48 protein-coding genes and 1 pseudogene (1 of these 49 running past the window's edge) are annotated in these 57671 nt (G+C 64.0%); 14 read left to right on the top strand and 35 right to left on the bottom strand.

Annotated features, from left to right (window positions below; all coding sequences use genetic code 11):
- The 8 genes from AC629_RS29395 to murJ all read right to left on the bottom strand — a co-directional run.
- On the bottom strand, positions 1-14 hold the 5' end (the start) of the coding sequence (locus AC629_RS29395; protein ID WP_084808364.1) for an HAD family hydrolase. Its footprint begins 667 nt before the window's first position; 14 of the gene's 681 nt are visible here — the first part of the coding sequence; it begins with the start codon at positions 12-14; its stop codon lies off the left edge, out of view.
- A gap of 4 nt (positions 15-18) precedes the next feature.
- Entirely contained in the window at positions 19-474 is a 456-nt protein-coding gene (locus tag AC629_RS29390) for a Fur family transcriptional regulator (RefSeq protein ID WP_084808348.1), read from the bottom strand.
- A gap of 37 nt (positions 475-511) precedes the next feature.
- Positions 512-997, bottom strand: coding sequence for a ribosomal protein S18-alanine N-acetyltransferase (gene rimI / locus AC629_RS29385; protein WP_074121918.1), 486 nt, complete (start codon positions 995-997; stop codon positions 512-514).
- Positions 994-1689, bottom strand: coding sequence for a tRNA (adenosine(37)-N6)-threonylcarbamoyltransferase complex dimerization subunit type 1 TsaB (gene tsaB, locus AC629_RS29380; RefSeq protein ID WP_084808347.1), 696 nt, complete (start codon positions 1687-1689; stop codon positions 994-996). The genes rimI and tsaB overlap by 4 nt, the downstream gene beginning before the upstream one ends.
- 333 nt (positions 1690-2022) lie before the next feature.
- Complete coding sequence (locus AC629_RS29375; RefSeq protein WP_084808346.1) at positions 2023-2592, bottom strand: NifU family protein; 570 nt, start codon at positions 2590-2592, stop codon at positions 2023-2025.
- A gap of 196 nt (positions 2593-2788) precedes the next feature.
- Positions 2789-3283, bottom strand: coding sequence for a universal stress protein (locus AC629_RS29370; RefSeq protein WP_084808345.1), 495 nt, complete (start codon positions 3281-3283; stop codon positions 2789-2791).
- A 118-nt stretch (positions 3284-3401) separates the two neighbouring features.
- On the bottom strand, positions 3402-4454 hold the full coding sequence (gene trpS / locus AC629_RS29365; protein WP_084808344.1) for a tryptophan--tRNA ligase: 1053 nt from the start codon (positions 4452-4454) through the stop codon (positions 3402-3404).
- An 87-nt stretch (positions 4455-4541) separates the two neighbouring features.
- On the bottom strand, positions 4542-6092 hold the full coding sequence (murJ, locus tag AC629_RS29360) for a murein biosynthesis integral membrane protein MurJ (RefSeq protein ID WP_084808343.1): 1551 nt from the start codon (positions 6090-6092) through the stop codon (positions 4542-4544).
- A gap of 179 nt (positions 6093-6271) precedes the next feature.
- Here murJ and AC629_RS29355 point away from each other — a divergent pair, with 179 nt between their 5' ends.
- A complete protein-coding gene (locus tag AC629_RS29355; RefSeq protein ID WP_084808342.1) occupies positions 6272-7273 on the top strand; it encodes an adenosine kinase in 1002 nt (333 codons plus the stop codon).
- A 140-nt stretch (positions 7274-7413) separates the two neighbouring features.
- Here AC629_RS29355 and AC629_RS29350 read toward each other — a convergent pair whose 3' ends face one another.
- Both AC629_RS29350 and AC629_RS29345 read right to left on the bottom strand, forming a co-directional pair.
- Positions 7414-9108, bottom strand: a complete 1695-nt coding sequence (locus AC629_RS29350) for an AMP-binding protein (RefSeq protein ID WP_084808363.1) — start codon at positions 9106-9108, stop codon at positions 7414-7416.
- Positions 9109-9224: 116 nt separating this feature from the next.
- A complete protein-coding gene (locus AC629_RS29345; protein ID WP_084808341.1) occupies positions 9225-10418 on the bottom strand; it encodes a serine hydrolase domain-containing protein in 1194 nt (397 codons plus the stop codon).
- Positions 10419-10756: 338 nt separating this feature from the next.
- Between AC629_RS29345 and AC629_RS29340 the strand changes: the two genes are divergently transcribed.
- Together AC629_RS29340 and AC629_RS29335 are read left to right on the top strand one after the other, a co-directional pair.
- Entirely contained in the window at positions 10757-11077 is a 321-nt protein-coding gene (locus AC629_RS29340; protein ID WP_084808362.1) for a hypothetical protein, read from the top strand.
- Between the two features lie 109 nt (positions 11078-11186).
- On the top strand, positions 11187-12680 hold the full coding sequence (locus AC629_RS29335; RefSeq protein ID WP_084808361.1) for an NAD-dependent succinate-semialdehyde dehydrogenase: 1494 nt from the start codon (positions 11187-11189) through the stop codon (positions 12678-12680).
- A gap of 55 nt (positions 12681-12735) precedes the next feature.
- Here AC629_RS29335 and AC629_RS29330 read toward each other — a convergent pair whose 3' ends face one another.
- From AC629_RS29330 to AC629_RS29320, 3 genes are all read right to left on the bottom strand, one after another.
- Positions 12736-14952 carry an SLC26A/SulP transporter family protein gene (locus tag AC629_RS29330; RefSeq protein ID WP_084808340.1) on the bottom strand — a complete coding sequence of 739 codons (2217 nt, stop codon included), beginning with the start codon at positions 14950-14952 and terminating at the stop codon, positions 12736-12738.
- A 290-nt stretch (positions 14953-15242) separates the two neighbouring features.
- On the bottom strand, positions 15243-16157 hold the full coding sequence (locus AC629_RS29325) for a phosphoribosylaminoimidazolesuccinocarboxamide synthase (protein WP_084808339.1): 915 nt from the start codon (positions 16155-16157) through the stop codon (positions 15243-15245).
- A 78-nt stretch (positions 16158-16235) separates the two neighbouring features.
- Positions 16236-17153 carry a pirin family protein gene (locus AC629_RS29320; protein ID WP_084808338.1) on the bottom strand — a complete coding sequence of 306 codons (918 nt, stop codon included), beginning with the start codon at positions 17151-17153 and terminating at the stop codon, positions 16236-16238.
- A 260-nt stretch (positions 17154-17413) separates the two neighbouring features.
- Between AC629_RS29320 and AC629_RS29315 the strand changes: the two genes are divergently transcribed.
- Together AC629_RS29315 and AC629_RS29310 are read left to right on the top strand one after the other, a co-directional pair.
- Positions 17414-18478 carry a helix-turn-helix domain-containing protein gene (locus AC629_RS29315; protein ID WP_084808337.1) on the top strand — a complete coding sequence of 355 codons (1065 nt, stop codon included), beginning with the start codon at positions 17414-17416 and terminating at the stop codon, positions 18476-18478.
- Positions 18479-18805: 327 nt separating this feature from the next.
- Positions 18806-20233 (top strand): serine hydrolase domain-containing protein, encoded by a 1428-nt coding sequence (locus AC629_RS29310; protein ID WP_084808336.1) that lies wholly within the window; start codon positions 18806-18808, stop codon positions 20231-20233.
- Positions 20234-20426: 193 nt separating this feature from the next.
- On the opposite strand, the gene AC629_RS29305 is transcribed toward AC629_RS29310, so the two are convergent.
- The gene (locus AC629_RS29305; RefSeq protein ID WP_084808335.1) at positions 20427-21794 is read right to left on the bottom strand and encodes an MmgE/PrpD family protein; all 1368 of its coding nucleotides are present in this window, start codon (positions 21792-21794) and stop codon (positions 20427-20429) included.
- Between the two features lie 123 nt (positions 21795-21917).
- Between AC629_RS29305 and AC629_RS29300 the strand changes: the two genes are divergently transcribed.
- Positions 21918-23033 (top strand): FUSC family protein, encoded by a 1116-nt coding sequence (locus tag AC629_RS29300; protein ID WP_084808334.1) that lies wholly within the window; start codon positions 21918-21920, stop codon positions 23031-23033.
- A gap of 758 nt (positions 23034-23791) precedes the next feature.
- On the opposite strand, the gene AC629_RS29290 is transcribed toward AC629_RS29300, so the two are convergent.
- The 16 genes and pseudogenes from AC629_RS29290 to rpsT form a co-directional block, all read right to left on the bottom strand.
- Positions 23792-24280, bottom strand: coding sequence for a DUF2867 domain-containing protein (locus AC629_RS29290; RefSeq protein ID WP_084808332.1), 489 nt, complete (start codon positions 24278-24280; stop codon positions 23792-23794).
- Positions 24277-25671: an MATE family efflux transporter gene (locus tag AC629_RS29285; protein ID WP_084808331.1), complete on the bottom strand. Its 1395-nt coding sequence runs from the start codon at positions 25669-25671 to the stop codon at positions 24277-24279. The genes AC629_RS29290 and AC629_RS29285 overlap by 4 nt, the downstream gene beginning before the upstream one ends.
- A 203-nt stretch (positions 25672-25874) precedes the next feature.
- Positions 25875-27170 (bottom strand): UDP-N-acetylglucosamine 1-carboxyvinyltransferase, encoded by a 1296-nt coding sequence (gene murA, locus AC629_RS29280; RefSeq protein ID WP_084808330.1) that lies wholly within the window; start codon positions 27168-27170, stop codon positions 25875-25877.
- A gap of 399 nt (positions 27171-27569) precedes the next feature.
- Positions 27570-29318, bottom strand: a complete 1749-nt coding sequence (locus AC629_RS29275; RefSeq protein WP_084808329.1) for a hypothetical protein — start codon at positions 29316-29318, stop codon at positions 27570-27572.
- Between the two features lie 10 nt (positions 29319-29328).
- Positions 29329-30549: a CHAT domain-containing protein gene (locus AC629_RS29270; protein WP_084808328.1), complete on the bottom strand. Its 1221-nt coding sequence runs from the start codon at positions 30547-30549 to the stop codon at positions 29329-29331.
- Between the two features lie 730 nt (positions 30550-31279).
- Entirely contained in the window at positions 31280-31579 is a 300-nt protein-coding gene (locus tag AC629_RS29265) for a hypothetical protein (protein ID WP_143199534.1), read from the bottom strand.
- Complete coding sequence (locus AC629_RS45740) at positions 31536-31958, bottom strand: hypothetical protein (protein WP_143199533.1); 423 nt, start codon at positions 31956-31958, stop codon at positions 31536-31538. The genes AC629_RS29265 and AC629_RS45740 overlap by 44 nt, the downstream gene beginning before the upstream one ends.
- A gap of 74 nt (positions 31959-32032) precedes the next feature.
- Positions 32033-34468 carry a DNA topoisomerase (ATP-hydrolyzing) subunit B gene (gyrB, locus tag AC629_RS29260; protein WP_084808326.1) on the bottom strand — a complete coding sequence of 812 codons (2436 nt, stop codon included), beginning with the start codon at positions 34466-34468 and terminating at the stop codon, positions 32033-32035.
- 284 nt (positions 34469-34752) lie between these two features.
- Positions 34753-36901, bottom strand: a pseudogene (locus AC629_RS29255) (hypothetical protein).
- Between the two features lie 128 nt (positions 36902-37029).
- Positions 37030-37707 carry a hypothetical protein gene (locus AC629_RS29250; protein WP_143199532.1) on the bottom strand — a complete coding sequence of 226 codons (678 nt, stop codon included), beginning with the start codon at positions 37705-37707 and terminating at the stop codon, positions 37030-37032.
- A gap of 203 nt (positions 37708-37910) precedes the next feature.
- On the bottom strand, positions 37911-39047 hold the full coding sequence (gene recF / locus AC629_RS29245; protein ID WP_084808360.1) for a DNA replication/repair protein RecF: 1137 nt from the start codon (positions 39045-39047) through the stop codon (positions 37911-37913).
- 47 nt (positions 39048-39094) lie between these two features.
- Positions 39095-39370 carry a GIY-YIG nuclease family protein gene (locus AC629_RS29240; protein ID WP_245332035.1) on the bottom strand — a complete coding sequence of 92 codons (276 nt, stop codon included), beginning with the start codon at positions 39368-39370 and terminating at the stop codon, positions 39095-39097.
- A gap of 67 nt (positions 39371-39437) precedes the next feature.
- On the bottom strand, positions 39438-40556 hold the full coding sequence (dnaN, locus tag AC629_RS29235) for a DNA polymerase III subunit beta (RefSeq protein ID WP_084808325.1): 1119 nt from the start codon (positions 40554-40556) through the stop codon (positions 39438-39440).
- A gap of 4 nt (positions 40557-40560) precedes the next feature.
- Positions 40561-40758 carry a hypothetical protein gene (locus AC629_RS45735; RefSeq protein WP_143199531.1) on the bottom strand — a complete coding sequence of 66 codons (198 nt, stop codon included), beginning with the start codon at positions 40756-40758 and terminating at the stop codon, positions 40561-40563.
- Positions 40759-40820: 62 nt separating this feature from the next.
- Positions 40821-42233, bottom strand: coding sequence for a chromosomal replication initiator protein DnaA (gene dnaA, locus AC629_RS29230; RefSeq protein WP_084808324.1), 1413 nt, complete (start codon positions 42231-42233; stop codon positions 40821-40823).
- 1251 nt (positions 42234-43484) lie between these two features.
- Positions 43485-43751 carry a 30S ribosomal protein S20 gene (rpsT, locus tag AC629_RS29225; protein WP_084808323.1) on the bottom strand — a complete coding sequence of 89 codons (267 nt, stop codon included), beginning with the start codon at positions 43749-43751 and terminating at the stop codon, positions 43485-43487.
- A gap of 384 nt (positions 43752-44135) precedes the next feature.
- On the opposite strand from rpsT, the gene AC629_RS29220 reads away from it, so the two are divergent.
- From AC629_RS29220 to AC629_RS29210, 3 genes are all read left to right on the top strand, one after another.
- Complete coding sequence (locus AC629_RS29220; RefSeq protein WP_027563964.1) at positions 44136-44453, top strand: hypothetical protein; 318 nt, start codon at positions 44136-44138, stop codon at positions 44451-44453.
- Between the two features lie 129 nt (positions 44454-44582).
- Positions 44583-45239, top strand: coding sequence for a peptide-methionine (S)-S-oxide reductase MsrA (gene msrA / locus AC629_RS29215; RefSeq protein WP_084808322.1), 657 nt, complete (start codon positions 44583-44585; stop codon positions 45237-45239).
- 125 nt (positions 45240-45364) lie between these two features.
- Positions 45365-46087: a polysaccharide biosynthesis/export family protein gene (locus AC629_RS29210; RefSeq protein ID WP_084808359.1), complete on the top strand. Its 723-nt coding sequence runs from the start codon at positions 45365-45367 to the stop codon at positions 46085-46087.
- 141 nt (positions 46088-46228) lie between these two features.
- Here AC629_RS29210 and AC629_RS29205 read toward each other — a convergent pair whose 3' ends face one another.
- The 3 genes from AC629_RS29205 to AC629_RS29195 form a co-directional block, all read right to left on the bottom strand.
- Positions 46229-46900 carry a dienelactone hydrolase family protein gene (locus AC629_RS29205; protein WP_084808321.1) on the bottom strand — a complete coding sequence of 224 codons (672 nt, stop codon included), beginning with the start codon at positions 46898-46900 and terminating at the stop codon, positions 46229-46231.
- 164 nt (positions 46901-47064) lie between these two features.
- Positions 47065-47406: a hypothetical protein gene (locus AC629_RS29200; RefSeq protein ID WP_084808320.1), complete on the bottom strand. Its 342-nt coding sequence runs from the start codon at positions 47404-47406 to the stop codon at positions 47065-47067.
- Between the two features lie 24 nt (positions 47407-47430).
- Entirely contained in the window at positions 47431-48195 is a 765-nt protein-coding gene (locus tag AC629_RS29195; protein ID WP_084808319.1) for an alpha/beta fold hydrolase, read from the bottom strand.
- Positions 48196-48518: 323 nt separating this feature from the next.
- Between AC629_RS29195 and AC629_RS29190 the strand changes: the two genes are divergently transcribed.
- The 4 genes from AC629_RS29190 (at position 48519) to AC629_RS29175 (ending at position 54073) form a co-directional block, all read left to right on the top strand.
- Positions 48519-49010 (top strand): (2Fe-2S)-binding protein, encoded by a 492-nt coding sequence (locus tag AC629_RS29190; RefSeq protein ID WP_084808318.1) that lies wholly within the window; start codon positions 48519-48521, stop codon positions 49008-49010.
- Complete coding sequence (locus AC629_RS29185; protein ID WP_084808317.1) at positions 49007-51292, top strand: xanthine dehydrogenase family protein molybdopterin-binding subunit; 2286 nt, start codon at positions 49007-49009, stop codon at positions 51290-51292. The genes AC629_RS29190 and AC629_RS29185 overlap by 4 nt, the downstream gene beginning before the upstream one ends.
- 309 nt (positions 51293-51601) lie before the next feature.
- Complete coding sequence (locus tag AC629_RS29180; RefSeq protein ID WP_084808316.1) at positions 51602-52696, top strand: HD-GYP domain-containing protein; 1095 nt, start codon at positions 51602-51604, stop codon at positions 52694-52696.
- An 84-nt stretch (positions 52697-52780) separates the two neighbouring features.
- A complete protein-coding gene (locus AC629_RS29175; protein WP_084808315.1) occupies positions 52781-54073 on the top strand; it encodes a cytochrome P450 in 1293 nt (430 codons plus the stop codon).
- A 104-nt stretch (positions 54074-54177) separates the two neighbouring features.
- Here AC629_RS29175 and AC629_RS29170 read toward each other — a convergent pair whose 3' ends face one another.
- Together AC629_RS29170 and AC629_RS29165 are read right to left on the bottom strand one after the other, a co-directional pair.
- Complete coding sequence (locus AC629_RS29170) at positions 54178-55758, bottom strand: ATP-dependent acyl-CoA ligase (RefSeq protein ID WP_084808314.1); 1581 nt, start codon at positions 55756-55758, stop codon at positions 54178-54180.
- A 237-nt stretch (positions 55759-55995) separates the two neighbouring features.
- A complete protein-coding gene (locus AC629_RS29165; protein WP_084808313.1) occupies positions 55996-56406 on the bottom strand; it encodes a VOC family protein in 411 nt (136 codons plus the stop codon).
- A 126-nt stretch (positions 56407-56532) separates the two neighbouring features.
- Between AC629_RS29165 and AC629_RS29160 the strand changes: the two genes are divergently transcribed.
- Positions 56533-57507: a Bug family tripartite tricarboxylate transporter substrate binding protein gene (locus AC629_RS29160; protein WP_084808312.1), complete on the top strand. Its 975-nt coding sequence runs from the start codon at positions 56533-56535 to the stop codon at positions 57505-57507.
- Positions 57508-57671: the final 164 nt, after the last annotated feature.

Raw genomic sequence — 57671 nt, 5'->3', positions numbered from 1 at the left:
AGATCGATGGGCACCACGCTAGGACGTCTGCTTGTCGTCGTCGAGCGGGACGCAATAGAGCTCAAGCCGATGGTCGACCAGCTTGTAGCCGAGCTTGCGGGCGATCTCCGCCTGGAGCTTCTCGATCTCCTCGGAGGTGAACTCGATCACCTTGCCGTCGCGCAGATTGATGAGGTGGTCGTGGTGGCTGTCGCGCATTTGCTCGTAGCGCGCGCGGCCCTCGCGAAAATCATGGCGCTCGATGATGCCGGCATCCTCGAACAGCTTGACGGTGCGATACACGGTCGAGATCGAGATCTTGTCGTCGACGGCGACGCAGCGCCGGTACAGTTCCTCGACATCGGGATGATCGACTGCTTCCGCAAGCACGCGGGCGATGACGCGCCGCTGCTCGGTCATGCGCATGCCTGTTGCGGCACAGCGCGCCTCGATGCCGGACGCCTTGGATGCAGATGAAGGTTTCAGTGCGGTCATGGGTTGTCTGCCTGCGGGGCGCTTTCTGCCATCAATGTTACGACAAGTCACGTCGCATCAGAAGGGCGTTCAATTGTTCCCCGTTGGGCTGCTTATAGTAGCGTTCGCGGCGCCCGACCACCATGAATCCGCTCCGGTCGTAAAGCTGTCGCGCCGGCTGGTTATTTTCCTCGACTTCAAGAAATATTGTGCGGACGCCGCGTCCTGCGAGGTGGCCGAGATGGGTCATCAGCAGCGTGCGGGACAGGCCGCGGCCGCGATGAGCTCGATCGACCGCGATCGAAAGGATTTCCGCTTCGTCCGCGCCGATCCGCGACACGGCGAAGCCGATCGTCCTGCGGCCGAGACGAAGCCGATGCACGAGCGTATTGCGCTCGCCGATCATGCCCTCGAACTCGCCTTCACCCCAGCCGCGTGCGAAGGATTCGCCGTGAAGCTGCGCGAGCCGCGCGGCGTCACGTGCGGAAGCGGGCTCGACGGCGGCCGTGCCGCCGCGCCACCATTCCGAAAACCATTTCATCATGAGGTTGCAGCTCGTGCTGCGAGCGGCGGCTGTGCGGCCGGCTTTGCATCGGGCGCGCGCAGATAGAACGGTCGCGCCGGCGTCGTGTCGGGATCGGCCGCAGCGCCAAGCCACGCGACCCAGCCGATGTCGGGCGCAGGCTGCGCGTCGACGGCGACTGGCTGTGGCGCGTCTTTCGGCCAGCGCTCGGCAAGGATCTTTGCGGCATTGCCGACCAGATGCGGCGCTCCGAATTGCGAGGCCGCGATCGCCTCGTCGATGGGAGTGACCCTCGGCCGCACCAGTTCGCTGCCGTCACCGGCCACGATCTGGAAATAGACATGGTCATGCCGCGCATCGATCGCCGAGATCACCGGCGCCGTTCCGGTTCGGCCGACGATGCCGGCGGTATAGGCCGACAAGGTGGTCAGGCCAACGGCGGGCCGCTTCGCTGCGAGCGCAAGGCCGCGCGCCGCCGAGATGCCGACGCGCAGGCCAGTGAAACTTCCGGGGCCGACGGTGACCGCGATGCGGTCGAGCGAGGTGAAGGCGAGATTGGCCGCCTGCATGACGCGCGCGATCATCGGCATGAGCGCCTCGGCATGGCCGCGCTTCATCAGCTGCGCTTCGTGCGCAAGTAGCTCACCGGCGTCGGTGTCGAGAACGGCGGCCGCGCACGCCTCCAGCGCGGTATCGATGGCAAGGATCAGCATGGCGGCAATCTAGTCGGTTCCGGGCAGCCTGAACCAGAGCAAGTTCGCGCACTGCACAACTCGCGCGGAGCGCGACAAATCGACCTTTCCCGTAGTTCTACGTGCTCGGGAAAAGCATGCAATCTGGGTTCCCTCGTTTCGGTGTGGATGCGACAATCGCAGCCTTTGTGGAAGGCTAAGTTATTGAAATTATGTGTGATTGGCCACGGCTTAGCAAGCCGGGCCGCATGATCTCGTAGGGGGCAAAGGCGCGCTTGCGCCGCGCTCACCACTTTTGTTTCTGTCAAGGAAGAGGTGGGCACGCTTCGCTTCGCCCACCCTACGGCAGCTTGCTTACATCGGCCGGACTTCGACCACGTCGGGCACGAAGTGCCTGAGCAGGTTCTGGATGCCGTGCTGAAGCGTCGCGGTTGATGACGGGCAGCCGGAGCAGGCGCCCTTCATGTTGAGATAGACGATGCCATCCTTGAAGCCACGGAAGGTGATGTCGCCGCCGTCATTGGCGACCGCGGGCCGCACGCGGGTCTCGATCAGATCCTTGATCATGTCCACCGTCTCGGCATCCGCCTCGTCGAAGAACTCGTCCTGGTCGTCGAGATCGACGCCGTCTTGTGCCGCGCCGTCGGCGAGCAGCGGCGCGCCGGACATGTAGTGCTCCATGATGGCGCCGAGGATCGCGGGCTTGAGCTGCTGCCATTCACCGTTCGCCTTGGTCACGGTGATGAAATCCGATCCGTAGAACACGCCGGTGACGCCAGGCACGTCGAACAGCTTTTCGGCGAGCGGCGAGCGCGCCGCGGATTCGCGGCTCGAAAACTCCATCGGGCCGCCGTCGGTCACGACGCGGCCGGGAATGAACTTCAGCGTGGCAGGATTGGGGGTGGCTTCGGTTTGAATGAACATGGTTTTCTCCAGACGTCACCGGTTCAAGGCCGGCGCGTGAGCTATCCACTAGCAGATGGCGACGCGGAACGCACGGTCAAGGGGCGTGGAAGCCGTTTCGCTGTTATATCAGCGGGTTAGCGAGCCCAAAAATTCTGCGCCGTCATGGCCGGGCTTGACCCGGCCATGACGCCTTGCTTTGTCGCGACAGGGCCGCCTACGACAACGTATCCACGCTCTGGTCGCTCAGCGCGCCGGAAATGATCGTCACGGGAATCGGGAAGGTTCCGACCGCGTGCGCGAGCAGCGAGACCAGCGGGCCTGGCCCCTCCGCGCCGGGGTTCGCGGCGAGCACCAGCATGGCGATATCGGGGTCTTCATCGATCACCGCCAGCAGCTGTTCCATCGCAGCGCCTTCTCGGATGACACGCTCCGGCGTGATCGCGGCAATGCCGTTGGCGCGGCCGGCAGCGCGGTCGAGCGCGGCTTCCGCCGCTTCCTGCGCCTCGGCGCGCATAATGTCGGCGACACCCAGCCATTCCTGATCCTGTCCGTCGGTCTCGATGATGCGCAGCATCACCACGCCGCCGCCGGCGCGGATCGCCCAGCGGCTCGCATAATAGACCGCGCGATCCCATTCGGCGGTGTCATCAACGATGACGAGGCATTTGGGCTTGTGACCCGGCTCGAAGCAAAGTCGCTTGCTGGTCATGCATGTCCCGGCGTGTGCACGGTTGACATGCTGCCACACTCCCTCAGGCTTTGGGAGAGGTTTGCAGAGGGGAAGCGGCCGGCGCTGTCGCGTCGGCCGGATTTCGCAAATACGGTTGTCAGCGCCGGCGGATGAAACCGACGACGTCCTTCGACAGCTTCATAGTCTCGTCGGCGATCGCGCGGGCCCGGTCGGAGCCATCGATCAGGATCGCATCGATATGGCCGGGATCGGCGACGAGGCGCTTCATCTCGCCGGCGATCGGCGAGAGCTTCGTGACGCACAGCTCCACCAGCGCGTTCTTGAAGCTGGAGAACTGGCCGCCGCCGAAATCGCGCAGCACGTCGGCCTTCGAGCGGCCGGAGAGCGCGGCGAAGATGCCGACGAGATTGTCGGCTTCGGGGCGCGGCTCCAGGCCCTTCTCCTCCGACGGCAAGGGCTCCGGATCGGTCTTCGCCTTGCGGATCTTCTGCGCAATGGTGTCGGCGTCGTCGGTCAGGTTGATGCGCGAATAATCGGAGGCATCCGACTTCGACATCTTCTTGGTACCGTCGCGCAAGGACATCACGCGTGTCGCCGCGCCCATGATCAGCGGCTCCGGCAGCGGGAAGAGCATGCCATCATGGGCGCCATGACTACGGATGGAATCGCCGAAGTCGTTGTTAAACTTCTGCGCGATGTCCCGTGACAGCTCGAGATGCTGCTTCTGGTCCTCGCCGACCGGTACGTGCGTGGCGCGATAGAGCAGGATGTCGGCCGCCATCAGCACGGGATAGTCGTAGAGCCCGACGGAGGCGTTCTCGCGATCCTTGCCCGCCTTCTCCTTGAACTGCGTCATGCGGTTCAGCCAGCCCATGCGCGCGACGCAGTTGAAGATCCAGGCCAGCTCGGCGTGGCCGGAGACCTGGCTCTGATTGAAGACGATGTGCTTCTTCGGGTCGATGCCGCTCGCGATGAAGGCGGCGGTTACCTCGCGGGTGGTGCGCGCGAGCTCGGCCGGCCCGCCCCAGACGTCCATCCCCATCGTGATCGCATGCATGTCGACCACGCAATAGATGCAGTTGTGGGTTTCCTGCATCTTCACGAAGTTGACGATCGCGCCGAGATAGTTGCCGAGGTGCAGATTGCCCGTCGGCTGGACGCCCGAAAAGACCCGTTCAACGAATGACATGGTAAGTTTTCCTGGCAAGTCTTCCCATAGGTAATCGGCCGTCGTTTCCAACAGCGGCGCTGCCCCGTCAAGGGTAATTCGAAGGCGTCAGGTGCGCTGATCCTGCGGGGCGCGCCGTTTCAGCGCGTTAGCCGCCTCGCGCCAAGAGGCGGCGCCGAGGATTTGTAGAAGCAGGCCATAGACGGCGATTCCGGCCCCGATCTGCAGGCCCAGCACGATGAAGCGGATGAGGCCGTGCGCCTCGGCAGGCGAGAGACCAGTCGTCAGCCAAAGCAGGGCGCCCATCGCGGCTGCGGCGAGTACGATCCGCGGCAGTCGCTTGCGGGCGGCGGCGTCGACCGAGAAGCCAAATTCACGGGTGCCCTTGCGAAGCAGCGAGAGCGCGCTGCTCCAGGCGCCGGCCGCGATGCTGGCGGCGATCCCGCTCGCGCCGAAGAAGTGCCCGAGCAGAACCGCGAGCGCGACGGCGACCACGAAGCCTTTGGCCGTTGCCAGCAGCGGCGTCATCGTGTCGCTGCGGGCAAAGAAGGCCGGCGACAGTGCCTTGATCAGCACGTGCGCCGGCAGGCCCAGCGCCAGCCACATCAGCGCGTGCGCAGTGGCGATGCTGTCTTCGGCGCCGAAGGCGCGGCGCTCGAACAGCAGCCGGACGATCGGCTCGGCCAGCACGACGAGGCCGAGCGTGGCCGGTAGCGCAAGGCCGGCCGCGAGCTCGAGCGCACGCGATTCCGCATGCGCCACCGCATTGCGGTCGCCGCTGCCGACGGCCCGCGTCAGCTCGGGCACCAGCACCGTGCCCATGGCAACGCCGACGATGCTGAGCGGCAGCTCGATCAGGCGGTTGGCGAAATAGAGCCAGGAGACGGCGGAGGGCGTCGCGGAGGCGATGATCGCGCCGGCCACCATCAGCCATTGCGGACCCGAGCTTGCGATCATGCCGGGGATAGCCTTGGCGAAGAAGGCTCGCATTTCATTGTCGAAGGTCACGCGCAGCGGCGTCGCAAGACGAGCGCTTCGCCGCGACAGCAGCATCAGGAGCTGCAGCAGCCCGGCGATTCCGACGGTGGCCGCCAGCACCCATACAGCGAAGCCGGCATCGGCATGCCAGACGAGCAGCATCGCGATGGCGACGATCAACGCGATGTTGAACAGCAGAGGCGAGAACGCGGTGAGCGCAAAGCGCCCCTGCGCGTTGAGCAGGCACATCAGCACCGTGACCGGACCGGCGAAGGCGAGATACGGCAGCATCAGCCGCGCGCTCTGGACGGCGAGATCGCGGGCGTCGCTGCCGACGAATCCCGGCGCGATCAGCGTGATGATCAGCGGCATCACGAATGCAACGACGACCGAGAGCACGATCAGGGCTGCGCTGACCGAGCCGAGCACGCGCCCCGCGAACGCCGCCGCAGCGGCCTCGCCATCGCGCTCACGGACGCGCAGCCAGGCCGGGATCAGCGCCGCGCTCAGGGCCCCCTCGCTGAGCAACCGTCGCACCACGTTGACGAGCTGGAATGCGGCGAGAAACGCATCCGCCACGGCCCCGGTGCCGAGCAACGCCGCGATCAGGGAGTCGCGGGCAAAGCCCAGCAGCCGTGAAGCCAGTGTTCCCGTCGAGACGGTCAGGAAGGAGCGGATCATCGGGCTGTCATACCATAACGTTTTCGAGCGAAGTGGTCCCGGTTCGCGTGAAAGCGTCCAAAGACAACTCCCGTTGCTTGCTCGCAAAGGCCCGGTCGTGATAGGCCGCGAGCCAGATTTCAGGCCGACAGGAAGCGGATTTCCCCGGTAATCGCAATCCGGCAACAGGACCAAGGTGAATGGCTAACGTGAAATATGACGTTCTCGGGATCGGTAACGCGCTGTTCGACGTGCTGGTCAGGACCGATGAAGCTTTTTTGGCCAGGCACGGCATGACCAAGGGCGGCATGTCCCTGATCGACGAGGCGACGGCCGCCGCCATTTACAAGGACATGGGCCTGGCGACGGAGGTCTCGGGCGGCTCGGCCGCCAACACCATCGTCGGCATCGGCAGCCTGGGCGCGCGCGCCGCCTATGTCGGCAAGGTCAAGGATGACCAGATCGGCAAGCTCTATGTCCACGACATCCGCGCCGCCGGCGTCGCCTTCAACACGCCCGCGGCCAAGGACGGCCCCGCCACCGGTTGCTCCTACATCCTGGTGACGGGCGACGGCGAGCGCACCATGAACACCTATCTCGGCGCAGCGCAGGACCTGTCGCCGGCCGACATCGACCCGGCCGAGATCGCTTCTGCCGGCATCGTCTACCTTGAGGGCTATCTCTGGGATCCGAAGAACGCCAAGGACGCCTTCGTCAAGGCCGCCAAGATCGCCCATGATGCCAAGCGCAAGGTGGCGCTGACGCTGTCGGATTCCTTCTGCGTCGATCGCTACCGCGACGAGTTTCTCTCGCTGATGCGCGACGGCACCGTCGACATCGTGTTCGCCAACGAATCCGAGCTGCACTCGCTCTACATGACGTCGGACTTCGATACCGCGCTGAAGCAGCTGCGCAACGACGTCAATCTCGGCGTCGTCACCCGCAGCGAGAAGGGCTGCGTGGTGGTCTCGCCGGAAGGCGCCGTCGCCGCGCCCGCGTTCCCTATCAGGCAGATGGTCGACACCACCGGCGCCGGCGATCTCTTCGCCGCCGGCTTCCTGTTCGGCCTGGCGCGCAACCTGGCGTACAAGCAGTGTGGTGAGCTCGGTGCGCTTGCGGCTGCCGAAGTGATCCAGCACATCGGTGCGCGTCCGCAGGTATCGCTGAAGGAACTTGCCCAACAGCGCGGGCTGACGGTTTAGGAAGTCGCGCCTCAATCTCCGCTGTCGTCGCCCGGCTTGACCGGGCGACCCAGTATTCCAGAGGCGTTAGTGGGTTACGGAGAAGCCGCGGCGTACTGGATTCCCCGCTTTCGCGGGGAATGACAGCGGTGGCTCGTAGCTCACGCCGTCTTCGCGGCCTTCAGCCCGAGCTTCTGCTCCACCGCCTCGCGCATCACGAATTTCTGGATCTTTCCGGTTACCGTCATCGGAAATTCGTCGACGAACTCCACATAGCGCGGGATCTTGTTGTGGGCGATTTGGCCCTCGCAGAAGGCACGCACCTCTTCGGCGGTGAGCGTCTCGCCTGACCTGACGCGGATCCAGGCGCAGAGCTCTTCGCCATAGCGGGTGTCCGAAACGCCGAAGATCTGGACGTCCTGGATCTTGGGGTGACGGTACAGGAACTCCTCGATCTCGCGCGGATAGAGGTTCTCCCCGCCGCGGATCACCAAATCCTTGATGCGCCCGACTATGTTGCAATAGCCCTCGTCATCGATGGTGGCGAGGTCGCCCGTGTGCGCCCAGCCGTTGGCATCGAGCACGTCCGCCGTCTTTTCCTTCTCCTCCCAATAGCCCAGCATGACGCTGTAGCCGCGGGTGCAGAGCTCGCCGCGTTCGCCGCGCTTGACGATCTTGCCCTCGAGATCGATCACCTTGACCTCGACATGCGGATGGATTCGTCCGACGGTGGAGACGCGCCGCTCGAGCGGGTCGTCGACCGCGCTCTGGAAACTGACCGGACTGGTCTCGGTCATTCCGTAGGCGATCGTGACCTCGCGCATGTTCATCTCGGTGTTGACGCGCTTCATCACCTCGATCGGGCAGGGCGCTCCCGCCATGATGCCGGTGCGCAGCGAAGTCAGGTCGAATTTCTGGAATTCGGGGTGATCGAGCTCCGCGATGAACATGGTCGGCACGCCGTAGAGCGCAGTGCATTTTTCCTGCTCGACCGCTCGCAGCGTCGCGAGCGGGTCAAATCCCTCGCCGGGATAAACCATGGTCGCGCCGAGCGTGACGGAGGCGAGATTGCCCATCACCATGCCGAAGCAGTGATAGAGCGGCACCGGGATGCAGATGCGGTCCGCTTCGGTCAGCCGCATGGCGCGGCCGACGAAATAGCCGTTGTTGAGGATGTTGTGATGCGTGAGCGTCACGCCTTTGGGCGATCCGGTGGTGCCGCTGGTGAACTGGATGTTGACGGGATCGTCGAACTGCAAGGCGATACCAAGCGCGGCGAGTTGCTCGCGATGCTGGGCTCCGCCCATGCGCGCGACCTCCACGAATGGAATCGCGCCCGGAGCCGCGGGGCCGCCGATCTGGATCACCACCCGCAAGTCCGGCAACCGCGCCGCCTGCAGCTGTCCGGGCGTGGCGCTTGCCAGTTCGGGCAGCAGCGTGTTGAGCATCTCGATGTAGTTGCTGGTCTTGAACGCCGTCGCGGTGACGATTGCCGCACAGCCGACCTTGCGCAACGCGAACTCCAGCTCGCTGAGCCGATAGGCGGGATTGATCGTCACCAGGATCAGGCCGGCCTTGGCGGCGGCGAACTGGGTCAACGTCCATTCCGGCCGGTTCAGCGACCAGATACCGATCCGCGCACCGCGCTCTAGACCCAGCGCGAGAAAGCCGGCGGCAAGCGCGTCGACCTGCTCGGCGAATTCCTTCCAGGTCCATCTCACGCCGTGGCTGGGCGAGACCAGCGCCTCGCGATTGCCCCAGCGCCGCACGGCGTGGTCGAGGCTGCGACCGACGGTGTCGCCTAGCAGCGGCGCGTCGGAGATGCCGCAAACATAACTTTCGGCTCTGTCTGCCATGGTCGCGTCCTCCAGCTCGATCATCATTGCCTCGTGCCCCGAGGGACAGTCCTTCGGAGCACGAGGTTACATCGTGCTGTCGGCCCGGGCGACGCCAGGCGCCTCATACTAAGTGGCTAGGCTGCCCTCTTTCCGCTTCCCGAATCGAGCCCGGCATACACCCCGCGCTCGAAGCTCGCGAACGCCTCCAGGCATTTCGCGTCGGCGAATGGCAACACCTGCATCAGGATCACGCCGGAAACATCGCGCGCCGGATCGATCCAGAAATAGGTGTTGGCGAGCCCCGCCCAGGCGAGGCTGCCGGCGCTGCGGCCTTCCGGTGTCTTGGCTGTGTTGATCAGGAAGGAGAGCCCCCACTTCTTCACGATGTCGGGGAAGAGATCGACGTCGTTGGTGTACATCGGCGCCACCGACGTCATCTTGCCGATGGTGAGATCGCCGATGTGGTTCTGGCCCATCATCGCGACCGTCTCTGGCTTCAGCACCTGGTTGCCGTTGCCGCGGCCCTTGTTGAGGATCATCTGGGTGAACTTGATGTAGTCGCCGGCCGTGCCGTAGAGACCGCCGCCGCCCATGTGGAATTCCGGATTCTGTTCGATCTCGAACGGGATCGGCGCCAGCGATCCATCCTCGCCGCGTGCATGCGTGGCGACCAGTCGCTGGCGCATGTTGTCGGTGATCTTGAAGCCGGTGTCGTTCATGCCGAGCGGCGTGAAGAGTTGATCGCGCAGGTACGCGTCGAGGCGCTTACCGCTCACGGCTTCCACCGCCTTGCCGACGAAGTCGATGTTGATGCCGTATTCCCAGCGCGTGCCGGGATCGGACATGATCGGCGTCTTCAGCGCGACGTTCTGGCACGAGAAGATGTTCGGGGTTCCGGTTTTCTCCAGATAGACCGCGAGATCGCCGTTCCACACGTTGTAGGCAAAGCCGGCGGTGTGGGTCATGAGCTGGCGCAGCGTGATCGGCGCCTTCGCCGGCCGCAGCTTCGGCTCGCCCTTGGCGTCAAAGCCTTCGAGCACCTGCGGCTTGGCGAGGTCGGGCAGCACCGAACCGATCGGGGTATCCAGCGAAAGCTTGCCCTGCTCGACGAGCTGCATTGCGCCGGCGACGGTCATCGCCTTCGTCATCGAAGCGATCCAGAACACGCTGTCGGTTGTCATCGCATCGGGCTTGGACAGGTCGCGCTTGCCGAACACGCCCTGATAAAGCACGTCGCTACCGCTTGCGGCGATGGCGACGACGCCGGGAATCTCCTTGGCGTCGCTCTTCTGGCGCAGAATCTCGTCGATCTGGGCTTTGCTTTGCATACGCGTTTCCTCCGGTTTGATTATTGTTGGAAGCGCTCGATTGTCCTCCTGCAGGTCTTGTGCGGCAAGCGCCTCAGCCTCCACTGAGGTCGCGATCTCGTGACTTGACGGCCCGCGCCACACGCAGGACGACAAAGAGGCTGAACTGCAACATTCCATCATAAGCTGCGGTGGATGGACGCACCTCGCCGTGGGCGGGCGTGGCGGGACGATATGTTTCGAGCGCTTGCAACACTTGAAACATTTTGTGCATTGCCGCGTTTGGCCCGGGCCAAGTCGTGGCCGACTAACATTTGATGCAAATTTGGCGGCCGCCGATCGGCCGTGGGGGACCCGAGATGATTTCGACCTGGAACGAATGGAAGCGCTATCCCCGTCCCGGACGGGGCGACAACCTCGAGGCGCCGATTTCGCCCGGTATTTACGAGGTCCGCATCGCCGGCACCGGCGCGCTCTATTCCTTCGGCGCGGTCGACAATCTGGCGCAGGCACTGGCGCTGCTGCCGGTCGGCTCGAAGTCCTGGTTCGGCCGTCGCGACACCTCCGACGTTCCCGATCTCGAATACCGCACCTGCGCAACGTCCTCGAAGGCCGACGCCAAGGCCGCGGCCGAGCGCATGATCGGCCGGCGCGAGATCTATATGAACGGCGCGGCGTAACTTCGCCGCTCCGAGTTTAGCTCCCAGCAGATTTGCGTTGCTGGACGGTGCATTGGGCGCCGTCTATCCCTATATTCCGGGCCGATCCGATCGCCTCAGGAGCAACGCCATGACCCCGACCTCCGCCGCCCGCGCCCCGCAAGCCACCGCCACCCTGCGCGACCGGTTGAAGGACCTATCGCTGCTGAAAGAGGCCTGCTATATCGACGGCGCCTGGGTCGGCTCGCCGGTATTCGCGGTGAACAATCCCGCCACCGGCATCGAGCTTGCGAAAGTCCCGCAGCTTTCGGCGGATGATGCCACCAAGGCGGTCGAGGCCGCCGAGCGTGCGTTTCCAGCCTGGGCCAAGCACACCGCCAAGCAGCGCTCCAACATCCTGCGCAAATGGTTCGAGCTGATCGTCGCCAACCGCGAGGATCTGGCGCTGATCCTCACCTCCGAGCAGGGCAAACCGCTCTCCGAGGCGCTCGGCGAGGTCGACATCGGCGGCGCCTATGTCGAGTTCTTCGCGGAGGAAGCGAGGCGCGTCTATGGCGAGACCATCCCGACGCAGCGTCCCGATGCACGGTTGCTTGCGATCAAGCAGCCGATCGGCGTCTGCGGCGCGATCACGCCGTGGAATTTCCCGAACTCGATGATCACACGCAAGGTTTCGCCGGCGCTGGCGGCGGGCTGCACCGTGGTGCTCAAGCCCGCCAACGAAACCCCGCTCTCGGCCTTGGCGCTCGCCGCGCTTGCCGAAAAGGCCGGCGTCCCCAAGGGCGTCTTCAACATCATCACCGGCGATGCGTCGCCGATCGGTAAGGTGCTGTGCGAGCATCCGGCCGTGCGCTTCGTCGGCTTCACCGGCTCGACCGCGGTCGGCAAGATTCTCTACCAGCAGGCCTCCGTCGGCGTGAAACGGCTCGGCCTCGAGCTCGGCGGCAATGCGCCGTTCGTGGTGTTCGACGACGCCGACATCGACGCCGCGGTCGAAGGCGCGATCGTCTCGAAATACCGCAACATGGGCCAGACCTGTGTCTGCGCCAACCGCCTCTACGCCCAGGACAAGATCTACGACGAGTTCGTGCAGAAGCTGTCGAAGAAAGTCGCGGCGATGAAGATCGGCGACGGCACCGAGAGCGGCGTTACGCAGGGCCCGCTGATCAACATGAAAGCGGTCGACAAGGTCGAGCGCCACATCGCGGACGCCGTGAAGCGCGGCGCCAAGGTCGTCACAGGCGGCAAGCGCAGCGAGCTCGGTCGCTCCTTCTTCGAGCCGACCGTGCTGTCCGACGTCAAGCCGGACTCGCTGGTGGCCCAGGAGGAGACCTTCGGGCCGCTCGCGCCGGTGATCCGCTTCAAGGACGAAGCCGATGTGATTGCGATGTGCAACGCCTCGCCGTTTGGCCTGGCGTCGTACTTCTACTCCCGCGATCTCGGCCGCGTCTGGCGCGTGGCCGAGGCGCTGGAATCCGGCATGGTCGGCGTCAACACTGGCCTCATCACCACGGAAGTCGCGCCGTTCGGCGGCGTCAAGGAAAGCGGCCTCGGCCGCGAAGGCTCCCATCACGGCATGGAAGAATATGTCGAGATCAAATACGTGATGATGGCGGGAGTGTAGGGCCTCGCAATGTCGTAGCCCGCAGATCGCATCGCGCATGCGGGCTACGCGCGCGTTATCGCCTGAGTACCGCGATCGTCCGGTTCGCAAATGTCAGCCGCTCGGCCATGACCGACACGAAATAGGTCAGGAGCTTGTGGCTTAGCGCGGGGTCCTCGTCCCTGATGGCGTCGAACTGGTGCGTGTTGAGCACGTAGAGCACGCTGTCGACCTCGGCCTGGATCGTCGCGCTGCGCGGCGTGTTCGACACCAGGCCCATCTCGCCGATCGTGGTGTAGCGCCCGAGGCTGCGCACGCGCGTGGTGCGGTCATCTTCGGCGGGGACCATGATGCCGACGCGGCCGTCGAGGATGAAATGCATGGAATCGGCAGGATCTCCCGCCTGCACGATGACCTCGCCCGCCTCGACCTCGATGCGCTGACAGCGGCGGATCAGCTTGTCCGCATCGTCCTCGCTGTTGAGAAGCCCCGCGAACCAGTCGTGCAAACTGGCTTCTTCCTGTGCCAGTCCCTGATGCTGCGCGATAATCTCGTTCTCGCACCATTCCAGCGCATGATCGAGCTCGGGAATGATGGTGACGCCTTCGCCGAGGAAGTCGCTGGAGCGCAGCACCTTCTCGGCCGCCGCCGACAGATGCACCAGGATCAGCTCGACGCCGAGGTCGGCCGCGCTGCGCTTGATCTGGGCGAAGCTGTAGGCGGCCGACGAGTCGACGCCGGTGACGAGCTTGAAGTCGAACAACAGGTAGCGGCACTCCGGACGCTCCTGGAGCAGCTGCTTGACGTGCTGATAGAGCCGGTTGGCCGAGCCGAAGAACAGATAGCTCTGCAGGTTCAGGCCCTGGATCTTGCCGCCATGGGCAAGCAGCACGTCCTGGTCGTCGCGCGAGCGATCGAGCGAGGAGCGGTATTCCGAGCCGTCGAAACTGTATTTGATCGATTCGACCCGCGCCGCGCTGAATGCAAAAGTGGCGCAGCCGATGATCACGCCGATCAGGATGCCCGGCACGAAGCCCCAGACGACGATGATCGCGATGATGGCGATGAGCGAGAGGTATTCGAGCTTCGAAAGGCGCTTGCGCGATTCGATGATCCATTTGTGCAGCTGGTCGGCGCCGAGATAGAGCAGGAGGCCGCCGAGCACGAATTTCGGAATGAAGCCGAGCAGCTCGGGTGCGACCGCGAGCATCAGGAGTGAGAGCGCCGAGACGGTGAGGCCCGACAGGCGTCCGCGGCCGCCGCTGCTGAAATTGAGCACCGAGCGGCTGATCGAGCTGCAGCCGGGGTAGCCGCCGAGCAGACCGGCCACGATGTTGGCGGCGCCGGTTACGTTCAGCTCGCGCTCCAGATTGGCTTCGCGGTGCAAGGCTACCTCGATGCCGGTGGTGTTGAACAGCGTGCTGGATGCGGTGACGAAGATGACCGCGACGAGGTTGCCAAGCAGGTCTGGCACGGCGAACCAGGGGTAGTGAATCAAACCGTCAATGTGCCAGGGCACCATGAAGGCCGCCTGCGGCGGCGGCGCAAAGGTCCAGCCCAGGGCATGAGCCTCATCGAGCGAGACACCTGTGATCCAGAACGCCAGATGTGCCGTGAGCACGCCGCCGATCAGGATGATTGGCAGCCCGAATGCGCTGCGCGAACGATGCCAGGTCAGATACAGCACCAGCGCCATGGCGCAGGCGGCACCCAGCTCCGACAGCGCGATGCCGTTGGCGAGGTGCATCAGTGTCGCGAACTGCAGGGGATGATCGGTGATCACCCGGATCGCGCCCATGACGATGAGGAGCCCGGTTGCGCCGAGGAAGCCGCCGACCACGGGATAAGGCACGTAGCGGATGGCGCGGCCCATCCGCGTCAGGCCGAATCCGCACAGCACCACGCCGGTCAGCGCCGTCGACAGGCCGAGCGTGATCAAAACCGGCGAGAGCAGCGGTGCCGACGGATTGGCGGCCTGGATGCGTTCGACCAGCGAGGCTGCCAGAATGCCTGTTATCGCCGCGGTCGAGCTGTCAGGGGCCGCAATCGCGAAGGGCAGGGAGCTGCCGAGCGCGACGATGGCGGCAAGCACCGCCGAGCTGATGAAGGTCGCCGCGATCCCGTAGGACAGGTAGGGCGAGAGCGGGCCGGCGAAGATCAGCAGCGCATAGGACAGGCCGAAGGTAACAGTCAGAACGCTCGCAGCCGTTCCGCCCAGTACATCGTTCAGCGCACGCTTGACGGCCGGATCGAATCGCGACTCCGGAGTGAAGGTAATTGCTGGATCGGTCACGCCCTGACGCTCGCCCCTGAAAAGTCCCCGTCCGAGACGTAGACGACTACAAGCTTAGCGCAACAGGATTCATGAAACTATGAAATATCTGACAGTTCCGTAGCGGTCTGGTGAGGATACGGTCCACGGTATGTGAACGGCGGATCACCTGCGGCAGGCGGATGGTCGAGAGACGTACGGGCCCCTCCGCGTCATTGCGAGCGCAGCGAAGCAATCCAGACTGTCACCGCGGAAAGATTCTGGATTGCTTCGCTGTGCTCGCAATGACGGAGCGAGGCGAAACAGCCGGGCTAGATCTTCAGGTCTTTGCCCGTCACGCGCCGATACGCTTCGAGATACCGCTTGCTGGTTGCATCCACAACGCTGGCGGGTAGCGGCGGCGGCGGAGCGTCGCCGTTCCAGCGGCCGGCGCGGCGCTCGATGTCGAGATAGTCGCGCAATGGCTGCTTGTCGAAACTCGCCTGCGGCTGGCCGGGCTTGTAGGCGTCGACCGCCCAGAAGCGCGACGAATCCGGCGTCATCACTTCGTCGATCAGGATGATGCGACCGTCCTTGTCGCGGCCGAACTCGAACTTGGTGTCGGCGATGATGATGCCCTGCTCGCGCGCCAGCTCCTCGCCGAGCGTGTAGACCGCGCGCGTCATGCTCTCGAGCGTGTGGGCGACCTCGTCTCCGACCACCTCGCGCATCCGCGCAATGGTGATGTTCTCGTCATGGCCGGTCTCGGCCTTGGTCGCCGGGCTGAAGATCGAAGGCTCGAGCTTCTCGCTTTCGACGAGGCCGGCCTTCAGCTTCTCGCCCGCGAGCGTACCGCTGGCCGCATACTCCTTCCAGGCCGAGCCTGAGAGATAACCGCGGATCACGCATTCGATCGGGAACACGGTGGTGCGGCGCGACAGCATGGCGCGGCCGAGGATCTCGGCGCGGTGCGGCTTCAACGCCGGCACGGCGGCAATGATCTCGTCGGTGTCGGCGCTGATCATGTGATGCGGCACCACCCCTTCGAGCTCCCTGAACCAGAACGCGCTGATCTGCGTCAGCACCGCGCCCTTCATCGGAATGGTCTCGCCCATCACGACGTCAAAGGCGCTGATGCGGTCGGTGGTGACGAGCAGCAGGCGGTCGTCGTCGATGGCGTAGATATCGCGCACCTTGCCGCGCCCGATCTTGGGCAGGGGCAGGTCGCTGGAGAGCATGGTGGTCATCGGCAGAGCTTTCGGAGACAAGGCCTTCGGACAGGAAATCCGGCCGCGCCTGATAGCGCGACCGGAAACCGGATTAGCCTATTCCGGCAGCGGAATGAACTCATGTTCCTGCGGAACCGCCGCGAAGCGGCCGGTTTTCCAGTCCTGCTTGGCCTGCTCGATCCGCTCCTTGCTGGAGGAGACGAAATTCCACCAGATATGGCGCGGGCCTTCCAGCGCGTCGCCGCCGAGAAACATCATCCGCGTCGGCCTCACGGCCTTCACGGTGATGCGGTCGCCGGGGCGGAAGATCAGCAGCCGCGGCCCCTCAAAGCGCTCATTCGCGATCTCGACCTCGCCGTCGACGACGTAGATCCCGCGCTCCTCGTGGTCAGGATCGAGCGGCAGGCTCGCGCCGGCGGCGGCCGTGACCTCGGTGTAGAACCAGGGCGAGACCATCGAGACCGGCGAGCTGATGCCGAACGATGAGCCCGCGATCACCCGCGCGGTGAAATCGCGCTCGGAGATCATCGGCAGGTCGCCGGCACCGTAATGCTGGAACGACGGCGCGATCTCTTCGGAGCCGGCCGGCAACGCGATCCAGCTTTGCAGACCCAGCATCTTCTGGCCCGAGGCGCGCTGCGTATCCGGCGTCCGTTCGGAATGGGCGATGCCGCGCCCGGCCGTCATCAAGTTCATCGCGCCGGGCTGGATCTCCTGGATGTTGCCCTCGCTGTCGCGGTGCATGATCGCGCCGTCGAACAGATAGGTGACGGTGGCAAGCCCGATATGCGGATGCGGGCGCACGTCCATGCCCTTGCCGGAGACGAACTGCACCGGTCCGAAATGGTCGAAGAAGATGAAGGGGCCAACCATCTGCCGCTTGCCATGCGGCAGCGCGCGGCGCACCTCGAATCCGTCGCCGAGGTCGCGGGTGCGCGGCACGATGACGAGATCGAGCGCATCGCAGGACAAGGGATCGCCGAGCACGGGATCGTTGGAGGGTTGCCAGCTCATGGTGGGCTCCTTCTTTGCGGCGGCGATCGTAACAGGATTTGATTGCCGCGTCGTGCCAATCGGGGGCACGGATACGATGGCCTATTTGCCGCCGCCACGGGATGGCGGCGAGAGCAATGTTGGAAACCGGAGCGGGTGATGGTTTCTCCGATCATGCCGGGTGCCTACGCGCGACCGCGGGCGGTGGCAAGGTTCTTGAAAAAGCCGGCGCAAGCGACGATGTTCGGCGGATTGCAGCCTTCGACCGGTCGCGCTGACTGATGACTTTTGCAACCCTCGAACTTGCCTTCCGGGCCGCAAGCGTCGCGTTGCTGCTGGTGCTGGCGGCATCGCTCGCCAGCGACTTCCGGAACGTGCTGGCCGGCCGGCTTGCCATTGCGCTCGCGCTCGGCTCCGCGGCGCATGCCGCGAGCGCTTCGATCGGCGCACCGACTTTGGTCTCGGCCTGGCACGCGCCGTTGATCGCACTGTCGACCGGCAATGTCGTGGTATTCTGGCTGTTCACGCGCGCGCTGTTCGACGATGAGTTTCGCCTGCGCCGGTGGCATGGCCTGGTCTGGGCGCTCGTCGTCGCGTTCAGCTTCGCGAGCTGCCTGCGGATCGCCGCAGGAGGCAATGTGCAGTTCTCCATCATCGCGACCAATCTGATCTCGCTCGGTTTCATCGCGCTCGCGGTGGTACAGACGATGGCGTCGTGGTCGGCCGATCTGGTTGAGCGCCGCCGCCGTGTCCGCGTCTTCATCGTTGCGGCGGCTGCGCTATATGGCGGCCTGAACGCGCTGCTGCAGATGCTTGTCGTCGGCCAGGACGCGGGCGATGTGGTTAATTTGATCAACGCCGGTGCGCTCGCGTGCGTCGTCGCCGCGATCTCCTGGGCGATGATGCGCGTCGATGGCGCGGACCTGTTTCCGGTCTCGGTCGAGATCGCGCCAGCGATCGTTCCGAATCCGCCGGCGGCCGCCGAGGAAGCCGCCGATCAAAAGCTCATCGATGCCCTGATGCGCCTGATGGCCGACGAGCGGATCTATCGCCAGGAGAACATCAGCATCGGCGTGCTGGCGGGCCGCCTGAAGATTCCGGAATACCGGCTGCGCCGGTTGATCAACCAGCGGCTCGGCTATCGCAACTTCAATGTGTTCCTGAACAACCATCGGATCGAGGAAGCCAAGGCCGCGCTCGCCGATCCCGCCCAGGCCGAGGTTCCCGTCATCACCATCGCGATGGACGCCGGCTTCCAGTCGCTCGGCCCCTTCAACCGCGCCTTCAAGGCGGTCACGGGCGTGACGCCGACGGAATATCGGCGGTTAAAGGTGAAAGCGGCGTGACCTCTTCCTTCGCCTCTCCCCGCGTGCGGGGAGAGGCCGGAATTTGCGAAAGCAAATTCCGGGTGAGGGGGCTCTCCGCGAGTCCAGTTCTCACCGCCCTTGTGGAGACGCCCCCTCACCCCAACCCTCTCCCCGCAGGCGGGGCGAGGGGGGCTCACTGTCGCGGAGCCTGCAACGTTACTTCGCCTTAAGTGATCAGGATTGTTAGAGTATTTCAGAATCGGCGAGCCTGGCCCGGTTTCAGCAAGGTCATTTTCCAAATCCGGCGAGCATCCATCGATCCACTCCGGCTTCCTTCCAGCACAGATCCCGAAGCCGGAGAAGCCCGTGACCCGCCGCCGCAAGATCGTCCTCCTCGCCATCACCATCGCCTGTCTCGGTCTCGCGCTCGGCGCAGCCCCCGCCCGCAACGCGCCCCGGGTCGCTACCGGCTTCCTCGCCGATATTCTCTGCGCCGAGACGTTCGTCTCCGGCCTCGATCCGCAGCGGACTTTTGCCGAGACTACCGACGCGATGCCCGGCACCGGGCTGATCACCTGGGCCATGGACTATCAGGTCGATCGCACCCGCAAGGACGTCACCGTGACGCTGTTCGGCTTCAGCCGCAGCCATGCCGTCTATCGCGAGGGGCTGGGCTGCACGCTCGACCACGGCGCGGCGCTTGCCGATGTGACGGTGCCGGCGGATGACAGGCAACCCGCGCTGCTGCCCGAGATCGCGGGCCCTGCGATCGTGCCGCCGCAAACCCCGGAACTGGCCGCCGCGCTCGACCGCGCCTTCACCGAGCCGGCACAGCCGCCCCACCGCCGCGCCCGCGCAATCGTCGTCATGAAGGCCGGCCGCATCATCGCCGAGCGCTATGCGGACGGTGTTGGACCGGCGACGCTGCTGCTCGGCTTCTCCATGACGAAGTCGGTGATATCGGCGCTAACAGGCATTCTCGTGCGCCAGGGCAAGTTGAAGCTCGACGGACCCGCGCCGGTTGCCGCCTGGACGAATCCGGACGATCCGCGCCACGCCATCACCGTCGATCAACTGCTACGCCACACCGCGGGGCTTGCGCTCGGCAGCTCGCTGCAGGCGTCGCTCGGCTCCGCGTTCGAACCGGTCAATCGTATGAAGTTCATGGAAGACGACATGGCCGTCTATGCCGCGAGCATGCCGCTCGCGACCGCGCCGGGTACGATGTGGAATTATCACGACGGCAACACCATCATGCTCGCGTACCTGATCCGCAACGCCGCCGGCGGCAATCCGGCAGACGCACTTCGCTTCGCGCGCCGCGAATTGTTCGCCCCGCTCGGCATGCGCCATGTCACGCTTCAGCTCGATGGCGCCGGCACGATCGAAGGCTCCAGCGAAATGCTCGCATCTGCGCGCGACTGGGCGCGCTTCGGCCAGCTCTATCTTAATGACGGCGTCGCCGGCGGCAGGCGCATCCTGCCGGAGGGCTGGGTGAGCTACTCGGCGTCGGCAACGCCAAATGCGTGGGTCGGCATCGGCGCCGGCTTCTGGACCAACCAGGGCGACAGCTTTGGCGCAAACTTCCGCGTCGCGCACGGCTGGCCGCGCGATGCCTTCTTCGCCAAGGGCTCGATCGGGCAGTACACGATCGTGATCCCGTCGGAGGGTCTGGTGATCGTGCGTCTCGGCCGCTCACCGAACGCACCGCCGGAGGCGGATGGCGTGTTCGATCTCGTGCGCGATGTGGTCGCAGCGACGCGCGAGAAGGGGAAATTGGCGGGAGTGAATTAGTTACCTCTCCCCGCTTGCGGGGAGAGGTCGGATCGCCCCCGGCGATGCAAAGCATCGTCCGGCGCGATCCGGGTGAGGGGGTACAGGTCTCTCGAAAATCTCATCTCGGGAGAGAGGCCCCTCACCCCAACCCTCTCAGCGCGAGCGAAGCTCGTCGCGGCCCCGTAAGAACGGGGAGAGGAAGAAGAGCCGACTACCTCCCCAGCTCCGTCGCCTTGGCCACGCGGTCGAACCGCTCCAGCGTCATGATCGCATCTGCGAATCTCTCCGCGCGCGCGTTCAGCACCGGGCGCGCCAGCGTCAGGAACTTCTGCTGCATCGCCTGCGCGTCGGGGAACGAGGTCGGCTCGCCCGAGGGATCGGCATAGAGGCGCTCATGTACGCCATCGTCGGTGGTGATGCTGACGCGGGCGCCGAACGGATGGGTGCGGCCGACCTCGAGGCGGTCGTCCTGCACCACGTCGAACTTGTCGGCGAGCGCGTCGATCGCGGCATCGCCGAGGCGGTTGTAGTCGTCCCAGCCGAAGCTGCCCTGGTCCAGCGCGAGCGCGCCGGTGAAGAACATCGAGAACTGGCCGCCGACGATCGAGCGCGGATGACGCTTGGTCGCGGCATCGCCGGTCAGCGTGATGCCATTGCGGTGCAGCCCGATCTCGACGCGCTTGACCTGGTCGGGCGTCAGATTGTGCTCGCGCCGCATCGCGATCAGCGCGTCGATCGCGGCATGGGTGTAGCGGCAGCTCGGATACGGCTTCACGCCAATCTTCATGGTCTCGTAGGTCTTGCCGAGCTCGGCGACCGCCTTGTCCGGATGCGCATCGTCGGTGTAGCCGGCGAGCAGGCCGTGCTTGCCCTCGACCGATTCGGTCGAGCCGACGAAATCGTTGCGCGCCAGCGTCGCGGCGATCACGCCGTTCATCGCGGCCGCGCCGACCTGGTAGCGCTTGTTCCAGGCGCCGTTGACGAGAAATTGCAGCGAGCCCGCGGCCTGGCTGCCGGAGACGCCGAAGGCGGCGATGATCTGCTTCTCGGAGAGGCCGAACAGCTTGCCGGCCGCCGCTGCCGCGCCATAGGTGCCCGCGGTCGCGGTCGGATGGAAGCCGCGCGCGTAATGCGAGGTCGGATCGAGCGCGTTGCCGAGCCGGCAGCAGACCTCATAGCCCGCCACGATCGCGGTCAGCACGTCGCGCCCGGAGGCGCCGACCATCTCGCCGACGGCGAAGGCGGCCGGAACGACCGGCGCGCTCGGATGCAGCGAGGAATCCGCATGCGTATCGTCGAAATCGAGGGAGTGGCCAAGCGCGCCGTTGAGGAGGGCCGCGACCGCCGGTGTCCAGGTCTTGGTGTCGCCGAATACGGTGGACTCGCCCTTGGTGTCGAGCGCAAGTGCCTCCAGCATCTTCAGGATCGACGGGGTGGATTCCGCCTCACGCCTGGCCCGGATAGCGCTGCCGAGGAAATCCAGTGTCAGCACTTTTGCGCGATCCAGCACCTCCGCCGGAATATCCTGGTATTTCAGATTGAAGACATAGGCGGCGAGCGTTGCGGTTTCGTGGGCCATCGTGTTTCCTCGTTTTGGCGCGCAAATTAGGCGGGCTGATTTGGCCTTTCAAGCGGCCTCGGGGCCGTGGGCATCAGCTATGCTTTTGGACCGTTTGAGCGGGTTGGGCCGGGATATTTGACGATGGTTCTCGCAAGGCAGCTGGTCGAACGCATCCTGTCGCGAAAGACGCAATTGGGGTTGGCTGTGCGGGTCACGGTGGCGGCTACCGCCGCTTATGCGATCGCCACCGCGCTGCATCTGTTGCTGCCGCTCTGGGCCGTCCTGACCTCCATCATCGTGACGCAGATGAGCGTTGGACGCTCGCTCAAGGCGACGAGGGACTACATGCTCGGAACCGTTGGCGGCGCGATCTATGGTGGCGCCATCGCGGTGCTGATTCCGTATTCCAGCGAGCTGGGCCTGCTGGGGTTGCTGGTACTGGCCGTGGCGCCGCTTGCCTTTGTCGCATCGATCTATCCGAGTCTGAACGCTGCGACGGTGACGGCTGTGATCGTGCTCGTGCTTCCGACCATGCATCATGCCGATCCCATGGCGTCGGCGATCGACCGCGTCAGCGAGGTCGCGGTCGGCGCCATCACCGGGCTGCTCGTTTCCTTCCTGGTGCTGCCCTCGCGCGCGGTGCGGCAGATCCGCGCCAGCGCGGCCACGCTGCTCGAACTGATCGCGGACGCCTTCACCGAATTGCTTGCGGGTCTGACGCGCGGCCGTGACAACGACGCGCTGCACCGGATCCAGGACGGCATCGGCACCGCGATTGTCGGCCTCAACGCCATCGGCAGTGAGGCCGAGCGCGAGCGTGCCGCGCGGCTGTCGAGCGGCCCGGACACCGGCCCGCTGCTGCGAACCATCCTGCGGCTGCGCCATGACGTCGTAATGATAGGCCGCGCCACTGTGGTGCCGCTGCCGATCGAGGTGCAGACCCGGCTAGCGGCCCCGCTGACAGAAGTCTCGACCGTGATTGCGAGCTTTCTCCGCTCCGCCGCCGCGGCTTTGCGCGAGGGCGCCGGCGCGCCAGCGATCCATCCCGTGCACGTCGCGCTTCAGCACTACGCCGAGGCAGTCGCCGGCGTCCGGCAGGACGGCCTTATTCGCGGCCATCCAGGCGACACCGCGGAGCGCTTCTTCGCGCTCGGCTTCTCGCTGGAGCAGATGCACCAGAATCTCTGCGATCTCGACCGCGTCGTCGGCGAATGGTCGGAAGCGGCGGCCGACAAGCCCGCGCGCGTGGCGAAGTGAGCTGCGGACTCATCAACATCGGCTACCGACAGAAAAGCGGACGTTGTCTAGCTCGGCTGTGATTGGGCAGCTTGTGCCTCCGAGAGGAAGCGTGCCGATCGTTTGATCTCTGGTTGTGGCTGTGATGCGCTCTCGATAATTAGGTCAGCCATTTTGACGATTCAGACTGGCAGGCGCGCAAAAGCAACGGCTCATTGAGATGCAATCGCCTGAAGACAATCTCGGTGCTGCGACAACAGGACGCGTCACTCTCTTTTAGTTGATTGAATTGCGAATGGCAGGACAGGACAGATTGGGTGAGGGCAGCATCAAACTGAAAGGGCCACAGTCATGAGGACCACTGTAGTTGCCACCACCGCGCTAGTGATTTCCTTCGCGTGCGTTGGAATCGCTTCAGCAGACTCGGTCACCATCACACGGACCGGGGTCGATGCGTTCGGCAATAATCGAAAGGTGACCCAGAGCGTGGATAATTTCGGCAACCGGCGTACAGTCGTCCAGAGAGAGTCCGACAACGGCTTCGTCCGTTGCAAGACCGTGACCCTCAGCAGCAGCACTGCCAACGGCGACTCGGCTTCCCGCACCATGCATCGCTGCGCGCCTGATTTCTGATCCAGATGGCTCTGCGCGGTGAGATCTGGAATTGAGGCAGCGACGAGAACTACCGTCTGGACGACGCACTGAGATCGGACTGGTCGGCATTCGCGTAGCTTGCGTGAAGTATGTGCGGACGGAGAAGAAGAGGTCGACGGACAGCGTCATCGGGCCGGCTCCACGATGCATCCCATCATGCCGCGGACCACGAGCTTGTGGAAGGGCATGATGAGGGTGAGGTAGGTCCGGCCGAGGAGATTATGCGTCCGCACCAGCGTGGTCGATGTGACCTGACGGTCCGCCGCATGGCCGGTCACGTCGATCACGATGCGAAAATCGAGGTGATGGTCATTGAAGCCGGCGACCAGCCGCTCCGGCGTCTCGCTCAGCACTGGAAACAGGCCGATCAGGCCGCCGGGCGCCGGCTCGCCTTCGCCCGATGTCTTCAGCCCTAACGGCGCGACCGCGATGTTGCGCAGGCGCAGCAGCGCATCGATCCAGCGCGGCCCGTGCAGCACCATCCTTGTGCAGGCCTCGCGGGCATTGACCGGTGTCGAGCCGATCTCCAAGCGGAAAGCGTCGATGAACTGTGCACCGGCCAGCAGCGTGCCGGCGTCGATCTCGGGTGTGACTTCGCGAACTGTTCCGGTCATCCCGCCAGTCTGCGCGTCAGCATCCTGAAGCGCAAGATCAGCAGGCCGGCATAGACGAACGATCCGATCGACAGCCCGATCCAGACGCCGACCGCGCCGAGGTCGGCGTGGAAGGCCAGCATCCAGGCGATGGGGAAGCCGACGCACCAATAGCCGATCGCCGCGAACACCAGCGTCATTTTGGTGTCATTGATGCCGCGCAGTGCGCCGCCCATGATGGTCTGCAGCGCATCGGCGATGAAGAAGGTCGCGCCGACCAGGAGCAGCGTCGCGGTCAGCTCGACGGTTGGCGCGCTGGCCTCGCCGCTGCCGAAGAACAGCCGCCCCAATTCATAGCGGCCGAGGATGATCGCGACGGTCAGCGCCGCGACGAGCGCGATCCCGAGCAGCGTCGCCACAAGGCCTGCGCGCCTGACGCCCTCCGGCTGGTTGCGTCCGAAGGCGTGGCCGACGCGCACGGTTGCAGCCATGCCGATGCCGAGCGGGACCATGAACAACACGGCCGTAACCTGGAGCGCGATCTGGTGCGCGGCGAGCGCCGTGGTCGAGATCAGCCCCATCAGCAGCGCAGCCGAGGAGAACAGGCCATACTCCAGCAACAGGGAGAACGAGATCGGGGCGCCGATCGCGATCAGTTGACGCATCAGGGGCCAGTCGATCCGCCAGAGATGGGCGAGCGGATGATAGTCGGCGAGCGGCTTGCGCCACGCCGCGATGGCAAGCGCGGCGACGAAGGTGCCGAGATTGACAAGGCTGGTGGCGAGCCCTGCGCCGAGCAGGCCGAGCTCTGGCAGGCCGAACAGGCCGTGGATCAGGCAATAGACCAGCGCGACATTGGCGGGGACCGCCGCGATGGTAATCCATAGCGGCGCCTGCGGCCGATTCACCGCGCTCATCATGCTGCGCAGCGCGATGAAGCCGAGCGCCGGCGCGATGCCCCAGGCCAGTCCGTTCAGATAGCGCTGGGCGAGGCCGGCTGAATGCGGCGCCTGTCCGAGCGCAAGCAGAATGTGCTCGCCATAGAGCGGCGAGGCCATCATTGGCAACGAGATCAGGAGCGCGACCCACAGGCCGACGCGCAAGGAGCGGCGGATGCGCCTGAAATCACCGGCGCCATACGCCTGCGCGGCCAGCGGCGAGACCGCAGCCATCAATCCGAGCCCGAAGGTGAAGCTGACGAAATAGACCGTATGCGCCAGCGCGGCCGCGGCGACCGCATCCTCGCCGAGCCTCCCGATCAGTACGAGATCACTCGTGATCATCGCGATCTGCCCGAGCTGCGTCAGCATCATCGGCACGGCCAGCCGCAGTGTCTCGACGAACTCTTCGGCGAGATGATTAGGTGGCACGCCGGCTTGCGGCTGCGGACGAGGTTGAACGGTGTCGAGCATGGCCGGTCAATAGCACAGACACACGTCGAAAACATGGCTCTGAAAACATGGCTCTCGTGTCCCGGACGCGCAAAGCGCGAGCCGGGACCCAGAAGCCGCGGGCGCGGGCTTTTGCCGCATGGGCCCCGGCTCAGCAGCGCATCATTTGCGTGCTGCGCAGCGTCTGGGGCACGAGACCATTTTCAGATTGAAGACGGATCGCCTCAGCTCTTCCGCTCAGGCACGCGCTTGATCTTCGCGCCGAGCGCGTTCAGCCGTTCCTCGATGCGCTCGTAGCCGCGCTCGATCTGGTCGGCGTTGTTGATGGTCGATGTGCCCTGGGCGCAGACTGCGGCGAGCAGCATCGCCATGCCGGCGCGGATGTCGGGCGAGGTCATCACTGCGCCGTGCAGCCGGCTGGGTCCGGCGATGATGGCGCGGTGCGGGTCGCACAGCACGATGCGCGCGCCCATCGCTATCAGCTTGTCGACGAAGAACATCCGCGATTCGAACATCTTCTCGAACATCAGGATAACGCCATCGCATTGCGTGGCAGTGACGATCGCGATCGACATCAAGTCGGCCGGGAAGGCGGGCCAGGGCTGGTCCTCCAGTTTCGGCACGTGGCCGCCGAAATCGTCCTGGATCTTCAGTGTCTGGTTGGCGGGCACGATGATGTCGTCGCCTTCGACGCGGCAGACGATGCCGAGCCGCTCGAAGCCCATGCGGATCGAGCGCAGATGCTCGACGCCGGCGCGTGTGATGCGAAGCGGCGAACGCGTCACGGCGGCAAGGCCGATCAGCGAGCCGACCTCAATATGGTCGGGCTGGATCCTGTAAATCGCAGAGCCCAGCGTCGCCGGGCCATGGATGATCATGGTGTTGGTGCCGATGCCCTCGATCTTGGCGCCGAGCGCGACCAGGAAGTTGGCGAGGTCCTGCACATGCGGTTCGGAGGCCGCGTTGCGCAAATAGGTGATGCCGTCGGCAGCGACGGCCGCGACGAGCGCGTTCTCGGTCGCGGTGACGCTCGGCTCGTCCAGGAACACGTCCGCGCCGGCGAGCTTGGCCGCACGGAACTCCAGCCGGTCCGTCGCGGTGACCTTGGCCCCTAACTGTTCGAGCGCGAGCACATGCGTGTCCAGACGGCGGCGGCCGATGACATCGCCGCCCGGCGGCGGCAGCATCACCTCGCCGCAACGCGCGAGCAGGGGGCCTGCAAGCAGGATCGAGGCGCGAATGCGGACGCACAGCTCCGGATCGAGATCGGCGGAGCGGATGTTCTTGGCGTGGATGTGAAGCGTATTGCGGGCGGTCCATTCGGCGGACGCGCCGACCGAGCAGATCAGTTCCACCAGCGTCTCGGTGTCGCGGATGCGCGGCACGTTCTCCAGCGTCACCGGGTGCTCGGTGAGCAGCGCGGCGGCGATGATCGGGAGTGCCGAATTCTTGTTGCCGGACGGCTCGATCGAGCCCGAGAGCCGGTGACCGCCCTCGACGATGTACTGAATGGGCGCCACTGAGGTCCCTCGCTGTCCTGTTTCGGTTGGCCGGGCGGCTTCTGCGAGGCAGAAACTACAGAGGATTTCGGGCGATATCAATTTGGCCGCCGACCGCCCCCTGGCGAGTCGGGGCGCATGGAAGCCTGACTCTGTTGCCAGAAGTTGTGCAATAATATCAACGGCGACTAAAATCAATCCAACATAGATCTCTGACCCGAACAACGTAAATTCCTGGCTGCAACCTCCGATCTAACGCGCCATCCTGACGCTGCACCGCGCGGCACCATTTTCTGTTGGTATTGGTGACGGACGGCGGCGTCGGGCATTCGTCTAGCGCGTGCGGCGTGCTGTGACGCGCTGTTGCGGCCCCCGGCCGGCACCTCGTCGACAGTCCTCAACCATATGTCAACGCTCCAGTCACGCGCGGCCGACAGGTTTGGGGTCCGGCCCTTCGAACGTTGGGCGAGCAATGTTCGTGCGGCTCAGTAAATTCGAACGACCGCCGATGCTCGGATAAGCCAGCGGGAGCAGACTGGCTTCATGGAGATATCTCGCTGCAACTGACGGCACGATGTAGCCTATGACAAAGCCTAGACTTCCCGAGAGCAAAAGGAAGCCGGCTCTCACCTCCACAGCGGGACTGGACTTCTCCAACCAGCCGAGCCAAGGCGCAATGTGGAATATAATGATTTGAAAGGTAATGGTTCCCGCGAGCATAAGCAGTCCAATGACTACTCCGTCACGAACCCGCCGCCGCCGAAGATCGTCGAACCGTGACCGAAGATGTTGATCAATCAGCCAACTGACCCCGACGGTCATCAGCAGGAAGGAAAACGAGCTTACCAGGGTTGGCAATTTGACAGCGAACGGCATCGGCACCGTGATCCGGAAGATAAAGAGAATTGCTGCGCCACTCAAATATGATGCGATCCCGTAGACGATATAGGACGGCCATGGGAGCGAGTACAAAGAAGGTCGCGCAAAATTCGACGCGATCTTTGGACAGATCGCCCAACTGATTGCCACCGTCTGCGAGATGGCATGGACGCAGGCAAACAGGGCAAGCGGGGTAGTTGGTATCGGGGACGCGTCGCCAGAAAACGGCGTTACCAGGATTGGAACCGAGAATAGGATAAAGTCCAAAACGAAAACAGTGATCCACGGTCGAATTGGAAGCGTGGGTGGAATTGATGCTGAGTACCCGAACGACCTTAGGATCTTCTCCTGCCTATCCGAATAGGGCTCACTGAACAGTACTAACTCAGCAATCAAACGGCGGTAGCGAGTGAGTACACTGTCCGATTCCTCGACCACGAAATTCGAAACTGCAACGGCCACGCCCTCGGCCTTTTCGGGAGCTTGCCCAGCGGTGTCGTCGATCAGGAGCAACGCTCGGGCGGATCGACGAACGAGCCTTCGAAAATCTGTCTCGAGCTCCGACCAGACTTTGCTGCGCCCGCGCCAAAATTCATGCTGTCGGCGTTGGCTTGCGAACCCAACCAGCACGAGCTCTGAAATGCGAGCCCGGAGGGTTCTCGGAACTCGCGATCTGTCAGACAGCTTCTGCAACCGCCGCCGAACCAAACACACTTCGGAGAGCGACTGCGTCGCTCCCTTCGAAAGGAAGGTTATCGCATGGGAAGAAACACCGTAGGAGGAAAGCTCTTTGGTAACTTCGGATTCCGCAGCGTGACTAGCGCTGAACCCGCTGACCGCGAGGGATGCGACGACCCGCTCGCGGGCCTCTGGAAATCGTGCCAGTCTGTGTGCAAGAGATTGCATACTGTCTAAGATGTGTCGCGTTAGCGCAAGGTTCGGCATCAAGAGCCTAACGCTTAATGCAGATATGAGGGCCGCCCAGATAATGGCCTGCTCATCCGCGCTGCAATCCTCTCCGCAATTCGGGCAGATCCAGCACTTGGCCATGTCGTTGGGGCCGTACTCGATCACCATCATGAGGGGATATGCTGAAAGCAGGAGAATGACGTATATCGCCAGGATCCCGCAGATATGCATCGACAAGGACCAGAAATAGCGCTGCGGCGACACGGCACGGCGGATCGTCTCAACCTCATGAGGCGCGTGGAAATGCAGGTAAGCCCAGGCAGCAACTAAGACGCCGAGTCCGACTGCGACAACAATTGCCTGAACAAGCTCTATTCTCATTTGCGACCCCTTAGGATCCAAGCGAGTGCGGCCGCACGACCACGCCATCCTTGTTCTGCATGTAGAGAACCGGTGTTATCCACTCGGAAAAACCGAGGTGGAGAAGCTCAAGCCTGGTGAACACCATTGCCTGGTGAAGAGGAACTCCGAGCGTCAAGTTGTTGAAGAATGCGGGGCTAAACTGGGTCGCCATAACGTCGCTGACGTCAAATTGCATCGCTACAACTCCCGCGATGCTTCCGCCCCGCACCAGGTTTTCTGCCGTACTTGCAAAACGATCGCCGTCTTGAACGTGGGCTCCTCTGCATGAGTTCAAGATGACGAGTTTAGGGCCCAAAGGTTGCGTTAGGAGGCCCTTCAATACATTAGCATGGAGTAGTTCGTGGCCGTTTCCTCCATCCTCTTCGAGTACGATATGAGATGGGAGTCCATGCCCAATGAACAGAAAGACATCCCATCGAGCGCCATTGTCTCCCTGCGCCAGTCGTCTCTTCAGCTCTCTGTAGGTGCCCGCAGCAGTCCAGCACAACTTCACTTCGCTGGTGGATCGCAAGGCTTCTTCTAGGCCAGCTTGTTCCGCGTCGGCGTCCAATTCGTCGGGCGTCCCCACGAATTCCTTTGGCGCCGAGATCATTCCGAGAACACGGATAGGCGGCTTATCGTAAATGTGAAGGTCTTCGTCCTGCATCGTTGCGGCACGCGCAAACGGGGTTGCCCCATACAAGCAAAGATGGAAATTGCCACGCTTGTCGAACAAGGTTTCCCACGGAACGTAAGCGAGTTCGGGCGGTTCGACGAGGAGCTTGATGGGTAAATTCGCGCCTGAGATGCGCTGCGCCTTTGCGAGAGATTCCCTGTAAAGGGCGTACACCTCTTGCTGAAAGAGGCAGTCGAACAGCTTCGTGCCGATCTCTTGAATGTTCTTGACGTCTGCGCCTGCGGTAAACCCGTAGCCGCCACCCCTGACTGCTAGTGCTGGCTCGCCATGATCCAAAATAGTTTCGCAATGCGGTGAGGGATTCGTGCCCGTCACCTTCGTCCGAGCCGATAATCGGCTCCTGAGGCCCTCAGTTGTCGTCAGGATTGATCTCTGAAGGGGCTGGAGTTTTTCGCGAAGATCGTCCGGCAGCATGCCGAGATCGGCGTCGGTAACTTTGCTGTCAAGCTGGGCAAAAACCTTGTACGCACCCGGCCCCCCGGTGATGCGTAACTTCAATACTGGTGAACTCATAGCAACCACCTTGATGTCAGTCGCTAGATTCGTTCTCTCGGCTAAAGTGCTTCCCTGTTTGTTTGGATTGCCGAAGTCACCTGTACGAGTAAAGCATGCTAACACAACTCGCTATGTGAATTGCTTCACACCGACGCTATGTTGTTTTACTCGCACTGTGTTTCGCGGTGCCCGCATTGGGCTCTGCTCGCAGATGTGTCGGTCATCATGACGTTTCGCCACGAATGAAAGCGTTTTGCGGCCAACATAGATGGATGGCGGCCCGGAACTCACGACACTGTAGCTAAGGGGCACATCGCCGTACTCATGGTCACCGACCCTGCGATCATCCGGGTGGGGCCGAACGCCGATCGGCAGGCGGGCGCCAGGGCGTTCGCCTATTCGCGTCGGCGCGCGGCGTGAGGGGCGTCTGCGACCGACTAGTGTCGCGTTGCCAATCTTGGGCGATCGATTCGCGGAGACGCCGTCCTTGGTGATACCGAGACAGCCGTTAGTAACAGCCCCTCAGGTCAGCGCCGCCAGAGGCTGGCTCGGCTGGACTCAGGAATACCTGGCGAAGCAGGCGGTATCTCAAAGCACACGTGTCGAGCACGGACGCTCCTGATTCGGGCCTTAACCGCTTACGCTCATGCGACTTCGGGCACCGCGTTTCAGAGACGACGCATTGGCTCCTGTCCCACGTTGGCGTCTTCACGACCTCGAGTCGCAGCTACAACCGTTGGCCGGCGTCCTAGAACGGGTTCTTTTTGCCTACGTCCTTCGACAGGGTCCCGGGCACCAAGGTGGCGACGGCCTGACGATGCTTGCTGCACTCCCGGGCAAGATCCGGGCCGCTGAGGTTATCCATGCCTGACGCCGTCAGGCCTTTCTGAGCGGCCTGCCAGGCGGTGTCGCGCGTCGCCTTCGGCACGCCAATCTCGTTCAGGCTGGATGCAATCTTGTCCTTCATCGCCGCGATTTCGGGCGCCTGGAAGGCCTCGCCCCGATCAGCGCAGAAATCGGCCAGCGCGAAGGCGGTCAGCAAGATCATCGTCGCCGTGTCCATCTGGCTCTTGATCTGTTTTGCAAAAATAGGGGCCTCGATCCCGGTGCCGCCCTTTTCGATATGCTCTGCGACTACTGAGTTGAGTTCTCTGCCGGCCTCGGCCCAGGGCTCCCAGCCCTGAAAACGCCGTCGGCATGACGCTGTGCGTCAGCCAGTTCTTTTCGGTTTGTTGTTTGATGACCCTCAGGCGCTGCACTTCGGCGTCGGTCAGCTTGCCGCGCCCCTTGAGAGCCTTCAGTTCGGCCAGGATCGCCGGTCCGTTCTTGACGTCCGTGACGTCGGCTTGAGGGGGTGACTGCGCGAGAGCGGTAGGTGAAGCAGTGGCAAGGCTCAGCAGCACAAAGACGATACGCGCGTAGTTCATCGAATTCTTCCAGCCAGTTATCCTACTTCGGATAGAGGCTGGAACCTGCGCGGTCAATCAGCGGCTAGAGCCGCCTAGATATCGATCGTCGCGCTGAGGGAGTGTTCCTGGATAAAGTCGCGGCGCGGCTCGACCACGTCGCCCATCAGCTTGGTGAAGATATCGTCGGCCTCGTCGACCTCCTTGACCTTCACCTGCAGGAGCGAGCGCACGTCGGTGTCGAGCGTCGTCTCCCAGAGCTGCTCCGGGTTCATCTCGCCGAGACCTTTGTAGCGCTGCAGCGTGATGCCCTTGCGGCCGGCCTCGGTCACCGCTTCGAACAGGTCGACCGGTCCATGGACCATGTGCTCGCTGTCCTTCCGCCGCAGCTTGCCGGAGCGCGCATAGACGTCCTGGAGTTTCGTCGTGTACTCGTCGAGCTTGCGGGCTTCGGCCGAGCCGAGGAACGCATCGTCGATGATTGCCGCTTCCTTGACGCCGCGCACGGTGCGCTCGAACTGGAAGCCCTGGCCCTCGACGAATTGACCGACCCAGCCGCGTTCGACCTCCTCGGCCTGGTTGTCCAGCCGGCTCGCGATGTATTGCGCCGCCGCGGCAGCGTTCTCGGGATTGCCGTAGATCGACTTGTTCAGCACGCCGGTGATGGCGGCCTGCTCGATGACCTTGCGATTATAGCGGCTGTGCAGATTGCGCAGGATGCTGCGGACGACGCGGGCGTCGTCAACCAGCGCGCGCAAATCGCGCCCCGTTCGGTCGCCGCCGGTGCCGGGGACGAAGACGCAATCGTCGAGCCCGGCGTCGATCAGATAGTCCTCCAGCGCCCGCTCGTCCTTCAGATACTGCTCGGACTTGCCGCGCGAGACTTTATAGAGCGGCGGCTGGGCGATATAGAGATAGCCGCCGTCGATGATGTCGCGCATCTGCCGGTAGAAGAAGGTCAGCAGCAGCGTGCGGATGTGGGCGCCGTCGACGTCGGCGTCCGTCATCACGATGATCTTGTGATAGCGCAGCTTCTCGACCGAGAACTCGTCGCTGATGCCGGTTCCGAGCGCGGTGATCAGCGTGCCGATCTGCTCGCTCGACAGCATCTTGTCGGGGCGGACGCGTTCCACGTTGAGGATTTTGCCGCGCAGCGGCAGCACCGCCTGGAATTCGCGGTTGCGGCCCTGCTTGGCGCTGCCGCCTGCCGAGTCACCCTCGACGATAAAGAGTTCGGATTTCGCAGGATCCTTTTCCTGGCAGTCGGCGAGCTTGCCGGGCAGCGAGGAGACCGAGAGCGGGCTTTTGCGCGTCAGCTCGCGCGCCTTTCGCGCGGCTTCGCGGGCAGCGGCGGCCTGGATCACCTTGCCGACGATCATCTTGGCTTCTGAGGGGTGCTCCTCGAACCAGGCCTGGAGCGCCTCGTTGAGCACGTTCTCGACCACGGGGCGCACTTCCGAGGACACCAGCTTGTCCTTGGTCTGCGACGAAAACTTCGGATCGGGCACCTTCACCGACAAAACGGCGGTGAGGCCTTCACGGCAGTCGTCACCGGTCAGCGCGATCTTTTCCTTCTTGGCGTTGGCCTCGGCATAGCCGTTGACCTGGCGCGTCAGCGCGCCGCGGAAGCCGGCGAGATGCGTGCCGCCGTCGCGCTGCGGGATGTTGTTGGTGAAGCACAGCACGTTCTCGTGGTAGCTGTCGTTCCACCACAGCGCGGCCTCGACGCCGATGCCGTTGGCTTCAGCGCGCACCATGATCGGCGTCGGCACGATCGCCTTCTTGTTACGGTCGAGATATTTGACGAACTCCTCGACGCCGCCGGAATAGTGCATCTCCTCGCGCTTCTCGACTGCGTGACGCATGTCGGAGAGGGCGATGTTGACGCCGGAGTTGAGGAAAGCGAGTTCGCGCAGCCGGTGTTCGAGCGTCGCGAAATCATATTCGATGTTCTTGAAGGTCTCGGTCGAGGCGAGGAATGTTACTTCCGTGCCGCGCCTGCCTGGCGCGTCGCCGACCACCTTGAGCGGTGCGACGGCATCGCCATGGGCGAATTCGATATAGTGTTCCTTGTCGTCGCGCCAGATGCGTAAGCCCAGCTTGCTGGACAGCGCGTTCACGACGGAGACGCCGACACCGTGCAGGCCGCCGGAGACCTTGTAGGAATTCTGGTCGAACTTTCCGCCGGCGTGGAGCTGGGTCATGATGACCTCGGCCGCCGAGATGCCTTCGCCCTTGTGGATGTCGACCGGAATGCCACGGCCGTCGTCGCGCACGGTTACGGAATTGTCGGCATTGAGCACGACGTCGACGCGCGTGGCGTGGCCCGCCAGCGCCTCGTCGATCGCGTTGTCGACGACCTCGTAGACCATGTGGTGCAGGCCGGAGCCGTCGTCGGTGTCGCCGATATACATGCCCGGGCGCTTGCGGACGGCATCGAGACCCTTGAGCACGCGGATCGATTCCGCGCCGTATTCGCTCGCGTTGGAGGGCTCGTTTTCGGCACGCGGCTGCCGAGCAGGTTCTGTCATGAGTGGCCTTCGAGGATATCGCCCGAATCAGCGGCGCAAAAGGCGCTGATTTGCAGCTATTTGTGCCATGAAAGACGCATTGCGCCTAGCGCAAAGTATCTCCTGGCAACCCTTTGAGCAGATAGGGTTTTTAAGCCGCTTTTCAAGGCCTTTTAGGGCCGATTTGGGAGCCTGAAAAAAGCGCGATTCGAAGTCCCGTTTTGGGCCTCTCGGATGCCTGGTTTTTGCGGGTCCGGCAGGGTGGTTCCGAGGCGCGTGGGCGCCCCCGGAACAGCCCTTGGACCTCAATACATCTGGAGTGGCAGCACGTCTCCGGTCGGCCCCACCATCAGGCCCCAGGCATCGCCGGCGGCCACGGTGAGGGTCTCGGTGCGGGCAGGACGCCCAGGCAGGCGCAACGCGTACTGATACTTGCCCGGCGGCAGATCGAGCATCGGGCCTTTGGGCGATTGCGGGCCGCCGGCGCCGGCCGCAATCTTCACCGTTTGATTGTTGATTGTCAGTGAAGCTTCCTTGGTCCCGATATTGCCGAGCATAAGCCTCGCCTGTCCTGCCTTCGGCATGATGTCGGCCTTGGCCGCGGCCTGCGGATTCCGCAGCACCAGGCTGACCGTGGTCTCATTCCCGGCGCGGCCGAGCTTCAGCATGGCCGGTCCCTCCGGCGCGGTGAACGCCAGCTCTGCCCGCTCGGCCGTCAGGAGCGCGCCGTCGGTCTTCTCCTGCCAGCCGCGTTTGGAAAGCTCCGCACGATAGAAGGCGAGGACGTCGCTGAGTTCGGCCGGGATGCTGGCCTCGAGCTCGGTCCGGAACGACTGGTCGCTGCCGGGCAATTTCGTCGAGCTGATTCCGGTCGAGCTGTGCAGCGTCGGCACGGGGAGGGCGGCATTGGGATCTGGCTTGAGCGGCTCGGCCGATTTGGCCTGTACCGGTTTGGCTTGTGGCGGCTTCGCCGCAGCGACGATGAGGCCCGAGCCGTGGGCGCTGACATTCACCTTCGCGCCCATCTGCATCACGGTCATCGAGATCGACTTGCCGCCCTTGGAAAATTCCATCACCGCCATGTTGGGCTGGTTGATGACGGAGGGCTGCTCTTTCCAGCCGGCCGGCTTCAGCGCCGCGCGATAGAACGCGGTGAGCGCCTTCACGCTCGACGTGGCGGAGAATTCAAGCCGGCCATCGTCGCCTTCGAACTCCACGCCCTCGGCGGTTTCGGGCAGCGGCAACGACGTCTTGCTGTCGGCGAGCGCATTGAGCGGTGCATCGGACAGTGCGGCCGCCTGCACCTTGCGCCGGGCTTCGTCGGCGGCGATGACCTGCCTGGCCGCGGCTTCCGCATCGCTGAAGAACTTTTCGTCGGCCTCCTTCTTCGCCTTGGCGCGGGCGGCAAGTGCCGATTCCTTTACCTGCGCGGTCAGGCTGACCATGGTGAAATCGTATTTGCGGCCAAGCCGCAGCAGGCCGGTTTCCTCGGCCGAGGAAATCTTGATCGCGACCTCATCGCCGGGTGAGAGCGGTGCGCTTCCATCCTCCTGCCAGCCGCGCGCGGCGAGCTCGCGATGATAGAAGGCGAGCACAGCGGGCAGCTCGGCCATCGCAGCGGCCGACATCTCGCGTTTGTCGGAGCTTGCGCTGCCGAGACTCTTGGCTGTCTTGGTCGGATTCGGCCGCGGCAGGCCGGCAAGATCGCCATCGGCCTTGAGCTCGCCGGGTAAGGCGAACGGCGCGACCCGGATGTCGACATTGGTGCGGCCGTCGTCGCGGCGCGTCAGCGTCAGCATGACCGGCTTCTGCCGGTAGAAGCCGGTCTCCTGGCTGTCCGGATGCGCGTAGAACGCGCGCACGCCGTTGGGAACGGTCTCATCCAGGCTGGTCGTCCAGCGGGCGGCGGTTTCCGGCGTGAGCTTCTGCCAGCCGATCGCAGCCATCTCGCGGCTGTAGAAATCCGACGTCGCATCGAGCGCGCCGGGTGCGATGCAGCCGAGATAGGGCCGGGTCCCGTCGAACATGATGTCGCTCGCGCCTTCGGGAAACGGCACGTTCGAATAGATCCGGTCAGTCGTGTAGGTGACCACCGACTGGTCCGGCCGGCCGAGGGCTTGCGTGAAATGAACGGAAAGGCCCTGCCGTCCTTTCCTAAACTTCAGCGTGGTGCTCTTCTCCTCCAGAGGCATAGGGCACCCAGCTGTTGGCGCTGAGCAATTTGCGGACTGCGGGCAATGTCACCGCCTGCGGCGTCGGCACGCGATATTCCACGCGGTAGGGATCGGGGCGCGAGGTGTCCTCCACCGCACCCTCGAGCTGCGGCAGCGCGTGGACATCGACGATACCCTCGTCGGCGGCAGCCGCGATCGAGCAGCTCGCCACCAGGAAGAGGCCGCATGCAAGCAGCCGCCATCGTGCCGGGATTTGCGTCCCGCGCCGGATCGTCGACATCGTCAAAACTCCTGAATTTCGCACACCGCCCTGGCTCGCGCGCGATTGTGACGGCTGCGACACCGTCGGCGCGGCCTCAGACGACTAGTCGCGGCGGAAACCCGTGAGGTTCAAAGAGCGTGCAGCGCTCAATACAGCTGGAGCGGCGACCACAGGTCTCCGTCGGGCCCGATCGTGACTTCCCAGGCATCGCCGGCCAACAGCTCGATCGTTGTGTCGCGGTCCGGGTGGCCCTCGACCTTCAATGCGTAGGCGTACTTGCCCGGCGGCAGATTGAACAGCGGAGCCTCAGGGCGTTCCTTGCCGGCGCGGGCGGGGAGCGTGACGGACTGGTTGTCGAGGGTGAACACGGCGTCCTTGTCGCCGAGATTGGTGAACATCAGCGCCGCCCGGCCGGGCTTGGGCATGACGTGCGCTCTGGTCGCGGCATCCTGGTTTCGCTGCACAAGATGGACCGAGGTGCTGCTGTCCGTGCGGACGAGCTCCAGCGCCGCCGGCCCCAGCGGAGAGGCGAAGGCGAGCCGGACGTGATCGGCGGCGACCACCGCGCCATCGTGCTGTTCCTGCCAGCCGAGCTTTCCGAGCTCTGTGCGGTAGAAGGCGAGGACGTCGCTGAGGTCCGCGGGGATGCGGGCTGTGAGCTTGGTCCGGAGCGGGGCTGCGATGCCGGGCATCTTGGTGGTGTGGGTTCCTCTGAAGCTGTAGCGGGTCGGCGCCGGCAGGGCGGCATCGGGATCCGGCTTGAGCTCGGCCGAAATCAGCGGCGACAGATGCGGCACCCAGGCGCTGGCGCTTGCTGCGAGCATGCAGATCGCGAGCAAGAAGAGGCCGCACGCAAACGCCGGCCATCGTGCCGGAGCTTGCGCCCCGGGGCCTTACCGTCCGCATCTCACTCTCCAGGGATGTCGCACGTTTCGAGTGTCATCGCGCGATTGCAGCGGCTGCGACACGCCGGCGCGGCCTCAGACAGCTAGTCGCGGCGGAAAACGGTCCGGTTCAATGGGGAAGTCTAGCGCCGGGCCGACACCCGCCCGCTCTCGACGTCAAAGACCTCGCCGCCGGCGCCAATCTCGGCAAACGCGGCCGGGTCCGCGCCGGTCAGCCAGACCTGTGCGCCGAGCTTGCGCAGCTCGTCGAACAGCGCCGCGCGCCGGTTCGGATCGAGATGGGCGACGACCTCGTCGAGCAGCAGCAGCGGTACGATGCCGGTCATCTCGGCGACCAACGTCGCATGCGCCAGCACGAGGCCGATCAGCAGCGCCTTCTGCTCGCCGGTCGAGGCATCGCGTGCCGGCATGCTTTTCGGCGCATAGATCACCTGGAGATCGGTGAGGTGCGGGCCGTCGGTGGTGCGGCCGGCAATGGCGTCGCGCGGTCGGTTGTCGCGCAGGATCTGGCGGTAGCGGTCCTCGACCGACGTCGCGGTCTCGGTGAGCAGCGCGTTCTCCATCCAGCCGTCGAGCGCAATTTGCGCCGAGGGAAAGGCGGATGCCTGTGCGCGCGAATTCAGCATCCCTGTCAGCCGCGCCGCGGTCTGGCCGCGCGTTGCCGCGACCGCGACCGCAAGCTCCGCGGTCTCGCGCTCGATCGCATCACACCAATGGTCGTCGTAATTGCGCGTCTCGAGCAGGCGGTTGCGAGAGCGCAAGGAGCGTTCGAGCGCGTTGATGCGGCTGGAATGCTCGTTGTCGAGGGCGAGCACCAGGCGGTCGAAGAAGCGCCGCCGCTCGGAGGCCGCGCCCATGAACAGCCCGTCCATCGCCGGCGTCAGCCACACCATGCGGATGCGGTCGCCGAAGGCGGCCGCTGAATTGACCGGCTCGCGGTCGATGCGGCAGCGCCGGCTGACCGCGGCATCAGTGCGCGGCGCGTCGATGCCGGTGCCGAGCGTGGCGAGCCCGAGCGCGCCCTCGACCTGCGCCGAGACTGCCCAGGAGCCGTCGCCCTGATTGTCGGCAACGTCTTCCAGCGTGGCGCGCCGCAAGCCGCGACCCGGCGAGAGGAACGAGATCGCCTCGATGCAATTGGTCTTGCCCGCCCCATTCGGCCCGACCAGCGCCACCATGTCAGCCGCCGTCTCGAGCCCCGCCGCCCGGTAATTGCGAAAATGCGTCAGCGTCAGGCGATGAATGCGGGAGGGGGTCATGTTATCTTCGTCATTGCCGGGCTTGACCCGGCAATCCATCGCCCGCGTCAGCAGGCAATTTCATCATATAGGTCTTGCCACGCGGGATTGTTCTTCACGATCAGATCGATCTTCCACTCGCGTGACCAGTGTTTCATGTTCTTTTCGCGCTGAAGGGCAGCGGCGATTGTTTCGTGCGCCTCGAAATAGACCAGAGTCTTCACCCCGTAACGTTTGGTGAAGCCGTCTGTCAGACCTTCGCGATGTTCGTAAACGCGTCGGACCAGATTGTTCGTGACGCCGATGTAGAGTGTTCCACCGGGCTTGCTGGCGAGAATGTACACCCATTAGGTCATCTTGTTCGATGGATGGCCGGGTCAAGCCCGGCCATGACGAGAGGGAGAAATATCCTCACACCCGCATCGGCATCAGCACGTAGAGGGCGCTCTTGTCGTCGCGGTCCTGGACCAGGGTCGGCGAGCCGGGGTCGGCGAGCTTGAGAATTGCGACGTCGCCTTCGATCTGGGCGGCGATGTCGAGCAGATAGCGCGAGTTGAAGCCGATATCGAGGGCGTCCGAGGCGTATTCGACCTCGAGCTCTTCGGTCGCGCTTCCGGAATCCGGATTGGTCACCGACAGCACCAGCTTGCCCGCCGACAGCGACAGTTTTACCGCGCGGCCGCGCTCGCTCGAAATCGTCGAAACGCGGTCGACCGCGTTCTCGAAATCCTTCTTGTCGACGACGAGTTCCTTGTCGTTGCCCTGCGGGATGACGCGGCCATAATCGGGGAAGGTGCCGTCGATCAGCTTCGAGGTCAGCACCACATTGCCGATGATGAAGCGGATCTTGGCCTGCGACAGCTCGATCGTCATCTCGGCCTCGGTGTCCTCGATCAGGCGCTGCACCTCGCCGACGGTCTTGCGCGGCACGATCACGCCGGGCATGCCGGCCGCTCCCTGCGGCTGAACCAGATCGAGCTGGGCGAGGCGGTGGCCGTCGGTGGCGACGCCGCGCAGGGTCGCGGCAGTGGCGGTGCCGGCGGCGTGCAGATAGATGCCGTTGAGATAATAGCGCGTCTCTTCGGTCGAGATCGCGAACTGGGTGCGGTCGATCAGCCGCTTGACGTCCTTGGCGGCGAGCGAGAACGAATGCGACATGTCGCCGGCCGCGAGATCCGGGAAATCATTCTCCGGCAGGGTCTGGAGCGTGAAGCGCGAGCGGCCGGCGCGGATCGCCAGCACGGCGCGGTCGCCGTCGGCCTCGAGCACGATCTGCGAGCCGTCCGGCAGCTTGCGCACGATGTCGTAGAACATGTGCGCCGGCACGGTGGTGGAGCCCGCGGTCGCGGTTTCTGCGGCGAGTGTCTCCGTCACCTCGAGGTCGAGATCGGTCGCCTTGAGCGATAATTTCGCGTTCTCGGCGCGGACCAGCACGTTGCCGAGGATCGGAATCGTGTTGCGGCGCTCGACCACGCGGTGGACATGGCCCAGCGACTTCAGGAGTTGCGCGCGTTCGACCGTAACCTTCATTGCACTACCCGCCCGATCCCCAAGATGGAAAAGCGATGGAAAAGCCGGGCGGCCGGAAGCGCGCCACGGCACCGAAGACCCCGGAAAGCCGGATCATCCAGCCGATATGACCAAAGCCGCCGAGGTCGTGCAAGGTGGCGCGGAAAGCCATCCGTTTCAAGGGATTGGGGTGCAGTTCCCCACGATTTACCGGCAAAAGCAATGCCGCCGCCCAGGCGTGGCCGGGGCGGCGGGGGGGATCGGGAATGGGGGAGATTTTTGCGCTTATTCCTGAAGCTGGCGCTTCAGCGACTCGACCTCTTCCGACAGCGCCGTGTCCTTGGAGACCAGGGACTCGATCTTGCGTACGGCGTGCAGCACCGTGGTGTGGTCGCGCCCCCCGAAACGGCGGCCGATTTCCGGCAGCGAGCGCAGGGTCAGCGTCTTGGCGAGGTACATCGCCACTTGCCGCGGGCGGACCACGTTGGCGGTCCGGCGCGAGGACAGGAGGTCGGAGCGGCTGACATTATACTGCCGCGCCACGATGCGCTGGATGTCCTCGATCTTGATCCGCTTCGGCTCCTGCGGCCGGACCAGGTCGCGTACCTCGCGCTCGGCCATCTCCAGCGTCACCGGCTGGTTGTTCAGCTTCGAGTGGGCAAGAAGCCGGTTGATCGCGCCTTCGAGATCGCGGCCGTTATGGGTGATGGTGCGCGCCAGATAATTCAGCACCTCCTCCGGTGCGTCGAAGGTCGCATGATGGGTGCGGGCGGCGGCGACGCGCGATTTGAGAATGCCGAGCCGCAGCTCCTCGCCGAGCGAGCCCATCTCGACCACGAGACCGCCGGCCAGCCGCGAGCGCACGCGATCATCCAGGCTTTCGAGATCGGACGGCGGACGGTCGGCCGCGATCACGACCTGGCGGCCGGCGTCGATCAGCGCGTTCAGCGTGTGGCAGAACTCGGCCTGCGTCGACTTGCCCTGCAGGAACTGGAGGTCGTCGATCACGAGCACGTCGATGCCGCGCAGCGCTTCCTTGAAGGCGAGCGCCGTCTGCGTCTTCAGCGCGGCGACGAAGCCGTACATGAATTTTTCCGCGGTGAGATAGAGAACCTTGCGCTCGTTGCCGGAATTGCCGGCCCAGGTCACCGCCTGCAACAGATGCGTCTTGCCGAGGCCGACGCCGGCATGGATGTAGAGCGGGTTGAACATCACGGGATCACCGCGACGTCCTTCTGCCACCTGGCGCGCTGCCGCATGCGCCAGCGTGTTGGAACGACCGACGACGAAGCTTGCAAAGGTCAGGCGCGGATCGAGCGGCGAGCCGCCGAGCGCATCGTGATTGGCCGAGACCGGTGCAGTCGCAGTCGAGCGCAGCTCCGGTGCGGGGACGCGTCGCGTCTCGACCGGCGCCGGTGCTTCCTTCTGCTGCACGACCGGGCGCACCGCCGAACGAACGGTGAGATCGATGCGATGCACCTCCGGCATTTCGGCCTGCCAGCACGACAACACGCGCTCGGCGTAATGAGCCTGAATCCAGCTCTTCAGAAAGCGCGTCGGAACCGAGAGCCGCACGCTCTCGTCCTGCACACCCTCGAGGTCCATGCGTGCAAACCAGCTCGTATAGACGTCTTCACCAACGCTCGAGCGCAGCCGACCCTTCACGCGCGACCAGCGATCCTGTTCCGATGTGTTCATCGTAAAAAAACTTCTCTTGAGAGGTAAAGTTGCGTTGTGAGCGCCATGCAGGGTTCCTGCCATCAGGGTTCCTGTCATGGCGCGACCTCAAAGCGAGTCCATCGTCAGACATGGCTCGACCGTTCGGCGGAAACGCCGCGTCCGATCAGCGATGTCAGAGATGGAGGGGTCGCGAGGTCAGCGCGTACTCGGCGCTTCGTCACACGCCGGAGGCTGGAGGTCGGACTTATCTAGAACGGCATCGTTGGAATTGGAAGTGTGATTCAATACCGCGTTGAGTCCGTTAGACATGATACCTCCCCGTCCTGCCGTGATCGCTCACGGCAAGGTACTACGTGTCCTGAAGACAACCACACCGGAAACTCCGTTACGGATGTCCTGCCCGTCTGCACTAATCGTTCACCCGGCTTCGCCGTCGCGCATGTCGGGTAGCTTCATTGTGTCTCTCACTTTCCCCCTTTTGCGCTTGGCGCGAGCGAGATGCATAAGATCTCGCCTGGAGACATTCAGACAAAGAGCTACCGTTCCCACATTGCTATGGGTTTTGTACCGACAATCGCTTGTTGAAGCGTCGCCAACGTGCACACCGCCGCCGATTTGCACGCTCGCCCCGATTCCAAAACCGCGCTGGTCTCAAGATCGTGGGCGCCGCGAACGGCTTAAGGAATACACTAAGCCGAAAGACTCGCAACGGAATTGATTCAGACTCGCGGCATCTAAAAACTTGAACTGCGTTAACGCCGCGCGCGACTTGTGCACAAGCTTGAGAGCAAGTTTTTGAATCCGTGCGCAGATTCGAAAACCAAACGCGCTGTGTGACAATTGACGGACAGCAGCCAAAAATATTTTACAAAACCTTCACGCACGTCCCGCGCGAGGTCATTTTCCAAATGCTTGGCCTCGCTATGTGGATAAGTGATTATCCAAACATCGTTTTTCGAGTCTCGTTTCACAGGGTAACTCCGGCGCTGTGAATCTGTGGTGTGAAAAGCTCTCTTGCCCGGCGATTGCATTTGTGCCCGTGCCGCAGGAGTTTTTCGCAGCGCAGTGAAAGTTTCCGCTGTTGCAAAATCACCCGCGGTAAGACTGGCTGACGCGTCGTGGTGCCGGCGATGCAAATCTTCCGATCGTTGATTGGCCGTCGCGCGACTGCTCTTGCGAATATGACAGGCAACAAAAAAGCCCGGCGCGATGCCGGGCTGATTTGACGAGCGCGATGTTCGATCCGTCGATCGACGGATCAGCTCGCCATTACTTGGCGAGCTTGGCGATCTGCGCGGTGAGCCGCGAGACTTTGCGGCTGGCGTTGTTCTTGTGAATGATGTTGCGCTGGGCGGCGCGCATCAGGGCGGGCTCGGCACTCGCCAGCGCCTTGACGGCGGCGGCGCGATCGCCGGTCTTGATTGCTTCTTCGACGTTGCGCACGGCGCCGCGCATCTGGGTGCGGCGCGACTTGTTGACGGCGGTGCGGCGGGCGATCTTGCGCGTCGCTTTCTTGGCGGAAGTGGTGTTGGCCATGGTCTCAATGTCCTTTGCGGTACCGGTCGCGTTTTGGTCGGGTAGCGCCGGCTGCTTGACCGCTTAATCGACGCTCGGATTTAGGGTGTTCGGTTGCTAGGCTGTCCCCGGAACATGAGCGACGGACTTGCGACCATCTCTGAGGCTCAAGGAGCCTGCAACTGCTCAAAGAACAGCGGCGGCAGGATTGCGCCCACCGCCAGTTGGCGCCCTTATAGAGAGGGTCTGCGGCACCGTCAACGCTTTCCAGGCCCGGAACACGGGCCCCAGGCGGGCCGGATGGGCTCCGTAACGCCCTGAAGTGGTTGAATTTCTGCCGTCCTCCGGGTATTGGCTGGCGGCGTCTTTCGGGTCATCCGTTCGGACGACCATAGAGGGTGAGGCATGATCCGCGGGTTTTTCCGACTGATTGGGCTGTTGCTGCTCGCCGGCGGGTTCATCTTCATGGTCTATGACGGCGCCCGCTGGGTGGCCGACCAGACCCTGCGGTTCACCCGGTTCGGCCAGTTCTGGAACGACATCAATCAGGCCAGCCAGTCGGCATTCCGGACCTGGGTCGAGGCCAAGGCCCCCTGGCTCTGGACCTCGGTCATCCGCCTGGTGCTGGATCAGCCGGTTTTCGCTGTCCTCGGCATTCTGGGCATCCTGCTGATGATCCTGTTCCGGCCGCGCAAGCCCTTGATCGGTTATTCCCGGGATTGAGCGCCGCACTCGTGCGGCGTAACGGGGCTGCCCCTTCCTGCGTAGTTGCCTATATTCCAACTGATCGCGAGCACGCCGCCTGAGCGCCTGGCTCACGCGATGCGACAGCTCGTTTCCGGAGATCCGTCCATGCTGTTCATGCGCAAGACCACCGCATTGCCGAGCGCAGCCGAAGCGCTGCCGGGCCGTGCGCAAGCCATTCCGACCGCGACCATTCATTTCGTCAACGGCGCAAAGTTGCAGCCGCCTTATCCTGCAGGCCTCGAGCAGGCGGTGTTCGGCCTCGGCTGCTTCTGGGGCGCCGAGCGCAAATTCTGGGAGCTCGGCGATGGCGTTTACGCCACCGCTGTCGGCTATGCCGGCGGTCACACGCCGAACCCGACCTATGAAGAGACCTGTTCGGGACGCACCGGCCACACCGAAGTGGTGCTGGTCGTGTTCGATCCGAACAAGATCTCCTATGAGAAGCTCTTGAAGACGTTCTGGGAGAGCCACAACCCGACGCAGGGCATGCGTCAGGGCAATGATGTCGGCACGCAGTACCGAAGCGCGATCTACACTTACTCTGACGCGCAGAAGAGGGCGGCCGAGGAGTCGAAGGCACTCTATCAGAAGGCGCTTGCTGCCAAGGGTCTCGGCGCCATCACCACCGAGATCGCACCCGCCGGCCCGTTCTATTTCGCCGAAGACTACCATCAGCAATATCTGGCAAAGAATCCCGCCGGCTATTGCGGCCTCGGCGGCACCGGCGTGTCCTGCCCGATCGGGGTCGGGGTAAGCGCGTAAGCGCAATCGAGACGGTGCACGTTACTTACCCTCCCCTCCAGGGGAGGGTGGTGTCCTCCCGAAAACCCTTTGTTAACCATACCGAGTGCAAGAGTGGAGCTGTCTCGTTTTCGGGGATGGCTCAAGTGCCGGTTGCACGCGCGTTTCGATGGTCGATCTTGGCAGCGTACGCCGCGCTGGCCCTTGGCGGCTGCATGCAGACCGCCGGCCCCGTCGCGATGGTGCAGCCGCGCCCCGATCTCGACTCCATGGCTTATGGCCAGCCCCACAGTGCTCCGCAGCCGGTTGTCGTTGCCGATGGCGGCGGCGCGATCGGCGCGCTGCGCAATTCCTTTGCTTCTTCGCCTGCGCCCATGCCGGTCGGTTACGGCGCGCCGATGGCGGCGCCGGTTCGCTACCATCTCGATGCCGGCGACAAGCTCCGCGTCGTCGTCTACGGCCAGGAAGGACTCACCAACAGCTACGCCATCGACGCCGGCGGTTCGATCACCATGCCGCTGATCGGCGCGGTGCCGGCGCGTGGCCGCACCACGGCGGGCCTCGCCGGCGAAATCGCCGCGCGGCTGCGCAACGGCTACATCCGCGAGCCTTCGGTTGCCGTCGAGATCGAGGCCTATCGCCCGTTCTTCATTCTCGGCGAGGTCACGGCGCCCGGCCAATACCCCTACGTGCCGAACATGACGGTCGAAAGCGCGGTCGCCATCGCCGGCGGCTTCTCGCCCCGCGCCAAGCGCGACGTGGTCACCGTCACGCACACCGAAGCCGGCGGCTCCGTGCGCGCCGCCGTGCCGCTCGGCACACCCTTGAGCCCCGGCGATACCGTGTTCGTCGGCGAGCGCTGGTTCTAAGCAAGTCTTTCCGTCATTCCGGGGCGCGCGTAGCGCGAACCCGGAATCCATCGCGCCACCAACTCCGCGGCCCGATGGATTCCGGGCCTGCACCGCTTCGCGGCGCATCCCGGAATGACAGCGGAGTGAGACGGCCGCGCGCTATTTCAAATGCTTCGCGAAAAAGTCCAGGCTGCGCGGCCAGGCGATGTCGGAGCTGGCCTTGTCGTAGCTCGGCCGCTCGTCGCAGTGGAAGCCGTGCTGGGCGCCGGGGTAGATGAAGACCTCCACATCCGGCCGCTTCGCCTTGATGGTCTCGACGTCGGCGAGGGGAATACCTTGGTCCTTCTCACCGAAATGCAACTGCGTCGGTGCCTTGGGCGTCTCGTCGGCAAAGCGCACGACCGCGCCGCCGTAATAGCCGATGGCGGCCTTCAGGCCCGATAGCCGCGTCGCGGCGGCAAAGGCGACGCTGCCGCCCAGGCAAAAGCCGATGATGCCGACCGGCCCGACGTTCTTCACCGCATCGATCGCCGCTTGCGTGTCGCGCAGCATCGCCGCCCAATCGGGATTGGCGACGAATTTGCGCGCCTCGGCGATTTCGTCGGGCGTATAGCCCGACTGGAAGTTCGGCGAGGTGCGGTCGAAGATCGACGGCGCGATCGCGACATAGCCTTCGCTGGCGAGGCGGTCGCAGACCGAGCGGATGTGGTGATTGACCCCGAAGATCTCCTGGATCACCACCACTGCGCCCTTCGGGGCACCTGCGGGATCAGCGCGATAGGTGCCGAGCTGAAAATTGTCGGAGGCCGTCAGTTTGATGTCTTGTCCCACGCGGGTTGTCCTTCTTGGTTGATCTTTGATCCGAAGCCTCAGCTATCTCCCCTCATCCTGAGGAGCGCGTCAGCGCGTCTCGAAGGATGCAGGCCGAGACGCGAGAGCCTGGCCTTCATGGTTCGAGACGCGGCTTCGCCGCTCCTCTCCATGAGGAGAACGAGCTACTCCCACATCCAGTTTTCGCCGTAGTCTTCCTTCCATCCCGCCAGTCGACCGTGGCGGAATTGCAGGAACAGGCGATGGCGGTAGGGGATCAATCCGCTGCCGCCGATGTTGCGCAGGGCGAGATAGATCTCGTTGCCCGGGCGCCCGCGAACGTACTGCAGGGGTTGCCCAAGTGCGCGCGCGGTCTGCTCGGCGTCCATCCCGAAAGCAAGCGGTGTGTTGTTCGACAATGTCGCAACGAAAGGCTTGCGAGACGGCGCAGTGTTAAACGGCTCGGCCTGCGCAGACGCAGAGAGAAGCGTCGCCACCACACCCGCAGCCAACATCGCTCGCTTCATTGCCTGTGTCCTTGTCCGGCCAGCCTATCGCGGCAAGTTCTTCAGGAAAGGCAGTACCGCGTCAACAAAAGCCTGCGGCTGATCGATGTTGACGGCGTGGCCGGCGGCCGGGATCACGACCTTTTGTGCGCCGGGGATCTTTGCGGCCATGTAGTCGGACGCCGCCAGGAACGGCGCGTCGTCGGCGCCGACCACGATCAGCGACGGCACCTTGATGTCGGGCAACAGCTCGATCACGCGCGCGTCGCGCTGGGTCAGCATGCCGCGCGCCGCAAGTGCCAGTCCCTTGGCATTGCGATGGCTCGCCGTGGCGCGTTCGCGGGTCGCCGCTTTCAGGACCTCGAGGCCTTCGTGATCCAGCTTGTCGGCGGTGGCGAGCGCGCGCGTGTTCCAGGCCTCGCGCGCGTCGTCCTTCTTGAAGCCCGGCCCGGTGTCGATGATCAGCAGTGCGCGGGTGCGCTGCGGATGGGCGCGGGTGAAGGCGAGCGACATGTAACCGCCGAGCGACAGCCCGCCGATGATCGCGCGCTCGGCGCCGACCGCATCGAGGATCGCCGCCATGTCGCCGACGGTCAGAGCTTCGCTATAGGCTTTGGGGTCATCGGGATAATCGGACTGGCCGTGGCCCCGCATGTCCCACAAGATGAGCTTGTGGTTCTTGGCGAGCGCATCGACCTGGCCATGCCACATCGCCGAGGTCGAGGAATAACCGTGGGTCAGCAGCAATGGCGGACCCTCGCCATGGACCTCGTAGTAGATCCCGACGCCGTCCCGATCGATCCTTGGCATTGTTTCCCGCCCTCTTTGTTCGTCGTTGTTTCGCGTCGATCCTAGCCCGACCGGTTACCTGGAAGAAACTGCTCGAACGGGATGCCATGCATGTCTGGCACGAAGTCTGACGCTGTCTGTTGTGTTCAGTCGCTGCGCCAGCGCTGTTGTCGCAACGCACAACGAGCAGGTGTCGAGATAGTTTCGATCGATTCCAAATTGCATTTGCCACGACACGTGAACGCGATCATTCTTGCTACCAAGGCGCGCGCCGGCCCGGTGGGCGTCCGCCAACACAAGTTGCCGCCGTAAGCGGCTTCATGCACCGGCAGGGGAAGACGCCTATGCCAACTCTCACCATCAACGGGCGGAGTATGTCCGTGGATGCGGCGAACGACACGCCGCTCCTCTGGGCCATCCGCGAGCAATTGCAGATGACCGGCACCAAGTTCGGCTGCGGAGCCGGGCTGTGCGGCGCCTGCACGGTGCACGTCAACGGCGAAGCCGTGCGCTCGTGCCAGACCATGGTCGGCGATGTCGCCGGCAAGAAGATCACCACCATCGAAGGTCTCTCCGCCAAGGGCGATCATCCGCTGCAGAAGGCGTGGATCGCCGAGCAGGTGCCGCAATGCGGCTACTGCCAGTCCGGGCAGATCATGCAGGCGGCTTCGTTGCTTGCGAAGAATCCCAATCCGACCAAGGAAGAGGTCGTGGCGCATATGGACGGCAATCTCTGCCGTTGCATGACTTATTCGCGGATCCAGAAGGCGATCATGCGCGCTGCAACCGAGATGCGCACCGCATCCGCCTCCGGCAACGAGCGGAGGCCCACATGAATCAGCACGTGAAAAACGTCACATCCGAGACGACCGATCTCAGCCGCCGTTCTTTCCTCGTCGGCACGGCCGCGACCGGCCTCGTGCTCGGCTATGCCGGCGTGCCCGGCGTTGGTGAGGCGCTTGCTGCCGCTCCCGCGAATTTCGAGCCGAGCGTGTGGTATGCGATCGCGCCCGATGGCCTGGTCACCGTGACCTGCGGCAAGGCCGACATGGGCCAGCACATCGCCTCCACCATGGCGCAGATCGTCTGCGAGGAGTTGGGTGCGAAGTGGAGCGACATGCGCGTTTCGCTCGCCTCCAACGATCCGAAGTTCAACGACCCCGTGCTGGGCGCGCAGATCACCGGCGGAAGCTGGTCGACCATGATGAACTTTGACGCCATGAGCCGCGCGGGCGCCGCGGGGCGCATGGCGTTGACCGAGGGCGCGGCTGCCGCAATGGGTGTGCCGGCGTCAGAGCTCGTGGTGCGCAATTCCGTGATCTCGCATCCGAAGTCGAAGAAGCAGATGTCGTTCGCCGACATCGTCAAGAGCGGCAAGGCGACGAAAACCTTCACGCCGGACGAGCTCAAGGCGATCAAGCTGAAGACGCCGGATCAGTACACCATGATCGGCGTGTCGGTGCCGCAGCTCGACATCCCCTCCAAGACCAACGGCACGGCAAAGTACGGCATCGACGTGATGCTGCCGGGCATGGCCTATGGCGCGGTGGTCACGCCGCCGGTGCGCTTCGGCGCCACGGTGAAATCGGTCGACGACAGCGATGCGAAGAAGGTGCCGGGCTTCATCAAGGCGGTCACCCTCGACGACAAGACCCAGACCACGTCGGGCTGGGTGGTCGCGGTGGCCAACACCTATGCCAACGCGAAGAAGGCCGCGGCGGCGCTGAAGGTCAGCTATGACGGCGGGCCGAACGCAAAGCTGTCGAGCCAGTCACTGCTTGATGAAGCAAAACGGCTGCAGGGCCTGGATGATTCCGGCCAGTTCTTCGTCAAGGACGGCGATCCGAACGCAGCGTTTGGCTCGGCCGCAAAGGTGCTGGAGGCGGAGTATACCACCAGCATCAACATCCATGCGCCAATGGAGCCGATGAACGCCACCGCGGAGTTCAAGGGCGACATCCTGCACATCTATTCCGGCAATCAGTTCGCGACGCGCTCCGGCGCGATCGCGGCGGGCGCCGCCGGGATCGATCCGAAGTTCGTGGTTATGCACCAGATGTGGCTCGGCGGCGGTTTCGGCCGCAGGCTCGATGCCGACATGATGGTGCCGGCCGTGCAGGCGGCGAAGGCCATCGGCAAGCCGGTGAAGGTGATCTACACGCGCGAGAACGACATGACGATGGATTTCTCGCGTCCGCTCACCTATCAAAAGGTAAAGGCCGGCGTGGACGGCGACGGCAAGCTCGTTGCACTCAGCCACGACGTGGTCTCGGCCTGGCCGACCGCGCGCTGGGGAATCCCTGACTTCCTCACGCCCTCGGTCGACAAGAAGGGCCCGCTCGACTCCTTCACGGTGAACGGTGCGGACTTCTTCTACACCCTGCCCAACCATTATGTGCGCGCGATCAAGAACGAGCTCGCGCACAACGCCACGCCGTCGGGCCAGCTCCGCTCGGTGGCGCCGGGCTGGACCTTCTGGGCGGTCGAAAGCATGATCGACGAGATCGCGGCTGCGACCGGCAAGGACCCGGCGCAGTTCCGCATCGCGTTGCTCGACGGCAAGGGCAAAAACGACGGCGGCGCGCAGCGGCTGCGCAACACGCTGCTCGCCGCGATGGGGCTCTCCGGCTACGGCACCAAGCAGTTGCCGAAAGGCGAGGGCATGGGCGTCGCCTGTGTCTCGTCGCAGGAGCGCGCAACCGCGAGCTGGACGGCCTGTGTCGCCCATGTCGCAGTGGCGCCGTCGGGCGAGGTGACCGTGAAAAAACTCACGGTCGCAACTGACGTCGGCACGCAGGTGCATCCCGACAACATCCATGCCCAGGTCGAGGGCGCGGCGCTGTGGGGCCTGTCACTGGCGTTGTACGAGAAGGCAACGCTCAAGGACGGTGGCATCGAACAGACCAACTTCGACAGCTACAAGCCCTTGCGCATGAGCCAGGTGCCGGAGGTCGCGGTTGCCGTGATCGCGAATGGCGAGAAGGCTACCGGCGTCGGCGAGCCCGCGGTGACGGTCGTCGCCCCCGCGATCGGCAATGCCATCTTTAACGCCTCCGGTGCCCGGGTGCGGGCGCTGCCGATCACGGCTGAAGCCGTGAAGGGCGCGATGAAGGCGTAAGCCGGGCTGAGATCGTGACGTGAAATGGTCCGCCGGAGGGCAACCTCCGGCGGATTTCTTTTGGGTGTCCGGCATCTCCATATTTGCCGTCATGCCCGGCCATGACGGAGAAAAATCCCCTTATGCATCAATGGCCGGTTTACTTTGCATGGGGTTGTTTTCGCGGTTTTGCTGGGAGCCGACTGCGCAGGCAAATCCGTAAAATTGCGCCCAATTCCACAGGGTTCCATTGAGCACGCCTCTTAAGGCCCGGAGAACCTGATCCGGCTTAGGCTGACGCCAAATACACTCCCATGTTTTGGGGAAGCCATGAACGCCTCAGCCAAACCCGCCGCCAAACGCAGGCTTCTGCTCGCTTCCGACCAGGGCGATTCGAGCAGCGAGCTCGCCAGCATCCTGAAGGCGGTCGGTGACGTCTCGACAGTCGCGACCCATGACATTCCCGAGCAGCCGTCGCGCGATCTTTCCGGCATCGTGGTCGACATCAACCTGCGCTCGCCCGAAAGCGTGCAGCGCGTGCGCAACAAGCTGCGCGCCGACGCCTATAGCTCGATGCCGCGGCTGTTCGTGCTGGCAGACGCCTTGCACCACGGCACCATGCAGGCCTGGGCGCTCGGCGCCACCGATACGATTTCGCGGCCGTTTCAGCCCGACGCGATTCTGCAGCGCATCCGCGCCGCGTTCCCGGACACCGCCGCCTATGACGCGACCGATCGCGGCAAGACGCTCAATCGCGGCGTCGAGGCGGCGCATGCGGTACTGACAAAGATGTTCGAGAAGCTGCCGCTCGGCGTGCCCCTGACCTTCGACGACGTCATCGCCTCCGAGAGCAAGATCCTGAAAGCGATCAAGCACTCCTCGCTGCGCGAATGGCTCACCACGGTCGGCTGTCACCACGTCGGCAGCTATCGGCATTGCCTGTTCGTCACCGGCTTTGCCGTCGCCTTCGCGCAGCATCTCGGCATGCGCGAGGACGATCAGCGACGGCTGACCCGCGCCGCGCTGCTGCACGATGTCGGCAAGGCCTTCGTTCCCTCCGCGCTGCTCGACAAGCCGGGCAAGCTCACTGACGAGGAGATGGCCGAGGTCCGCGAGCATCCGCGTCGCGGCTACGAAGCGCTCGCCGAGCAGGGCGGCTTCCCGCCAGAGATGCTCGACGTCGTGCTGCATCACCACGAATTCCTCGACGGCAGCGGCTATCCGAACGGCCTCTCATCGAACCAGATCAGCGACATCGTGCGGCTGACGACGATCGTCGACATCTACGGGGCCCTGGTGGAGAGGCGCGCCTACCGCATGCCCTTCACCCATTCGCGTGCCTTCACGATGATGGAAGGCATGGGCCGCAAGCTGGATCAGCAGTTGCTGCAGGCGTTCCGGCCCGTGGCGCTCGGGTCATTCTGAGCGCTCTGCCCAGCCGTTAGACGCAAGCCTCACACGTCCTGCCCGGGTTAGCTACACCAGCCAAGCTGGACCTGGGGCAAACGCATGAATGCGACGGCTTTGAGCGGCGATCTCGATATCCCCGCCGATATCGCGGCGACCCTGGTCAATCCGGCCGCCTATGCCGATGACCGTATCCACGACACCTATCGCTGGCTGCGCGCGAATAATCCGCTCGGCATTGCTCGCCCGGATGGCTTTGATCCGTTCTGGGTCGTCACCAAGCACGCGCATATCCAAAGCATCAGCCGGCAGAACGAGCTGTTTCACAATGCCGACCGTCCGACCACGTTGACGACACGCTCGGTCGAGGAGCGGGTGCGAAAGATCACCGGCGGGCCGAACCTGGTGCGCTCGCTGGTGCAGATGGAAGCGCCGGATCATCCAAAATACCGCGCGCTGACCCAGGGCTGGTTCATGCCCGCCAATCTCGGCAAGTTCGAGCCGCGTGTCCGCGAGATCGCACGCGCCACCGTGGCGCGCATGCTTGCGCGGGGCGGCGCCTGCGACTTCGTCGAGGATGTCGCGCTCGGCTATCCCCTGCATGTCATCATGGAGATTCTCGGCGTTCCCGAGGCCGACGAGCGGCGTATGCTGCGCCTGACGCAGGAGCTGTTCGGTCCCCAGGATCCCGACACGGCGCGCATCAAGGAGCAGCTTTCCGCCGAGCAGTTCTCCCTGATGATGCAGGCGGTGGTGCAGGATTTTTCCGCCTACTTCCGCAAGATCACCGAGGACCGTCGCGCCAATTCGCGCGACGATCTCGCTACCGTCATTGCGAATGCGAAGATCGGTAGCGACTACATGCCGGAGCATGACGCGACCAGCTACTACATGATCGTCGCGACCGCCGGGCACGACACCACCTCATCCTCGACTGCCGGCGCGATCTGGGCCTTGGCGAAGGACCCTGCCGAGTTCGCCAGGGTCAAGGCCAATCCGGAATTGATCCCGGGCCTCGTTGATGAAGCGATCCGCTGGATGACGCCCGTAAAACATTTCATGCGCGCGGCGACGGCGGATACCGAGCTCGGCGGGCGCAAGATCAAGCAGGGCGACTGGCTGATGCTGTGCTACGCCTCGGGCAATCGCGACGAGGAGGTGTTCGAGGAGCCGTACCGGTTCAGGAGCGACCGCAAGCCGAACCGCCACGTCGCCTTCGGCTATGGCGCCCATCTCTGCCTTGGCCAGTATCTCGCAAAGCTCGAGATGCGCATCCTGTTCGAAGAGCTTCTGCCGCGGCTGAAATCGGTGTCGCTCGACGGCGAGGTGAAGATGACGCAGGCGTATTTCGTCAACGGCCCGAAGAAGTTGCCGATCAGGTTCGAGGTGGCGTGAGTTTGCGTAGGGTGGGCAAAGCGAAGCATGCCCACCGCCTTTGTCTCTGCGGAAAGATGGTGGGCACGGCGCTTTGCGCCTTTGCCCACCCTACGGCACCGTGCTTACCCCACCATCTTCCGCAGCTCCGCCTTCGCCACCTTCTCCAGCGTCGAGCGCGGCATGTCGTCGACGAGCCTGATCTCGCGTGGCACCTTGAAGTCGGCAAGGCCTTTGCGGCACGCCGCCATCACGCTGTCATGCAGATCGGGCCGCGCGCCGGCGACGCCGCCGTGCGGGATGATGAACACCACCGGCACCTCATCCAGCATCGGATGTTTCTTCGCCACCACCGCGGCCTCGCGCACGCCGGGAACGACCGCGATCACCTGCTCGATCTCGGAGGCCGCGACGTTCTCGCCGCCGACCTTCAGCATGTCCTTGGCGCGGTCGCCGAACCTGATGAAGCCGTTCTCCAGCCGTACCACACGATCGCCGGTGATGAAGAAGCCGTGCTCATCGAAGCTTTCGCGCGTCGCCTTCTCGTTGTGCAGATACTCGGCGAACAGCGACAGGCCGGGGATTCCCTTGATCGAGAGATTACCGGTGTCGCCGACCGCGGTCGGCTGTCCGTCATCGTCGGTGATGCGGATCTGGTATTCCGGCGCGGCGCGACCGATGGACATGGGAATGTTGGGCTGGTCGACCTCGCCGATGATGCCGTGGGTGATGGTCTCGGTCATGCCCCACCAGCCGATGATCTTGACGCCGAAGGCGGCAAACGCCGGCGGCTCGTTGATGGCGGAGCCCCACAGGCGGAACTTGTGATCCTTCGGGATCTCCTGCTCGAGCAGCGCCTTCATGCAGAACGGTATAGTCGAGGTCCAGGTCGAGCCGTGCTCGCGCGCGGCGCGCCAGAACCGGCTCGCGGAGAAGCGCGGCTGGATCACGCAAGAGCCGCCGACCCACAGCGTCGCCAGCATCGAATAGGCCAGCGCATTGGTGTGGAACAGCGGCAGATAGGTCTGGTGCACGTCGCCTGCGTGCAGGTCCTCATGTGCGGCATTGATCTTGGCGCCCCACAGCGCGTTGGCGTGAGTCCAAAGCACCGCTTTCGGGCGCGATGTCGTGCCTGACGTGTACTGCACGCTGCACGGCGCCAACGGATCGGTTGCGCGTCGCGGCCGGTCGGCGCTGTCGGCGAACAACGACTCAAAGCTGTCGTCGCGCGAGACCGCTTGCGCAGGTGCCGCGCCGGCATCGTGCGAGGTCACCGCCATCCAGCGAATGTTGCGGCAGTTCTGTGCGACGATTCCCGCATAGGCCGGCTGCGTGATCGCGGCCACCGCGCCGCAGTGATCGGCAAAATATTCGATCTCGGCGGGTGCGGAGCGGGTGTTGGTGGTCACCGCGATGGCGCCGAGCTCGACGCAGGCAAACCAAGCGAGCAACGCCTCGATGCAATTGTCGAGATGAATGAGCACATATTCGCCCGGCTTGACGCCGCGCTTGGCGAGCCCCGCCGCGAGCGCGCCCACCCGCTCGTGAAATTCGCCATAGCTCCAGTGCCGTGCCGGCGCATCGAACGGTGCCCAGATCAGGAACGGATGTGAGCTGCGCACCTCGGCCCGCATCTTCAGCAGCCAGGGCACGTCGAGCCCATCGAAAGGGCCTACGATTCCGGCGGCGGTGTGTTGAATAGGCATACGTCCTCCCATGCAGCCTGCATCTTGATGGCGGCCGCCTTTGGATTATTGCGTCTTCCTGCCATCGGATGGCGCGGGGAGCAAATCGCGGGACGTATGCGGCAGTCCGCACTCTCTCCTCCGTCAGTGCGAGCGCAGCGAAGCAATCCAGACTGTCTCTGCGGGGACAGTCTGGATTGCTTCGTCGCAAGGGCTCCTCGCAATGACGGTGCTTGAGGGGGCGTGGCCCTGCCGCCCTCAATCCTCGTACGACGAGATCTCGATCAGGCTGCCGTCCGGATCCCTGCAATAAACCGAACGCAGCGTGCCGCGGGCGCCCTGCTTGGGAACCGGGCCTTCCTCGATCGCGACGCCATGTGCCTTCAAATGCGCCACCACCTCGTCGGGCGCAGCGGACGTGAGGAAGCACAAATCCTCGCTGCCGGCGGTCTGGTGGTCGGCGGTGAACCACTCCGCCTTGTCGGCGTCGCGCGGCCGGACGTTGATCTTTTGGTTACCGAATTGAAGAGAAGTCCGCGGCGCTTTGCCGCCGCCTGGGTCGAACACCTTGACTTCCATGCCGAGGATCTTGCGATACCACTCGGCGGTAGCCGCGACGTCGGCGACGTTGATCACGAGATGATCGAGGGCCTCGACCTTGACCGTCATGCCTTATCCTTTCGTCGTGATGCGCCCCGCGCACTACCCGCCTTTGGCAAGCTTTGTTACAACCGCGTCGACGCCACATTCAAGATTTCTGGCTTTCAAGAACAACACGTTGGGAGAACCCTTCAGATGATCACTCGCCGTACCGCGCTGGGCCTGCTCGCCGCCAGTCCGCTTGCAGCCAGCCCGCTGTCCAGGGCATTCGCCGCCGACTATCCGTCGCGGCCGGTGAAGTTCGTGGTCGGCTATCCGCCGGGCGGCGCCACCGATATTCTGGCCCGGTTGATCGGCCAGCGGCTGTCGGAACGGCTCGGCCAGCAATTCGTGGTCGAGAACAAGCCGGGCGCCGGCAACAATATCGGTACCGAATCCGTCGTGAATGCCGAGCCCGACGGCTACACCGTGTTGCTGGTCAATCCGGCCAACTATATCAACGCCACGCTTTACGCGAACCTCAAGTTCAACTTCGTCCGCGACATCGCGCCGATTGCCGGATTTCAGCGCGTGCCGAACGTGATGACCGTCAACAAGGATGTGCCCGCGAAGACCGTCGCCGAGTTCATCGAATATGTGAAGGCCAATCCCGGCAAGGTGAACATGGCCTCCTCCGGCAACGGCACCTCGGTGCATCTGTCTGGCGAGATGTTCATGGCGATGACCGGCTGCAAGATGCAGCACGTACCCTATCGTGGTGCGGCCCCCGCGATCACCGACATGCTCGGCGGCCAGGTGCAGGTGATCTTCGACAACATGCCCTCGATCATCCAGCACATCCGCTCCGGCTCTCTGCGCGCGCTCGGCGTCACTACCGCCCAGCGCTCGCCGCAGCTGCCTGACGTGCCCCCGATCGGCGAGACCGTGAAGGACTACGAGGCGAGCGCGCTGTTCGGCATCGGCGGGCCGAAGAACATGCCAAAGGAGATCATCGCCAAGCTCAACAATGAGATCAACACGCTCATGAAGGAGCCCGACATGACCAAGCGTCTGGTCGAGCTCGGCGGTGATCCGCTGGTGCTGACACCGGAGGCGTTCGGCAAGGAGATCGAGGCCGAGACCGCCAAGTGGAAGAAGGTCGTCGAGTTCGCCGGCCTGAAGGTCGAGTAGCGATCTTGTGATGACCGGGAATGGAGCCCTGCCGTCTGGCAGGGCTTTTTTCTTGGTGCGCCCAGCATGGGCGCACTCTTGTGGGTGGAAGTCCCATCGTAAGCTGATCATGGCGAGCGAAGTGAAGCGCAACTGCATGAGGGCGACCGAATGTGGGGAGGAAG

This window comes from Bradyrhizobium sp. NAS80.1 (assembly GCF_001908205.1).
In the GTDB taxonomy this organism is placed as follows: domain Bacteria; phylum Pseudomonadota; class Alphaproteobacteria; order Rhizobiales; family Xanthobacteraceae; genus Bradyrhizobium.
Note: the sequence above shows the minus strand (reverse complement) of the source record. Positions and strands in the feature narration are given on the sequence as shown.

Excerpts from the sequence above, each read along its gene's own strand:
- rpsT (WP_084808323.1), bottom strand. The coding sequence starts at position 43,751 with ATGGCCAACACCACTTCCGCCAAGAAAGCGACGCGCAAGATCGCCCGC.
- dnaN (WP_084808325.1), bottom strand. The coding sequence starts at position 40,556 with ATGAAGGTTACGGTCGAACGCGCGCAACTCCTGAAGTCGCTGGGCCAT.
- AC629_RS29195 (WP_084808319.1), bottom strand. The coding sequence starts at position 48,195 with ATGCCAAGGATCGATCGGGACGGCGTCGGGATCTACTACGAGGTCCAT.
- AC629_RS29375 (WP_084808346.1), bottom strand. The coding sequence starts at position 2,592 with ATGTTCATTCAAACCGAAGCCACCCCCAATCCTGCCACGCTGAAGTTC.
- rimI (WP_074121918.1), bottom strand. The coding sequence starts at position 997 with ATGATGAAATGGTTTTCGGAATGGTGGCGCGGCGGCACGGCCGCCGTC.
- AC629_RS29285 (WP_084808331.1), bottom strand. The coding sequence starts at position 25,671 with ATGCTCGACACCGTTCAACCTCGTCCGCAGCCGCAAGCCGGCGTGCCA.
- AC629_RS29185 (WP_084808317.1), top strand. The coding sequence starts at position 49,007 with ATGAATCAGCACGTGAAAAACGTCACATCCGAGACGACCGATCTCAGC.
- AC629_RS29160 (WP_084808312.1), top strand. The coding sequence starts at position 56,533 with ATGATCACTCGCCGTACCGCGCTGGGCCTGCTCGCCGCCAGTCCGCTT.
- AC629_RS45740 (WP_143199533.1), bottom strand. The coding sequence starts at position 31,958 with ATGAACTACGCGCGTATCGTCTTTGTGCTGCTGAGCCTTGCCACTGCT.
- AC629_RS29180 (WP_084808316.1), top strand. The coding sequence starts at position 51,602 with ATGAACGCCTCAGCCAAACCCGCCGCCAAACGCAGGCTTCTGCTCGCT.
- AC629_RS29220 (WP_027563964.1), top strand. The coding sequence starts at position 44,136 with ATGATCCGCGGGTTTTTCCGACTGATTGGGCTGTTGCTGCTCGCCGGC.
- tsaB (WP_084808347.1), bottom strand. The coding sequence starts at position 1,689 with ATGCTGATCCTTGCCATCGATACCGCGCTGGAGGCGTGCGCGGCCGCC.
- recF (WP_084808360.1), bottom strand. The coding sequence starts at position 39,047 with ATGACCCCCTCCCGCATTCATCGCCTGACGCTGACGCATTTTCGCAAT.
- AC629_RS29275 (WP_084808329.1), bottom strand. The coding sequence starts at position 29,318 with ATGAGAATAGAGCTTGTTCAGGCAATTGTTGTCGCAGTCGGACTCGGC.
- msrA (WP_084808322.1), top strand. The coding sequence starts at position 44,583 with ATGCTGTTCATGCGCAAGACCACCGCATTGCCGAGCGCAGCCGAAGCG.
- AC629_RS29350 (WP_084808363.1), bottom strand. The coding sequence starts at position 9,108 with ATGGCAGACAGAGCCGAAAGTTATGTTTGCGGCATCTCCGACGCGCCG.
- AC629_RS29390 (WP_084808348.1), bottom strand. The coding sequence starts at position 474 with ATGACCGCACTGAAACCTTCATCTGCATCCAAGGCGTCCGGCATCGAG.
- AC629_RS29340 (WP_084808362.1), top strand. The coding sequence starts at position 10,757 with ATGATTTCGACCTGGAACGAATGGAAGCGCTATCCCCGTCCCGGACGG.
- dnaA (WP_084808324.1), bottom strand. The coding sequence starts at position 42,233 with ATGAACACATCGGAACAGGATCGCTGGTCGCGCGTGAAGGGTCGGCTG.
- AC629_RS29170 (WP_084808314.1), bottom strand. The coding sequence starts at position 55,758 with ATGCCTATTCAACACACCGCCGCCGGAATCGTAGGCCCTTTCGATGGG.
- AC629_RS29305 (WP_084808335.1), bottom strand. The coding sequence starts at position 21,794 with ATGGCCCACGAAACCGCAACGCTCGCCGCCTATGTCTTCAATCTGAAA.
- AC629_RS29190 (WP_084808318.1), top strand. The coding sequence starts at position 48,519 with ATGCCAACTCTCACCATCAACGGGCGGAGTATGTCCGTGGATGCGGCG.
- AC629_RS29165 (WP_084808313.1), bottom strand. The coding sequence starts at position 56,406 with ATGACGGTCAAGGTCGAGGCCCTCGATCATCTCGTGATCAACGTCGCC.
- AC629_RS29250 (WP_143199532.1), bottom strand. The coding sequence starts at position 37,707 with ATGCTCGCAGCAAGCGCCAGCGCCTGGGTGCCGCATCTGTCGCCGCTG.
- AC629_RS29345 (WP_084808341.1), bottom strand. The coding sequence starts at position 10,418 with ATGCAAAGCAAAGCCCAGATCGACGAGATTCTGCGCCAGAAGAGCGAC.
- AC629_RS29200 (WP_084808320.1), bottom strand. The coding sequence starts at position 47,406 with ATGAAGCGAGCGATGTTGGCTGCGGGTGTGGTGGCGACGCTTCTCTCT.
- AC629_RS29265 (WP_143199534.1), bottom strand. The coding sequence starts at position 31,579 with ATGATCTTGCTGACCGCCTTCGCGCTGGCCGATTTCTGCGCTGATCGG.
- gyrB (WP_084808326.1), bottom strand. The coding sequence starts at position 34,468 with ATGACAGAACCTGCTCGGCAGCCGCGTGCCGAAAACGAGCCCTCCAAC.
- AC629_RS29370 (WP_084808345.1), bottom strand. The coding sequence starts at position 3,283 with ATGACCAGCAAGCGACTTTGCTTCGAGCCGGGTCACAAGCCCAAATGC.
- AC629_RS29270 (WP_084808328.1), bottom strand. The coding sequence starts at position 30,549 with ATGAGTTCACCAGTATTGAAGTTACGCATCACCGGGGGGCCGGGTGCG.
- AC629_RS29175 (WP_084808315.1), top strand. The coding sequence starts at position 52,781 with ATGAATGCGACGGCTTTGAGCGGCGATCTCGATATCCCCGCCGATATC.
- trpS (WP_084808344.1), bottom strand. The coding sequence starts at position 4,454 with ATGTCATTCGTTGAACGGGTCTTTTCGGGCGTCCAGCCGACGGGCAAT.
- AC629_RS29320 (WP_084808338.1), bottom strand. The coding sequence starts at position 17,153 with ATGAGCTGGCAACCCTCCAACGATCCCGTGCTCGGCGATCCCTTGTCC.
- AC629_RS29300 (WP_084808334.1), top strand. The coding sequence starts at position 21,918 with ATGGTTCTCGCAAGGCAGCTGGTCGAACGCATCCTGTCGCGAAAGACG.
- AC629_RS29335 (WP_084808361.1), top strand. The coding sequence starts at position 11,187 with ATGACCCCGACCTCCGCCGCCCGCGCCCCGCAAGCCACCGCCACCCTG.
- AC629_RS29315 (WP_084808337.1), top strand. The coding sequence starts at position 17,414 with ATGACTTTTGCAACCCTCGAACTTGCCTTCCGGGCCGCAAGCGTCGCG.
- AC629_RS29290 (WP_084808332.1), bottom strand. The coding sequence starts at position 24,280 with ATGACCGGAACAGTTCGCGAAGTCACACCCGAGATCGACGCCGGCACG.
- AC629_RS29325 (WP_084808339.1), bottom strand. The coding sequence starts at position 16,157 with ATGACCACCATGCTCTCCAGCGACCTGCCCCTGCCCAAGATCGGGCGC.
- AC629_RS29355 (WP_084808342.1), top strand. The coding sequence starts at position 6,272 with ATGGCTAACGTGAAATATGACGTTCTCGGGATCGGTAACGCGCTGTTC.
- murJ (WP_084808343.1), bottom strand. The coding sequence starts at position 6,092 with ATGATCCGCTCCTTCCTGACCGTCTCGACGGGAACACTGGCTTCACGG.